Source organism: Paenibacillus sp. NMA1017 (assembly GCF_058895805.1).
Window position 1 is genome coordinate 1 of the sequence record NZ_JBZXYR010000011.1, and the last position, 57,671, is coordinate 57,671.

Annotated in this window: 53 protein-coding genes and 1 riboswitch (1 of these 54 running past the window's edge); of the genes, 40 read left to right on the forward strand and 13 right to left on the reverse strand. The window is 44.9% G+C overall.

Annotation, left to right across the window (positions count from 1 at the left end; translation table 11 throughout):
• Together AC5ELV_RS21285 and AC5ELV_RS21290 are read left to right on the forward strand one after the other, a co-directional pair.
• On the forward strand, positions 1 to 2,543 hold a 2,543-nt coding region (locus AC5ELV_RS21285; protein ID WP_493431763.1), incomplete at its 5' end, for an amino acid adenylation domain-containing protein.
• A gap of 31 nt (positions 2,544 to 2,574) precedes the next feature.
• Complete coding sequence (locus AC5ELV_RS21290; RefSeq protein WP_493431764.1) at positions 2,575 to 3,873, forward strand: hypothetical protein; 1,299 nt, start codon at positions 2,575 to 2,577, stop codon at positions 3,871 to 3,873.
• 181 nt (positions 3,874 to 4,054) lie between these two features.
• Here the strand turns inward: AC5ELV_RS21290 and AC5ELV_RS21295 are convergent, their stop codons facing one another.
• Together AC5ELV_RS21295 and AC5ELV_RS21300 are read right to left on the reverse strand one after the other, a co-directional pair.
• Positions 4,055 to 4,819, reverse strand: coding sequence for an HAD family hydrolase (locus AC5ELV_RS21295; protein ID WP_029517450.1), 765 nt, complete (start codon positions 4,817 to 4,819; stop codon positions 4,055 to 4,057).
• A gap of 66 nt (positions 4,820 to 4,885) precedes the next feature.
• Positions 4,886 to 5,803, reverse strand: a complete 918-nt coding sequence (locus tag AC5ELV_RS21300) for a hypothetical protein (protein ID WP_025722652.1) — start codon at positions 5,801 to 5,803, stop codon at positions 4,886 to 4,888.
• Positions 5,804 to 6,240: 437 nt separating this feature from the next.
• Here AC5ELV_RS21300 and AC5ELV_RS21305 point away from each other — a divergent pair, with 437 nt between their 5' ends.
• The 5 genes from AC5ELV_RS21305 to AC5ELV_RS21325 all read left to right on the forward strand — a co-directional run bounded on the left by AC5ELV_RS21305 (position 6,241) and on the right by AC5ELV_RS21325 (position 11,664).
• Complete coding sequence (locus tag AC5ELV_RS21305) at positions 6,241 to 7,398, forward strand: MFS transporter (protein WP_493431765.1); 1,158 nt, start codon at positions 6,241 to 6,243, stop codon at positions 7,396 to 7,398.
• Positions 7,399 to 7,480: 82 nt separating this feature from the next.
• Positions 7,481 to 8,206 (forward strand): phosphonate ABC transporter ATP-binding protein, encoded by a 726-nt coding sequence (locus tag AC5ELV_RS21310; protein WP_493431766.1) that lies wholly within the window; start codon positions 7,481 to 7,483, stop codon positions 8,204 to 8,206.
• Positions 8,203 to 9,537 (forward strand): hypothetical protein, encoded by a 1,335-nt coding sequence (locus AC5ELV_RS21315; RefSeq protein ID WP_493431767.1) that lies wholly within the window; start codon positions 8,203 to 8,205, stop codon positions 9,535 to 9,537. Before AC5ELV_RS21310 ends, AC5ELV_RS21315 begins: the two co-directional genes overlap by 4 nt.
• 1 nt (position 9,538) lies before the next feature.
• Positions 9,539 to 10,237: a response regulator transcription factor gene (locus AC5ELV_RS21320; RefSeq protein ID WP_007432526.1), complete on the forward strand. Its 699-nt coding sequence runs from the start codon at positions 9,539 to 9,541 to the stop codon at positions 10,235 to 10,237.
• Positions 10,234 to 11,664 (forward strand): sensor histidine kinase, encoded by a 1,431-nt coding sequence (locus AC5ELV_RS21325; RefSeq protein ID WP_493431876.1) that lies wholly within the window; start codon positions 10,234 to 10,236, stop codon positions 11,662 to 11,664. Before AC5ELV_RS21320 ends, AC5ELV_RS21325 begins: the two co-directional genes overlap by 4 nt.
• A gap of 87 nt (positions 11,665 to 11,751) precedes the next feature.
• On the opposite strand, the gene AC5ELV_RS21330 is transcribed toward AC5ELV_RS21325, so the two are convergent.
• Positions 11,752 to 12,978, reverse strand: coding sequence for a glucose-1-phosphate adenylyltransferase (locus AC5ELV_RS21330; protein ID WP_493431768.1), 1,227 nt, complete (start codon positions 12,976 to 12,978; stop codon positions 11,752 to 11,754).
• Between the two features lie 235 nt (positions 12,979 to 13,213).
• Here AC5ELV_RS21330 and glgB point away from each other — a divergent pair, with 235 nt between their 5' ends.
• Both glgB and glgA read left to right on the forward strand, forming a co-directional pair.
• Entirely contained in the window at positions 13,214 to 15,136 is a 1,923-nt protein-coding gene (gene glgB, locus AC5ELV_RS21335; protein ID WP_493431769.1) for a 1,4-alpha-glucan branching protein GlgB, read from the forward strand.
• Positions 15,137 to 15,157: 21 nt separating this feature from the next.
• Entirely contained in the window at positions 15,158 to 16,600 is a 1,443-nt protein-coding gene (gene glgA / locus AC5ELV_RS21340) for a glycogen synthase GlgA (RefSeq protein ID WP_493431770.1), read from the forward strand.
• Positions 16,601 to 16,688: 88 nt separating this feature from the next.
• On the opposite strand, the gene AC5ELV_RS21345 is transcribed toward glgA, so the two are convergent.
• Complete coding sequence (locus tag AC5ELV_RS21345) at positions 16,689 to 17,759, reverse strand: UCP032817 domain-containing protein (RefSeq protein WP_493431771.1); 1,071 nt, start codon at positions 17,757 to 17,759, stop codon at positions 16,689 to 16,691.
• A gap of 42 nt (positions 17,760 to 17,801) precedes the next feature.
• Complete coding sequence (locus tag AC5ELV_RS21350) at positions 17,802 to 18,980, reverse strand: M20 family metallopeptidase (protein ID WP_493431772.1); 1,179 nt, start codon at positions 18,978 to 18,980, stop codon at positions 17,802 to 17,804.
• A 149-nt stretch (positions 18,981 to 19,129) separates the two neighbouring features.
• On the opposite strand from AC5ELV_RS21350, the gene AC5ELV_RS21355 reads away from it, so the two are divergent.
• The 3 genes from AC5ELV_RS21355 (at position 19,130) to AC5ELV_RS21365 (ending at position 22,381) form a co-directional block, all read left to right on the forward strand.
• Complete coding sequence (locus AC5ELV_RS21355) at positions 19,130 to 20,593, forward strand: ABC transporter substrate-binding protein/permease (RefSeq protein ID WP_493431773.1); 1,464 nt, start codon at positions 19,130 to 19,132, stop codon at positions 20,591 to 20,593.
• Complete coding sequence (locus tag AC5ELV_RS21360; RefSeq protein WP_493431774.1) at positions 20,580 to 21,302, forward strand: amino acid ABC transporter ATP-binding protein; 723 nt, start codon at positions 20,580 to 20,582, stop codon at positions 21,300 to 21,302. The genes AC5ELV_RS21355 and AC5ELV_RS21360 overlap by 14 nt, the downstream gene beginning before the upstream one ends.
• 235 nt (positions 21,303 to 21,537) lie before the next feature.
• A riboswitch (cyclic di-AMP (ydaO/yuaA leader) is annotated at positions 21,538 to 21,706 on the forward strand.
• Between the two features lie 6 nt (positions 21,707 to 21,712).
• Entirely contained in the window at positions 21,713 to 22,381 is a 669-nt protein-coding gene (locus AC5ELV_RS21365; protein ID WP_493431775.1) for a 3D domain-containing protein, read from the forward strand.
• Positions 22,382 to 22,578: 197 nt separating this feature from the next.
• Here the strand turns inward: AC5ELV_RS21365 and AC5ELV_RS21370 are convergent, their stop codons facing one another.
• Positions 22,579 to 23,385, reverse strand: a complete 807-nt coding sequence (locus AC5ELV_RS21370; RefSeq protein ID WP_493431776.1) for a polysaccharide deacetylase family protein — start codon at positions 23,383 to 23,385, stop codon at positions 22,579 to 22,581.
• A gap of 305 nt (positions 23,386 to 23,690) precedes the next feature.
• Here AC5ELV_RS21370 and AC5ELV_RS21375 point away from each other — a divergent pair, with 305 nt between their 5' ends.
• From AC5ELV_RS21375 to mobB, 11 genes are all read left to right on the forward strand, one after another.
• Positions 23,691 to 24,713, forward strand: a complete 1,023-nt coding sequence (locus AC5ELV_RS21375) for an NADH:flavin oxidoreductase/NADH oxidase (RefSeq protein WP_493431777.1) — start codon at positions 23,691 to 23,693, stop codon at positions 24,711 to 24,713.
• Positions 24,714 to 24,800: 87 nt separating this feature from the next.
• Entirely contained in the window at positions 24,801 to 25,469 is a 669-nt protein-coding gene (locus AC5ELV_RS21380) for a PspA/IM30 family protein (RefSeq protein ID WP_493431778.1), read from the forward strand.
• A 131-nt stretch (positions 25,470 to 25,600) separates the two neighbouring features.
• On the forward strand, positions 25,601 to 26,008 hold the full coding sequence (locus AC5ELV_RS21385) for a DUF350 domain-containing protein (RefSeq protein ID WP_013310484.1): 408 nt from the start codon (positions 25,601 to 25,603) through the stop codon (positions 26,006 to 26,008).
• 25 nt (positions 26,009 to 26,033) lie between these two features.
• On the forward strand, positions 26,034 to 26,540 hold the full coding sequence (locus AC5ELV_RS21390; RefSeq protein WP_493431779.1) for a DUF4178 domain-containing protein: 507 nt from the start codon (positions 26,034 to 26,036) through the stop codon (positions 26,538 to 26,540).
• 13 nt (positions 26,541 to 26,553) lie between these two features.
• On the forward strand, positions 26,554 to 27,309 hold the full coding sequence (locus AC5ELV_RS21395; protein WP_029517466.1) for a DUF4247 domain-containing protein: 756 nt from the start codon (positions 26,554 to 26,556) through the stop codon (positions 27,307 to 27,309).
• A gap of 208 nt (positions 27,310 to 27,517) precedes the next feature.
• The gene (locus AC5ELV_RS21400; RefSeq protein ID WP_493431780.1) at positions 27,518 to 27,970 is read left to right on the forward strand and encodes an SRPBCC family protein; all 453 of its coding nucleotides are present in this window, start codon (positions 27,518 to 27,520) and stop codon (positions 27,968 to 27,970) included.
• A 191-nt stretch (positions 27,971 to 28,161) separates the two neighbouring features.
• Positions 28,162 to 28,875: a hypothetical protein gene (locus AC5ELV_RS21405; RefSeq protein WP_493431781.1), complete on the forward strand. Its 714-nt coding sequence runs from the start codon at positions 28,162 to 28,164 to the stop codon at positions 28,873 to 28,875.
• A complete protein-coding gene (locus tag AC5ELV_RS21410) occupies positions 28,826 to 29,374 on the forward strand; it encodes an accessory gene regulator ArgB-like protein (RefSeq protein ID WP_493431782.1) in 549 nt (182 codons plus the stop codon). The genes AC5ELV_RS21405 and AC5ELV_RS21410 overlap by 50 nt, the downstream gene beginning before the upstream one ends.
• The gene (locus tag AC5ELV_RS21415) at positions 29,347 to 29,478 is read left to right on the forward strand and encodes a hypothetical protein (RefSeq protein WP_493431783.1); all 132 of its coding nucleotides are present in this window, start codon (positions 29,347 to 29,349) and stop codon (positions 29,476 to 29,478) included. Before AC5ELV_RS21410 ends, AC5ELV_RS21415 begins: the two co-directional genes overlap by 28 nt.
• Positions 29,479 to 29,832: 354 nt before the next feature.
• Complete coding sequence (locus AC5ELV_RS21420; RefSeq protein ID WP_493431784.1) at positions 29,833 to 31,110, forward strand: molybdopterin molybdotransferase MoeA; 1,278 nt, start codon at positions 29,833 to 29,835, stop codon at positions 31,108 to 31,110.
• Positions 31,107 to 31,655, forward strand: a complete 549-nt coding sequence (mobB, locus tag AC5ELV_RS21425; RefSeq protein ID WP_493431785.1) for a molybdopterin-guanine dinucleotide biosynthesis protein B — start codon at positions 31,107 to 31,109, stop codon at positions 31,653 to 31,655. The genes AC5ELV_RS21420 and mobB overlap by 4 nt, the downstream gene beginning before the upstream one ends.
• A 4-nt stretch (positions 31,656 to 31,659) precedes the next feature.
• On the opposite strand, the gene xerS is transcribed toward mobB, so the two are convergent.
• Complete coding sequence (gene xerS / locus AC5ELV_RS21430; RefSeq protein WP_493431786.1) at positions 31,660 to 32,760, reverse strand: tyrosine recombinase XerS; 1,101 nt, start codon at positions 32,758 to 32,760, stop codon at positions 31,660 to 31,662.
• 116 nt (positions 32,761 to 32,876) lie between these two features.
• Between xerS and AC5ELV_RS21435 the strand changes: the two genes are divergently transcribed.
• From AC5ELV_RS21435 to AC5ELV_RS21445, 3 genes are all read left to right on the forward strand, one after another.
• On the forward strand, positions 32,877 to 33,386 hold the full coding sequence (locus AC5ELV_RS21435) for a GNAT family N-acetyltransferase (RefSeq protein ID WP_023988942.1): 510 nt from the start codon (positions 32,877 to 32,879) through the stop codon (positions 33,384 to 33,386).
• Positions 33,387 to 33,554: 168 nt separating this feature from the next.
• On the forward strand, positions 33,555 to 34,727 hold the full coding sequence (locus AC5ELV_RS21440; protein ID WP_493431787.1) for a M20 metallopeptidase family protein: 1,173 nt from the start codon (positions 33,555 to 33,557) through the stop codon (positions 34,725 to 34,727).
• A gap of 483 nt (positions 34,728 to 35,210) precedes the next feature.
• A complete protein-coding gene (locus AC5ELV_RS21445; RefSeq protein WP_493431788.1) occupies positions 35,211 to 38,282 on the forward strand; it encodes a cellulose binding domain-containing protein in 3,072 nt (1,023 codons plus the stop codon).
• A gap of 95 nt (positions 38,283 to 38,377) precedes the next feature.
• Here the strand turns inward: AC5ELV_RS21445 and AC5ELV_RS21450 are convergent, their stop codons facing one another.
• The 3 genes from AC5ELV_RS21450 to AC5ELV_RS21460 all read right to left on the reverse strand — a co-directional run bounded on the left by AC5ELV_RS21450 (position 38,378) and on the right by AC5ELV_RS21460 (position 40,737).
• Positions 38,378 to 39,127: a class I SAM-dependent DNA methyltransferase gene (locus tag AC5ELV_RS21450; RefSeq protein ID WP_493431789.1), complete on the reverse strand. Its 750-nt coding sequence runs from the start codon at positions 39,125 to 39,127 to the stop codon at positions 38,378 to 38,380.
• A 17-nt stretch (positions 39,128 to 39,144) separates the two neighbouring features.
• On the reverse strand, positions 39,145 to 39,516 hold the full coding sequence (locus AC5ELV_RS21455; RefSeq protein ID WP_493431790.1) for a transposase: 372 nt from the start codon (positions 39,514 to 39,516) through the stop codon (positions 39,145 to 39,147).
• Positions 39,517 to 39,819: 303 nt separating this feature from the next.
• On the reverse strand, positions 39,820 to 40,737 hold the full coding sequence (locus tag AC5ELV_RS21460) for an AEC family transporter (RefSeq protein WP_023988934.1): 918 nt from the start codon (positions 40,735 to 40,737) through the stop codon (positions 39,820 to 39,822).
• A 251-nt stretch (positions 40,738 to 40,988) separates the two neighbouring features.
• Here AC5ELV_RS21460 and AC5ELV_RS21465 point away from each other — a divergent pair, with 251 nt between their 5' ends.
• Complete coding sequence (locus AC5ELV_RS21465; RefSeq protein ID WP_493431791.1) at positions 40,989 to 41,993, forward strand: copper amine oxidase N-terminal domain-containing protein; 1,005 nt, start codon at positions 40,989 to 40,991, stop codon at positions 41,991 to 41,993.
• Positions 41,994 to 42,195: 202 nt separating this feature from the next.
• A complete protein-coding gene (locus tag AC5ELV_RS21470; RefSeq protein WP_493431792.1) occupies positions 42,196 to 42,984 on the forward strand; it encodes an SDR family oxidoreductase in 789 nt (262 codons plus the stop codon).
• A 94-nt stretch (positions 42,985 to 43,078) separates the two neighbouring features.
• Here AC5ELV_RS21470 and AC5ELV_RS21475 read toward each other — a convergent pair whose 3' ends face one another.
• The gene (locus AC5ELV_RS21475; RefSeq protein WP_493431793.1) at positions 43,079 to 43,807 is read right to left on the reverse strand and encodes a DsbA family oxidoreductase; all 729 of its coding nucleotides are present in this window, start codon (positions 43,805 to 43,807) and stop codon (positions 43,079 to 43,081) included.
• A 213-nt stretch (positions 43,808 to 44,020) separates the two neighbouring features.
• Between AC5ELV_RS21475 and AC5ELV_RS21480 the strand changes: the two genes are divergently transcribed.
• The 12 genes from AC5ELV_RS21480 (at position 44,021) to AC5ELV_RS21535 (ending at position 57,104) form a co-directional block, all read left to right on the forward strand.
• Positions 44,021 to 45,049 (forward strand): LacI family DNA-binding transcriptional regulator, encoded by a 1,029-nt coding sequence (locus AC5ELV_RS21480; protein ID WP_493431794.1) that lies wholly within the window; start codon positions 44,021 to 44,023, stop codon positions 45,047 to 45,049.
• Positions 45,042 to 45,920: a ribokinase gene (rbsK, locus tag AC5ELV_RS21485; RefSeq protein ID WP_493431795.1), complete on the forward strand. Its 879-nt coding sequence runs from the start codon at positions 45,042 to 45,044 to the stop codon at positions 45,918 to 45,920. The genes AC5ELV_RS21480 and rbsK overlap by 8 nt, the downstream gene beginning before the upstream one ends.
• Position 45,921: 1 nt before the next feature.
• On the forward strand, positions 45,922 to 46,356 hold the full coding sequence (gene rbsD, locus AC5ELV_RS21490) for a D-ribose pyranase (protein WP_493431796.1): 435 nt from the start codon (positions 45,922 to 45,924) through the stop codon (positions 46,354 to 46,356).
• Positions 46,357 to 46,386: 30 nt separating this feature from the next.
• The gene (locus AC5ELV_RS21495) at positions 46,387 to 47,868 is read left to right on the forward strand and encodes a sugar ABC transporter ATP-binding protein (RefSeq protein ID WP_493431797.1); all 1,482 of its coding nucleotides are present in this window, start codon (positions 46,387 to 46,389) and stop codon (positions 47,866 to 47,868) included.
• Between the two features lies 1 nt (position 47,869).
• On the forward strand, positions 47,870 to 48,838 hold the full coding sequence (locus tag AC5ELV_RS21500; RefSeq protein ID WP_013310465.1) for an ABC transporter permease subunit: 969 nt from the start codon (positions 47,870 to 47,872) through the stop codon (positions 48,836 to 48,838).
• Between the two features lie 34 nt (positions 48,839 to 48,872).
• On the forward strand, positions 48,873 to 49,793 hold the full coding sequence (gene rbsB / locus AC5ELV_RS21505) for a ribose ABC transporter substrate-binding protein RbsB (RefSeq protein ID WP_493431798.1): 921 nt from the start codon (positions 48,873 to 48,875) through the stop codon (positions 49,791 to 49,793).
• Positions 49,794 to 50,013: 220 nt separating this feature from the next.
• Entirely contained in the window at positions 50,014 to 51,021 is a 1,008-nt protein-coding gene (locus AC5ELV_RS21510) for an ABC transporter substrate-binding protein (protein ID WP_307345401.1), read from the forward strand.
• 37 nt (positions 51,022 to 51,058) lie between these two features.
• Complete coding sequence (locus AC5ELV_RS21515; RefSeq protein ID WP_493431799.1) at positions 51,059 to 52,774, forward strand: ABC transporter ATP-binding protein; 1,716 nt, start codon at positions 51,059 to 51,061, stop codon at positions 52,772 to 52,774.
• 71 nt (positions 52,775 to 52,845) lie between these two features.
• On the forward strand, positions 52,846 to 53,793 hold the full coding sequence (locus AC5ELV_RS21520; protein ID WP_493431877.1) for an ABC transporter substrate-binding protein: 948 nt from the start codon (positions 52,846 to 52,848) through the stop codon (positions 53,791 to 53,793).
• Between the two features lie 224 nt (positions 53,794 to 54,017).
• Entirely contained in the window at positions 54,018 to 55,082 is a 1,065-nt protein-coding gene (locus tag AC5ELV_RS21525) for a FecCD family ABC transporter permease (protein WP_307345391.1), read from the forward strand.
• A gap of 1 nt (position 55,083) precedes the next feature.
• The gene (locus tag AC5ELV_RS21530) at positions 55,084 to 56,130 is read left to right on the forward strand and encodes a FecCD family ABC transporter permease (RefSeq protein WP_190299421.1); all 1,047 of its coding nucleotides are present in this window, start codon (positions 55,084 to 55,086) and stop codon (positions 56,128 to 56,130) included.
• A gap of 653 nt (positions 56,131 to 56,783) precedes the next feature.
• Positions 56,784 to 57,104: a hypothetical protein gene (locus AC5ELV_RS21535; RefSeq protein ID WP_493431800.1), complete on the forward strand. Its 321-nt coding sequence runs from the start codon at positions 56,784 to 56,786 to the stop codon at positions 57,102 to 57,104.
• Positions 57,105 to 57,141: 37 nt separating this feature from the next.
• Here the strand turns inward: AC5ELV_RS21535 and AC5ELV_RS21540 are convergent, their stop codons facing one another.
• Together AC5ELV_RS21540 and aiiA are read right to left on the reverse strand one after the other, a co-directional pair.
• The gene (locus tag AC5ELV_RS21540; RefSeq protein WP_274481535.1) at positions 57,142 to 57,276 is read right to left on the reverse strand and encodes a hypothetical protein; all 135 of its coding nucleotides are present in this window, start codon (positions 57,274 to 57,276) and stop codon (positions 57,142 to 57,144) included.
• Positions 57,277 to 57,341: 65 nt separating this feature from the next.
• Positions 57,342 to 57,671: the 3' end of a quorum-quenching N-acyl homoserine lactonase AiiA gene (gene aiiA / locus AC5ELV_RS21545; protein WP_493431801.1), read on the reverse strand. The gene runs 426 nt beyond the window's last position; 330 of the gene's 756 nt are visible here — the last part of the coding sequence; its start codon lies off the right edge, out of view — the gene reads right to left on this strand; the stop codon is at positions 57,342 to 57,344.

Here is a 57,671-nt window from a genome sequence, read left to right on the forward strand (position 1 = left end):
ATACCTCAGGATCTACGGGGAAACCCAAAGGGGTGATGGTAGAACACCGGGGAGTGATCAACCTCCAGCATTTCTTCGAGGAAAAATGGGGAGTGGACGGAACGGATCGGATGCTGCAGTTTGCCAGCAGCTCGTTTGACGCCTCGGTCTGGGAAATGTTCACGATTTTGCTGGGAGGCGGAACGCTGTATCTGGTTTCGCGAGATATTATTAATAATCTAAATGAATTCGCACGTTTTATCAACGAAAACCAAATTACGATTGCGCTGCTGCCACCTACCTATTTGGCGGGAATTGAACCGGACAGGCTGCCGACGCTGAAAAAACTGGTGACAGGCGGATCCGCGATCACCAAAGAACTGGTCACACGGTGGAAGGACAGCGTGGAGTATATGAATGCATATGGTCCGAGCGAATCGAGCGTGATTGCAACGACGTGGACGTATCGGGAAGAGGAGATGGGATATGCCACGGTACCGATTGGCAAACCCATTTCCAATACGCGGATTTACATTTTGGACAGGAACCAAAAGCTGCTGCCGCTGGGAGCAGCCGGAGAAATGTGCGTTGCGGGAGATGGATTGGCCCGGGGGTATCTGCACCGACCGGAGCTGACGGCGGAGAAGTTTGTGGCGAATCCCTACGAAGCCGGCGAGAAGCTGTACCGCACGGGTGATCTGGTGCGCTGGCTGCCGGACGGGAATATTGAATTTATGGGAAGAATCGACGATCAGGTGAAAATTCGGGGCTTCCGCATTGAGCTGGGGGAAATCGAAGCGCAGCTAATGAAGCATCCGCTTGTCCGGGAGGTGGCGGTGATCGCCAGGGAAGACAAGCAAGGTGAGAAGTATCTGGCAGCGTATTTTATAGCAGAAGGCGAACCGGGAGTAGATGAGCTGCGGGAACAGCTGTTGCAGGAACTGCCTGATTACATGGTGCCGTCCAGCTTTATGCAGCTGGGTCACATGCCGATGACTCCAAGCGGAAAGATTGATCGTAAGGCATTGCCCGAACCTGAATGGCAGGGAAGCGACGACACAGTCAGCAGCCCAAGAAATGACGTTGATTTGAAAATTCAGAAGGTATGGCAGGAGATACTCGGCATGCAGTCGATCGGAATTGATGACCATTTCTTCAGGCTGGGCGGCAATTCGATCAAGGCAATTCAGGTGGTTTCAAGGCTGGCGCTGGACTTTGAAGTGGGAATTAACGACATTTTTCAATATCCGACGATTCGGACCTTGGCGGATAACATCAAATATTCCAAAGACAGATTAAAACAATTCGTATACGCCTTACGGGAAGCAGCAGCTGCCGGGGAAAGTGGCGTACCTGGTATTGTATGGAAAATACGTGAGAGTCTCAAAGAATACCGAAAGAAAAATCAGGCATATGAGAGCATCGATCTTTCTGAACGGGCTGATTACCGCAATGTTCTGCTGGTAGGAGGAACCGGATATCTGGGAATCCATATTTTGTTTCAACTGCTGCAAAATACTGAATATAAGGTTTATGTTCCTGTTCGGGGAACGAGTGACGAAGAGGCGCTAAGAAGATTGTGGGCGAAGATGAAGTTCCATTTTGGCCTCAAGCTTGACGGGCAGAACGCTTGGGAGGACAGAGTGTGTGTGTTCTGCGGAGATTTAACCCAGGACTGCTTTGGACTGAGCCGGGAGCGTTATGAGAGTTTGGCCGGAACCATTGATGTGATCATTAATTCGGCGGCAAACGTGAAGCATTTTGGACATTACTCGGAATTTCATGCGGTCAACGTGGAAGGCAACGAAAGACTGATCGAATTTTCCAGCACAGGGAAGAAAAAGACCTATAATTTCGTTTCCACCACCAGCGTAGGCAGCGGATGGATCGAAGACCAGAGCAGCATGATGTTCACTGAATATGATTGCAATGTCGGACAAAGCTCAGATAACTATTACGTGATGACGAAGCTCGAAGCCGAGAAAGAGATTGCAAGCGCAAGGGAAGAAGGGCTTGATTCCAATGTGTTCAGAGTCGGAAACCTTGTTTTTGATTCCAATTCGGGGGTTTTCCAGGAAAATATCTCGGATAATGCATTTTATTCATTGGTAAAGTCGATGATCAAACTTGGCCGGGTTCCCGCAATTCGGGATAAAACCATGAACTTCTCTTTCGTGGATGAGGTGGCCGAAGCTGTTGTACTGCTGTTCGACCGGAAAAATCTCAACAATGAAACCTATCATCTATTTAACAGCCATCAGGTGAGCATGATGTCTTTTGCCAAGTTTTTGAAGCAAGCGGATATACAGGTTCAGCCGATGCAGTTGGAGGATTTTACCGAGTATATGTTTGAAAAATACGATGAAGCACAGACGCAGCAGGAGGTTGCCCGGATTCTCGTCCATTCCAACGTCTTCTTCGAGGGAGCCAGCAAAACAGTGTTCATGACAATGAACCAGAAGACCGACGGTATTTTGCAGGCGTTAGGGTTTGAATGGTCCAGGTTGGATGGTCAAAAAGTGAAGCTGATGATGGATCATGTCAAAAAGGTAGGATTTATGTAAAAAAAAAAGTAGCAGCGAAGGAGAGAAAAGAATGGATGCCATTAAACTGGCAAGCACTTATTTTTTCGGGACCGAAGATTATTTATTATCCAATAGCATGATTGCAACGGTTACTTTTAAAAGAAGGATCGACGCTGAAAAATTGTTTTCCAGCTACTGCTTGCTCATCATGGACAATCCTTTGCTGCAAGCCAAAAGGGTGGAACAGTTTGAAAAGGACGCGTTTGTTTGGGGACGTTTTTCGCAGGAAGAGCTGGAGAATTTTCTGGAGGCTGAAAAGGCGCAACTTTCCAAATATTATACGGAGGAGGAGGTTCTGGCCCAGTACGCCCCAACCAATTCCAGACTTCCGTTTCGGATTTTCCCTATAGATGAATATACAATGATATTTGCGATGAACCATGCGGTAGCTAATGGGCGGAGCTTGGTTTTCTGGATCAAGAGATGGCTTGAATATTATACGGACGAACCTGAGGCAAAGCCGGAAAAAAAGGCAGCAAAGAGCGACGTCTCCAGAGACAGGCTGCTGCGTATGAAAAGAAGAGTTTACGCTTTTTTATGGATGCCGGTTTTTGTTATAGGTTTTATGTCCAGGATTATAGGGAAAGGGACAAAGGCTGGCGAAACCGTTGATTTGAGTTACGGCAGAAGGCCGGAGCAAGACGGCGGTTATGTCAAAAAATCGTACTGCTTCAGCAAAGAGGAAACTGATAATATTTTACGGCGATGTCGGAGCAAAAAAATGACATTGACCGAACATATCTGTGACCAAGTGACCCAGGGATTACTGCACCATGCTTCCGGAAAACAACGCGTGTTTGTCTCCATGCCTATGGATTTGCAGCAGCTGGTTAACTATTCGCCGGAAACTATGCATGGGAACTACGTCGCAAGCCTTCCAATGCAATTTTTTCGGAACGGGAATTTGGAAAAACAGGTGAAATCCGCGTTCAAATGGTTCAAAAGGGGGGTTCCCTATGCGCTGTCCATCTTTTTTGCTTCGTTTTCCAATTCATATCGGAAATATAAACAACAGTGCCTTGAACTGGTTATGAAAACGATGCCTGAAAGATTCCCCCTGTGGAATTTTTCCATCACCTTGTCCAATCTGGGAATTATATCGTACCCGATTATAGAGGAATGGGTGGATACCATCTATTTTTCCATCAAAAATCAGTCATTGCTGCTCACAACGGCTACGCTTTCGGGACGTTTAATGATGGAGGTCAGCGTATTGGAAAATATGTATGATTCAGAAGAAGTCTTTGGTCTTTTTGAGCGTATTTTATCCGTGGAACATTTGGTGAATGGTTATACCCCTGACAAGTAGACAAATGAAAAAGACTAAGTAGCCAACGCGTGTCGACACTCAATCGGCGCGCGTTGTTTACGTTTGGCCGAAATGGTTGGTCATTATAAAAAAATTTCCCCTCCAAATTCACTCTATCCGCATGATACCATCTGGACTTTTATGAGTGTCTGATAATTGAAGGAGATATTAGCAGTGCTCTTTAACCGAGGGTCCTTTTTTGTTGATGCAATTGTATGCTTTCGTGGATAACCCGTGGTACTTCCGTTAGCTTCTGTATCGTATACATCACGGAGTTCACGTTTTTTTGCAATTCAACCATATTGTAAATCCATTCCTTAGGCTGCTTGAGATATACAGCATGAATACCTGCGGCAAGGGCTGGAGATACATCAGTGCGCAGAGAATTCCCGATCATCCAGGTGATGCTTCGGTCCAAGCGATTCATCTGGATGATTTCTTCCAGTGCTTCGACATTTTTATGCTGGCGAATGTAGATGCGGTCATCAAAGTAGGTAGCCAGTTTCATTTGTTCAATCTTTCTTTCTTGAATGATCTGCTCACCGCCAGTATAAAGATGAAGGGAATGCCCTGCTTTTTGGAGGGAGTTCAACGTTTCGACCATGCCTGGATACGGTTCGATTTCCTGTTCGTACACACTTCGGCCAAGAGAGCGAAGCTCCTGCTCTTCCCGAGAATCGAGACGGCGTCCGAATTGTTCCGAGAAAAATTGGTACGTATCTATCAGAGATTGTGGAAAATGCTCGCTGGCAAAGCCCACTTGATGAACTCCGGCCACATCAATTTCGATTTGTTTTTCACGAATTGTATTTTTCGTTAGGTTATGAGTTGCAAACCATTCCTGAAGCAAATCGAAAAAGTGGTTGAGGATAAGGTCAAAATACTTGTTGCAGTGGACTAAGGTGTCATCAAGATCAAATAAAATGTGCTGCTTCGGATACGACATGATGCATACTCCTTCCAAGCCAAAGCTTAAACGCTGCTTTGGTTATAACTAAAAGTACAATTCAAATTACAATCCAATATAGGATTCCAAAAATACCTGTAAATCAGCCGCGCCATCGGGACGGATGCTGAATTTTTCCTTATGATAACGTCCGATGTGAATACGGAGCAGACCAGCCACTCGTAAAATCATCATATCAGACATGAGTGTATCTTCCAAACGGCTCAAATCGTGGCGCATATCTTCGAGAGACTTAGGGCCTTGAGCTACATAACGCAGAATTCTCAGTCGCTGCGGATCATTGACCGCACGAGTGAGCCGTAGCAGAAGCGTAGGCGGTTCTTCCTCGCTCTCCTCGGGGATATCTACCGGATACTGGATCAGCAGGGTGCGGGTATAAAAACAGTATGAATTAATTGGGCGATTATGGACGACCGGAAATAGGACTACTGTATCCAGGTCTTCCATGTGTGGTACGACTAGTCCAGCTGTTGCATATTCAACCAGTGCTTCCGGTTCCATTTTACTCAGCAGCATTCGCTTTTCCGCAGCATCTTCTTCTGCCAACACACGCAGTTCGCCTTCCAAGGCCCGAAAATAATCACGATCCCACAATCTGAGGAGTGGTGCGTATACCTTACGAATTCGTAAAGATTCTTCAAAGGTTAAAAAAGGGATATGCGGAACAAGCAGCTCAAACATATCTTTATCCGGACCGTGGTCCAAATAAGAGATATAATCAGATATTTCATCCGATTCCGGTCGAAGTAATGCCCAGGCATAGAGTGCGTCATAATCGCTAAAAGGGCAATCCTGAGCTGTAGCAAGCTCAGTACGAACTTCATGTTGTAGTCGTGCATCTACCTTGTCGATCCATTCATGGCCCAAGTCCATATCTTGGACCCACTTTTTAGTCACATAGGCCATGAAGCTGCCGAGCAATTCATAAATTGGAGAAGTGTCTATTTTAATTTGATAACTCATGGAACCCAATGCCTCCTATTCTGTCTTCTAGCCCAGAGCGGTGAACGTAATTAAGCCCGTCCATAAGCAAAACATGAGCATTTTAATAATTGCTCACTTATTTATTATGGCTTGTTCTGCCAGGGATTGTCCACTATAATATGAAATAGTGCGTTGTGACGTGAATGGGTTCGGATTGAACATACGAGGCTCCTTAACCGGAGGAGTCGGATACATACCAGACAAGCTCTTTCCGTAAAATCGTCATCTCAGATGACGATTTTTTTATTCTATTCTTTAATACACTAATTACTCCTGAATTTGTATGTAATTTGCCGGTTTTACAGGACGGCATGGAATACATAGTGATAAGAATTATTATTGATTATGGAATCAAATGCAAATCATTTCTTAACATTGATTTTAATTATTTTATTGTTCGATCAGGAGGAGCTAGGATGTCGTCGTCGTTACGGGTTCATTATTTTATTTTAATTGCTGTTATAATTGTTGCCGGATTATGCCAAGGTTTATTATTACCTATTCTGTCTATATCGTTGGAACAAATGGGAGTTTCGTCTTCACTTAATGGAATGAATGCGGCTGCTCTGTATATTGGTTCATTCGCAATGACGTTGGTGGCAGAACGGACATTGGGATGGTTAGGGTTCAAAAAGCTGATGGCCGGCGGACTTGTGCTAGTGCTCATTACGCTGCTGCTGTTTCCGCTAATCCCTGATATTCGGGTATGGTTCGTACTGCGTCTGCTAGTAGGTATTGGTGACAGTGCATTGCACTACTCTGCGCAGCTATGGATATTGCTGGTGACTCCAGCAGAGAAGCGAGGGCGAAACATTTCCTTTTATGGTATGTCTTACGGTCTGGGTTTTGCATTAGGACCATTGGGATTATGGCTACTCGATTATGGAATGCTGGTTCCATTTGCTGCGTTGGCCTTATTGTGCTTGCTTGTTTTGCTGTTGGTGTTAATTAAGCTGCCGGACTCCAGACCAGAGAAGCTGGAATCCGAGGCGCGTCCCACTCAAAGATTTCGTCGCAGCTACAGCTGGGCATGGTACGCTCTTTTGCCTGCATTTCTATACGGCTATATGGAAGCGAGCCTGAACAGTAACTTTCCAGTCTATGGTTTGCGTATTGGCTTTCATACCGATGAAATCGCCGCCTTGCTGCCGTTCGTCAGTTTGGGAGGGTTAGTGCTGCAGCTGCCGCTAGGGATATTGAGTGACCGTTGGGGACGTAAAAAGGTGCTAATGAGCGTAGGTATAGCAGGGGGGATGACCTTTATGTTGCTACCATGGAGCGGCAATCATTTTATGTTCACTTTGATATTGCTGACTCTAGCAGGTGGTTTAGTAGGCTCCTTTTTCTCCCTCGGTTTGGCCTATGCCGCTGACCTGCTGCCCAAATCATTTTTAGCAGCCGCGAATGTACTGGCATCCTTTCATTTTAATCTGGGAAGCGTGATCGGACCTAATATTAGCGGAGGGTTGCTGGACTTTGGAACTCAAGGCAGCATGTTCCTTGTTCTTGGAGGTAGTTACGTTGTTTTCGGATTATTAGGTCTGTTTTCCAGAAAAAGAGTACCGGCGGTTTAAAACTGCGGTTTGCATGGTATTTGTTTCACATTTACTATAAAATATAAACAGTATTGATGGCGCGCAAAGGGGAATCACTTAGATGATTAAAATTCGGAAGCTGACCAAGCAAGTGGGGCCTGAACGGACCCAGCTACTTCGAGGAATTGATGCTGAAATTCATCAGGGCGAATTCATTGCCATAGTGGGGCCAAGTGGAAGCGGCAAAACGACGCTGCTTCGCTGTCTTGCTTTACAAGAGTCATGGGATGAAGGCAGCTTAATTGTAGGTGGCAATGATGTGCTGAAATCCGGGTGGACGGACAAGATGAAAATAAAGCGGGAATGGGCATACTTGGAGCAAAACCCGCATCTAAATATGAACCGAACCGCTCTTAAAAATGTGCTCATTGGCAGATCCGGTCAAACTCCAATGTGGAGAATGGTGACCGGAATGGTGCGTTCTGACGATTATATGGGAGCAATGGATGTACTGGAGGAACTGGGTTTGCTGGATAAGGCGCATGATAAATGCGACAAGCTCAGCGGCGGCGAGCGGCAGCGGGTAGCGACTGCGCGTGCTCTCGTGCACGGAGCTAAAGTTATTTTAGCTGATGAGCCTGTAAATGGACTTGATCCAGCTTCGGCAGCGCATGTATTGGAGACTTTTCGCAAGCTGTGTTCTGACGAGCGGGTGACGATCATTACTGTACTGCCACTTGAAATGGCTGAACGCTTTGCTTCACGCATATGGGGATTAAATGATGGTGAATTGGTGTTTGATATTCAGGGAAGACGATTGACACAAGCAGAAAAGAACAAATTGTGAAGGGGACGGCAAGAGAAGTGAAAATAATGCTGTTGAGAATGGTGGCTGGCTGCTGCTCCTTGCTGCTCCTTGCTGGATTTTTAAGCGGCTGTAATGTAATTAGCGATCCCATTTCGCTGATGGAGACACCGACGATGTCTGACGAGAAACAGCAGTTAAATGGTGCAGTGAATACGCAACTAGGGGCGGTACAGCCTTTAAGGCCGAATGACCCAGATGACCCGACGCCAATTCGGACGGGTGATCTGAACAATGATGGCACAGACGAAGCAGTGCTCTTTTATGAAACGCCAGATGAGAGCGTGAAAATACATGGTGCCTTGTTTGAAGATCAGGGTGGAACGTGGGTAAAGAAGCTGACGTTTGATGGGGAAGGCACTGTGCTGGAGTCATTTAAGCTCGTGGATTTAACGAATGATGGAACACTCGATATTGTAGCGGGTTTTTCCAGCGGAGATAGTGGCGATGGCGGGGATCAGAAGGGACTCATCGTGTATTCCTATACCGGAGGAACTCTGGAGAAAATATATGCTACAGGTTATACGGACTTCGTCGTAGATGATTTTAACCATAACAAGATGGACTTGAACGGGGATAATTTGAATGATTTGACGATTATCACGCTGCGACGTAATGAATTCTTTACAGTTAAAACGTTTCAATTCAGTGGGGGAACCTTTAAGGAAATCGGATCGTTGGATTTGGACAGTCAGGTCTTAGATGTCTATAATGTCGTTGCTGGTAAGGTAGCCGAGGGTAGGCAGGGGATTATTATAGACACCAAAATTGCTCAGACCACTACTGTTTCCAATGTCATTGTGATGGATCACGGTAAGCTCAGGAAGCTTAATCTTATGGATGTCACCTTCAAGGATGCGACCATCGCCAGTGGTGATGTGGATGGGGACGGTATTCTGGAATTTGGTAATTTAGAGAAGCCTAAAGGTTGGAGTAATAAGCCACTGGATGAGGTTCCATATTTTGTATCGTTCTATCAATGGGACGGGGCGAAAGGGACGATTTTTAAGCAGCAACAATATCGTGATTCTAATGAACAGGTCTACTTCAGATTACCTAAAGAGCTGCATGGCAAGGTGACGATTGATCCGAAAGTTTCGAGGAAGGACAGCTATTTGCGCTTCATTTTGGATGATACAGACAAAACGATAGCGGAAATTAAATTTTTCTCGTTGTCACAATGGGAGCGAAACAACGAAGGGTATAGCCAACTGTGGCGAACGAATGCGCAGGTCATTGGTATTAAGCGATCCAGCGAGTTGGAGCCGCGTAAAACCATTAAAAACAAGATGGGGGAAAGGCAGGTAGAGTAGAGTGAGTAAAGTTTTAATCATGGAAGACGAGGAATCCATTCGCAGCTTTATCGTCATTAACTTGAAACGTAACGGTTTTGAGGTGCTGGAGGCGTCGGAAGGGCATGAGGCTCTGAATATTTTGAACACGGTGCGGGATATTGATATTGCACTGCTTGACGTAATGGTACCCGGTATGGATGGTTTTGAAGTCTGTCGGAGAATCCGGGAAACGAATGAGCGCATCGGCATTATTTTTCTCACAGCGAAGGTACAGGAGCAGGATAAGGTGTATGCCTTGTCTGTAGGGGCCGATGATCATGTGAGCAAACCTTTTAGCCCGACGGAGCTGATTGCACGTATTCAATCGTTATTACGTCGGGTGAATGTACATCGTGAAACAGCAGCCAAAGTGTCCTTCCAGTCTGGTCCATTCACGCTGGACTTGATTGCTAAGCAATTTAAGAAGAACGGACAGCTGATCGAGCTGACACCGACTGAATTTTCCCTGATTCAATTTTTCCTAGAAAAAGAAAACACGCCGCTCAGCCGAGATGTTTTACTTGATCACGTATGGGGCAAGGAATATATGGGCGATCCGAAAATTGTGGATGTGAATATCCGACGTCTTCGGCAGAAAATTGAAAACAATCCTTCCGAGCCAGCTTTTCTACAAACAGTGTGGGGACATGGATATAAATGGAAAGGTCAGTCTCAATGATCAAAAAGGGGATTCGCCGACAGATTGTGCTTCACTATTTTTTCGTAGTGTTCTTGGCGCTTCTGTTAGTAGAAGTCATTTTTATGTTTGCACTCCGGTCGTACTATTACGACTCCATTTACAAACATATCGAAAGCCGTATCGAATCGGTAAGTGAATTTGCACCCAAATTCAAAGAGCCGGAACAGTCTTTGCAATCGTATTTGTTAAATACATTTTCTCTGCCCTTCACTGAACTGCAATTGCTCGATGAACAGGGAAATGTAATTGATAACTCGACGAATTTTGCAGCAGATCTAAGTGTGCAAACAAGTGATGTGACACAAGCATTAGCTGGAGATACGGGCAAATGGATCGGTAAGCAACCGAGTACGGGGCAGCAGGTGATGGCGGTATCTCAAAAACTGGACAATATCGTCGGAGACCAGGTGTATGTTATTCGGTATACGACTTCGCTGGAATTGGTAAATGATAAGCTGTTTACGATTACGTTGTTTTCTCTCGGCATTATGGCAGCTGTACTGGTTATTGTATTTGTGGTCAGTACAGGGCTTGCGAATTCCATTGTTAGACCGATTAATAATATCCGCGATGTATCTGCTCAGATGGCTCAGGGGAGGTTTGATGCACGCATTGAAGGCGATTATCGCTATGAGTTGGGTGAACTGGCTTCGACGCTGAACTATATGGCACAAGAAATTGTTAGAACAAATCAAATCAAGGATGATTTTATTTCATCCATATCTCATGAATTGCGTACTCCGCTTACTTCCATAAAGGGTTGGAGTGAAACGTTAAATTCTGGCGGCTTTGACCCGGAAGAGACGAAAATCGGGATGAAGATTATTTCTAAAGAGACGGATCGGCTGATTGGTTTGGTGGAGGAGATCCTCGATTTTTCCAAGCTGGAGCAAAATGCCATGAAGCTTGTGATGGGAACGGTGGATCTACGGGAGCTTTTGCAGGAGATTATGCTGAACGTATGGGCCAAAGCAGAAATGAAGCAGATAAAACTTCAGCTGGATTCGGAGGAAACGGCATATCTCGTCCATGGAGACGGTAACCGTTTAAAACAGGTGTTTTTGAACATTGTGGATAATGCTATCAAGTTTTCGCATGAAAGTTCGATTATTTTTCTGTCCCTTCAGCGGATTGATGGGAATATCGAGATATCCGTACAAGATACAGGGATTGGAATTAGTGCTGAAAATCTTGCCAGAGTCAGAGACCGCTTTTTCCAGGTGGACCACCAAAACGGTGGTACTGGACTGGGATTGGCAATCTCGCAACAGTTTATCGAGCGCCATCATGGTCAGATGCTCATCAGAAGTGAACTGGGGGCTGGAACTACCATTACGGTTTCATTACCTGCTCTGCAAGCAGAGCAATCCGTGGAACCATCACAACTTACTGAAGGGCAGATTTAATTTAAAGTCCATTGTATAGATGTAACCAGAAAAACAGCCAGTCCTCTCAAATCGGGAGAGCTGGCTGTTTTTTAATTTGGGGTAACGTTATGAAGTAAAACCTTCGGCACGCAAGCGTGTATTGCGCTCGTAGGCTTCTTTCAGCATACGCGTAGTTTGCGGACGTACCGCCATTTTACCAAATACCACTTCATTGGGTCCGATGACCATAATTTCTCCCGGACTACCTTTAATGACAGCACCATCGCGAATTACAGCACCTTCACCGATAATTGCATGTTCAATATGGACGTTACGTCCAATGCGTGTATCAGGCATAACGATACTTTCTTTGATGGCTGATCCTTTACCTACCTCGACACCACTAAATACAACAGAGCGTTCTATTCGGCCCTCTACTTGGCAGGAATCATGCAACAGGCTGCCCAATGGCTGCGTTTGACGGTTAGGTACCTTTTGTGCGCTCAACCTTGTGCGGCGTTCACGTGTATACATCGGCCAGTCTTTGCGTTGAAGGTCGATCGCACAATCCTCGTGTAACAAATCCATGTGTGAATCCCATAGGCTTTTAACGGTACCTACGTCCTTCCAATAGCCCTGGAATTCATAAACGTACAAGGATTCTTGATCCGCTAACATTTTAGGTATGATATCTTTACCAAAATCATGACTGGATTGAGCATCCTGTGCGTCTTCTAATAGGTAATTTCTCAAGTAATCCCATTTGAAAAGATAAATCCCCATCGAGGCCAAATTACTTTCCGGTTTCTCAGGTTTCTCTGCAAATTCTGTGACACGCAGATCTTTATCCGCACTCATAACACCAAAACGGTGTGCTTCATCCCAAGGTACCTCCATGACAGAAATGGTAGCCGCAGCTCCTTTTTCCTTATGGTGGTTCAGCATTTCACGATAATTCATATAGTAAATATGATCACCGGATAAAATAAGCACATGCTCCGGATTTTGGCTGTCAATATATTCGATATTCTTATGAATAGCATCTGCCGTTCCTAAGTATTCAGCGTTACCTGTGTTATAGGATGGAAGCAGGGTAATTCCTTTGTCATCTGTTTTTGTAAGACCCCATGGTGTTCCATCCCCGATATGTTCGTGCAAGGATTCTGCCTCATATTGCGTCAGTACACCTACAGTATCAATGTCTGAATTTACGCAGTTACTGAGAGGAAAATCGATGATCCGGTAATGACCGCCAAAAGGTACGGCGGGTTTTGCAATCGTTGAAGTAAGGGGAGCAAGACGGCGTCCCTCTCCGCCTGCCAGCAGCATGGCAATGCATTCTTTATTAAACATTTCGTTTCCCTCCCGGTTTAGTTGTCAGTGTAGTACATACATAAACGGTATGGGGTACTCTTGAAACCATAAGGTATATAAGATTCCCCCAAAACTAAGGTTTATTTTTTTCCTAGTCATTTTTCTGTTCATTGTGGCTAGAATGGGGTAATAACTCAGGTCAGCTTTGACCCAAAAGCGAATGCATTACCGATTCATACATTTTTACTTACAAACATATAAGGGTGGTGACGTGATGACAGACCAAACTCTTCCGCAACAGGCTATTTCATCGGAAGATATTTATTTGTTTCATGAAGGAACGCTTTATCACAGCTACCGATCTTTGGGTTCCCACCTTACTGTGGAGAACGGAGAACAGGGCGTCCGCTTTACGGTCTGGGCTCCTCATGCTCTCCATGTCGGGCTTGCTACAGATCGCAACAACTGGAATGGGGAACACGATTCCTTATATAGGGTTCCCAAATCCGGTTTTTGGAGTCGTTTTTTTTCGGGGATATCCCAAGGAACTTTTTACAAATACGACATTACGGGTGCAAACGGTGAAAGATTTCTGAAAGCAGACCCTTACGCGGTACGCGCTGAAGTGAGACCGGCAACGGCTTCTGTAGTAGCTTCTATAGATGGTTATACTTGGAACGATGCGATTTGGCGCCGAAAACGTAGAGCACCGTATGGAAAGCCTCTGCACATATATGAGCTTCATCTGGGCACTTGGAAGCAAAAAGAAGATGGTACGTTTTATACATACAGGGAAATAGCTGAGCTTCTTGTGCCTTATGTGGCCGATATGGGGTATACACATATTGAGCTGATGCCGCTGAGTGAACATCCGTATGATCTTTCCTGGGGCTACCAGCTCACCGGATATTTTGCACTCACTAGCCGTTATGGAGAGCCGCATGACTTTATGTATTTGGTGGATCGTTGCCATCAGGCGGGAATTGGCGTGCTGATGGATTGGGTCCCAGCCCACTTTGCAAAAGATGCTCATGGATTAAGGCTGTTTGACGGATCGCCTCTGTTCGAATACGCGGATCCGCTGATTGCGGAAAAGCCCGGTTGGGGAACGCTGACATTTGATTACAGCAAACCAGAGGTTCGTTCTTTCCTAATCTCTAATGCGCTATTCTGGATGGATGTGTACCATATTGACGGCCTACGCGTAGATGCGGTGACGAGTATGCTACGGCTGGATTTTGAAAAGCAGGACGGTCAATATCGTTTTAACTCTAAGGGAGGTATTGAAAATGAAGAGGCTATTGCCTTCCTTCAACAACTGAATGAAACAGTATTCCGCTATTATCCGTATGCTCTGATGATGGCAGAGGAGTCTAGTGCCTGGCCGATGGTGACTTCCCCGGTAAGCGATGGAGGGCTCGGTTTTAATTACAAATGGAATATGGGCTGGATGAACGATACGCTTGATTATATCGAAACGGATTTCGATCAGAGGCCGGATCGCCATAATTTGCTGACATTCCCCATAGCTTATGCGTACAGCGAGAATTTTACACTGCCGTTGTCGCACGATGAGGTCGTTCATGGTAAAAAGTCGCTACTTGATAAAATGCCGGGTAGCTATGAGCAAAAATTTGCCGGGCTTCGAGCGCTTCTCGGTTACCAAATCACCTCACCGGGCAAAAAGCTCTTATTTATGGGAGGGGAATTTGGTCAATTCATCGAATGGAAGGATGAGGAGCAGCTTGACTGGTTCCTGCTGGATTATGACAGTCACCGTTCGCTGCACGCTTTTACGAAAGCGCTAAATCATTTGTATATTCAGGAAAAGGCATTATGGGAACTGGATCATTCGTGGGATGGATATCAGTGGATTGAGGCGGAGGACCGTGGACAGAGCGTAATTACGTATTTACGTAAAAGTAAAAAGCCGGGAGATACACTGGTCGTGCTTATTAACTTTCAGCCTGTGCCCAGAGAGAACTACCGCATTGGGCTGGAAAAGGCCGGAAGTTATATCGAACTGCTGAACAGTGATCATAAGGACTTTGGGGGAAGTGGCCAGTTAAATACCGGAGTGATACGGACCGCCCCTATTCCTTGCCACGGACAGCTTCACAGCTTGGAGGTGACCATACCACCCCTGAGCATCGTTATACTCAAGAAAGCGCCTCGGAGGCCCAAAAAAGCAGATTAAACACATAAGGAGGAAGCACATATGAACATTTTGTTTGCGGCAGCAGAAGCACATCCATTTATTAAAACAGGCGGGTTGGCTGATGTCATTGGCGCACTGCCGAAGGCACTTCGTCAGGCGGGTTGCGACGTCCGAATCATTTTACCTAAATATGCGGGGATTCCCGATACTTATAAAAAGTCTCTGCGTCCAGTAACGGTGAAGCAAGTAGCCGTAGGCTGGCGTAATCAATATTGTGGAATAGAGGAACTAACATTAGACGGAATCAAGGTTTATTTTATAGACAATGAGTATTACTTCGGTCGTGACGGTATTTACGGTTATATGGATGATGGCGAACGCTTTTCCTTTTTTAACCGGGCGATTTTAGAAGTGCTACCTGAACTGAACTTTCAGCCGAATATTTTGCATTGTCATGATTGGCATACGGCGATGGTTCCGCTACTTCTGAATGCCGATTATCGACATTTACCCTTCTACAGCGATATTCGCACGGTGTTTACGATACATAATCTGCTGTATCAGGGGGATTTTCCGTATGAGGTCTTAACCGAGTTGCTCAACCTGGATGGGAGCTATTTCACCCCCGAGGGTGTGGAGTATCATGGCAGACTGAATTTTATGAAAGGTGGGCTTACGTACTCGGATCATGTCACGACCGTGAGTCCAACCTATGCAGAGGAGATTCAAACGGAATTTTACGGATATGGGCTGGAGGGTCTGCTTCGTAAATTGGGAGATCAGGGTCGCTTAACGGGGATTGTGAACGGAATTGACACCAAAAGCTACAATCCTGCTACGGACAATCGTATTTATACGAAGTACCGCACGAGTCTGACAAAGAAAAAGGAAAACAAAATTGGCCTGCAAAAGGAGCTGGGTCTGCCGGTGCGGCCGGACGTACCTATGATTGCCATGGTAACCCGGCTTGTAGATATGAAGGGGCTAGACCTGGTAACGAGAGTGCTTGACGAAATCTTGTATTATGATGATATCCAGTTTGTCGTGCTGGGAACAGGAGATCCGGCTTTTGAACATTGGTTCCGTGAGGCAGCGGGACGTTATCCACTAAAAATGTCGGCGCAGCTCGCTTTTAGCGAACCTCTGTCACGAAAAATATATGCGGCAAGCGATATGTATCTTATGCCATCAAGGTTTGAGCCTTGCGGGATCAGCCAACTGCTGGCGCTTCGTTATGGAAGTATCCCTATTGTCCGAGAAACTGGGGGCCTTAACGATACTGTGCAAGCTTACAATGAGTCCACAGGAGAAGGAAACGGATTTAGTTTTACGAACTACAATGCACATGATATGCTGAACACCATTCGTCGTGCTGTTCATTTTTATCGCCAATCTGAGCATTGGTCGAAGCTTACACAGACGGCTTTTGCAGGAGAATATAGTTGGGATGTCTCAGCTGAAGCGTATATGGATATTTACCATTTGCTCACAAAGACGGACTGAACAGAGTGGGAACACCAAAGTCATATTAAATGAAAAAGGGAATCCCTTTAGCCAGTGTTTGGCTGAGGAATTCCCTTTTTTGCTATGATCAGTCGCCCCCGCCACCACAGCTGCTTCCACATGAAGAGCTGCTGCTACACGATGAATGGCTACCAGAATCGCCTGAATCATGGTGAGAAGAACCTCCATGATGAGAATTGTCATGGGAGGAATGATGGGGCGAGTGATGCGTATCCCAGTTCGAGCAGCCGCTTGCCGAGCTACAACCAGATGAGCTAGCTAACCCGGCATTGCCTGTAGCATCCGGGTGCAGGTGTATGGCAAATTGTTCAGGTTGATACCATGAATACCATACAACAGCTAATAACAGATAGTCGATCTGTAAATAGTTGACCTTAGGCAATTGCTTACCCTCAGGATCATCTACCGCTTTATTCACGCGCTCGCGCAGATGTTGTACAATCTGATGAACCGCTTGTTGGGCTTGCTGTGAAATGGCTATATTCTCCTGGGTATTCCAGCGGTTACCTGCTGGCTGCGCCGAAGTTGTGAGTTTGTAATAGCGCGAAAGCTCGTCGTTCGGTAATGGATGATTAAAAAAGGTTCCCCACAAACTGGCACTATAGCGGTTCCAGCCAAAGCATTCCACATACAACCAGTCAAACCACGCACGCTCCTCCGGGATCGGCTGAGAGCCGCCAGAATGGGGCGCATGGTGAAGCATACGACCAAAAAAAGCTTCCGAGAATTGCTGATATTCGCGGGTAAACATCAACATTTCGTGCCATAATTCATCCACATCACTACTGAACATAGGCACACGATTCATAATCGCGCATAGCATAAAATATCGTTTTAGCTCATGCCAGCGCCAATCATATTCTTGCTCCGTCAGCTCTGGGTGGGCTTCCATTACACGATTCCTTACGCTATGAGCATAGGAGACGGGAATGGATTTCTCCAGTAGCTGCATCAGCTCCGTAATCTCTGGATGACGCTCCTGCGTGAGGGAAGAAGGAGGAGGGGAGCTGAGGAAAAAAGCATTCCGGCGCCGTGTTTTTCTGTTTCCCCGATTCCTTCGTATTGCACGGAATATAAACCAAAAAATGATGAGGCCCACCACAATAAACAAGGTCCAAAAGTTACTCATACTATCCATGATGGCTGACTACTCCTTTCTGAAAGAACACGTAATTAAGATTTAGCGTTCGTTATTCAGCAGAGCGAATTCTTTTTTTATCTGGGCTAGCAGTTCAGGATTCGTGATTACATCGCAAGCAGTCCATGCCAAAGTTCTCGCAGCCAGCAGCATTCCTTCCATGGCCCGGTCCTGCATCGCCAAATCGCGGAATTCTGGTGTATGTAAGGCATGCTTCTCGTCAATAACTTGAATGTAAGGATGGATAGCAGGGCAATGAAGCGATACATTTCCGATATCCATGGAGCCGTGATCTTCGCCTTCCGTTATATCTTCTTGCGAAATGCCAGCCTGCACCAAATTTGCGGTAAACGCATCGGAAAGTACACGGTTTGTGACCATTTCATCATAAGAAGTCTCATAGTTGGAGGTCTCCAAACGACACCCGGCCTGTAAAGCAGCTCCTTCAGCAATTTGAATAACACGGCGAGTCAGCGAGTTCAGTTCTTGACGTGTAGCGGCCCTCACATAAAATTGGGAAGAGGCGTAGTCAGGAATAATATTGGCTGCTTGCCCACCCTGATTAATGATCCCATGGATACGCACTGTACTTTTCACTTGTTGACGGAACGCATTGATGCCATTGAACGTTTGAATCACAGCGTCCAGCGCGTTGATGCCTTCGTGCGGGCTGGCGGCCGCGTGGGCAGATTGACCAAAGAATTCGAATTGCACAGCATCAATCGCCAGCGATTTGCCTGATTTTTCGTAACGGTCATAAGGATGCGTCATAAGCGCTATGTCGCAATCATCAAACAACCCGGCAGCGGCCATCGGGACCTTTGCACCACGTGTTTCTTCGGCAGGTGTGCCATATACCCGCACTTCTCCACCAGTTTCGTCGATGATCGACTTGAGGCCGACGGCAGCTCCGGTACTCATCATACATATCAGATGGTGCCCACAGGCGTGTCCTAGACCTTTTAGAGCGTCATATTCTGCCAGAAAAGCGACAACCGGTCCAGGTTTTACAGCTTTGTAAGTTGCAATAAAGGCTGTTTCTATGCCTAATACGGGTGATTGGACCTCAAAACCGTGAAAAATCAGTTCTTCTTTTAAACGGGCAGCGGCCAGAAATTCCTCGTTTCCAAGTTCAGGATTTGCCCCAATATATAACGAAATGTCCTTAAACCGTGGGGCATGCTGCTCAATTGTCTTTTGAATGGTCTGTTTAAAATCCATGCTAAATAACTCCTTTATATGAGCTGTAATGTAGGTACTGCGTTAGGTATGCTGAAATTGTACTATAACATTCATTGCATAATCATGCATATTCATTTATAATGACACAATCTTATTTATTATAAAGAATTTAAGGAGAGAAAAAAAGATTGAAAAAGGCATATCGTTTTACCGCCCTGGTTTTGACGGCGGTTATCTTGCTGTTGACTGGTCTTCCCATGCTCAATGCATACGGAACGGAAGCAAAGCCACAGAAAAAACTTGTAGTGGGCATGAGTGCCGACTTTCCGCCGTATGAGTTTCATAAAGTCATTAACGGTAAGGATACTATTGTTGGATTCGATGTGGAAATCGCCAAGGAAATCGCCAAAGATTTGGGTGCGGAGATGGTTCCTGAGGACATGAGTTTTGACTCTTTGCTGCCTGCTCTGCAAAGTGGTCGCGTAGACCTGGTACTGTCCGGTATGACACCGACGGATGAGCGCAGAAAAAGCATTGATTTTTCAGATGTATATTATCGCTCCAAGCAAGTCATTATGGTACGTCCAGAGGATAAAGACAAATATCCTACGATGGCTGCTTTGAAAGGCGAGAAGATTGGCGCACAAAAAGGGAGTATTCAGGAAGAAATTGCTCAAAAAGTGCCCAACGCCTCTGTAACCTCACTGGACAAAATATCCGATCTGGTACTCCAGCTTCGGACCCAGCGTATCAACGCTGTTGTGATCGAAGATACGGTTGCTAAAGGTTACACGTTAGATGGTACCGTAACACTTGCCAAGGCGGTGCCTGAGGATGCCGGAGCAGAAACAGCTGTAGGTATACGCAAGGGGAACGCAGAATTGCTTGCCTCTGTAAATAAAACGTTGGCTCGCCTGAAAGCGGACGGGTCGATTGAGAAGTTTTCCACAGAAGCGAGCGCGCTCTCTGCAGATCGACAGGTTTCTTCTAATAACATCGTAGATATTTTTTGGAAATACCGCAGTTTTTACGCTACGGGTATCGGCTACACATTGTTGCTGTCTGCACTCGGAGTACTGTTTGGATTTATCATTGGTCTGATCGTATCCTTGCTGCGGATGAGTGGTATAAGTATCATTGAGTGGTTAGGTACCACTTATGTAGAGATCCTGCGTGGCACACCTATGCTGGTGCAGCTCATGATCATTCACTACGGGGTTGCTTTGACGTTGGGTGTCAATTTTACTCCACTCCAGTCTGGTATAATCACATTGTCTTTGAATAGCTCGGCATATCTGGCTGAAATTTTCCGTGCAGGTATCCAGGCAGTAGACCGTGGACAGATGGAAGCTGCCCGTTCGTTGGGTATGGGACGCGGCAAAGCTATGCGACATGTCATTTTGCCGCAAGCATTTAAATCTATTTTGCCTGCTATAGGTAATGAGTTTATTACGATCATTAAAGAATCATCCATTATTTCGACCATTGGGATGGTGGATATTATGTATCAAGCCCAGGTCATTAAGAACATTACCTACGAAGGATTAAGTCCGTTCGTAATCGCAGCCGCTATTTATTTTGTAATGACATTCAGCTTATCTAAGCTGCTGGGTTTATGGGAAAGGAAGTTGAGAGCCAGTGATCACCGTTAAACAACTGCGTAAATCGTTCGGCAAGAATGAGATTTTAAAAGGCATTGATATAGATATCGCCAAAGGAGAAGTTGTCGTTATCATCGGCCCCAGCGGTTCGGGGAAGAGTACGTTTTTACGTTGCATGAATCTGTTGGAACAGCCGACAGAAGGGGAGATTTTGTTTGAGGATGAGCCGATTACAGCTCGTGGTCACAATATTAATGTAACCCGGGAGAAGATGGGGATGGTGTTCCAGCATTTTAATCTGTTCCCACACAAAACAGTGTTGCAGAACCTGACGCTTGCACCGACGCAGGTTAGAAAACAGTCAGGGAAGGAAGCGGAAAAAATTGCATTAGAACTCTTGCGTACTGTGGGGCTCGAGGATAAGAAGAATACCTATCCGAACCAGTTATCTGGTGGTCAGAAGCAACGTATTGCGATTGCGCGTGCTTTGGCCATGCAGCCGCACGTAATGCTGTTCGATGAGCCCACTTCTGCATTGGACCCTGAAATGGTTGGAGAGGTTTTGGATGTAATGAAGAAGCTCGCCGAAGGCGGCATGACCATGGTAATCGTGACGCACGAAATGGGCTTTGCCCGCGAGGTAGGCGATCGAATCATCTTTATGGATAACGGTCAAATTGTAGAGCAAGGTACACCAGAGCAGGTATTTGGCACTCCAAGCCATGATCGGACCCGTGATTTTCTTGCCAAAGTGTTGTAAGAAAATGCTGATATGAGCTATAAAAAAAGCCCTCCGTTTGACGGAGAGCTTTTTTTCTTTTTGTCACCATTTCCCCATATTTTCGTAACAAATATCGATTTCTTGGTGACAAAATTGTAACGAGTATAGTATGATGTTCAAGGTTCCCAACATTTTCATGCGGATAAGGTTACAAAATTGTGATATTATGCAGTAAGCCAAAACTTACCGGGACAGCATGCGATTATGACACACGCTGAATGCTGGGCCCAAACTATGGGAAGTGCGGGGGACGTAACAACGGCAGTCATTCCGATACGTCATAAGACGATGTGGAATATGCCTAGGGGTGAATTGCATAAGCATAGGGCTTCTCCTGAGTCCGAATCCGACAGCTAACTCCGTAGGCATAACAGAGGAGGTACATATCTTTGAAACATCTAAAACATATTGGTAAAACGATGAAATTTGCGGTGCTTGCCGCAGCTATTGCAGGGCTGGCACAGACGGCAGGAATAGCGGATGCTGCTTCGCTTCACACTGCGAAAGAGGGCGATACCTTCTTTTTGCTTGCTCAACGTTATGGAGTATCGGTAGACGAGCTAACGAAGGCGAACCCAAACATTGCCTCCAACAATATATATGCAGGTCTGCAAATTAAGGTGCCTGGCGAAAAAAGTGTGAAGGCAGCTTCGGATTCGCAGCCGCAGCTTCTTACGGAGAAAGCACCAGCGAATGAGGGGCCAACGATTGAAGCGTGGGGCAAAACATTCAACTATAGCAAAATAGTTGACGTTAAGGCTTCAGCGTATTCTGCCGCAGCCGATGAGAATGGTAAATGGGGAGCAGTGGACTACTACGGTAATCCGCTTAAACTAGGTACAATTGCGGTGGACCCGAACGTCATTCCGATGGGCACGAAAGTGCTGGTTACGGGCTATTCTCACCCTGGTTTGCCGGATCATTCTTTTGTAGCTGTCGCTCGCGATCAGGGTAGCGCCATTACAGGAAAGCGGATTGATATCTTCATTCCTGGCAACAAATCATTTGTGAACGACTTTGGCTTTCAAAATGTGAAGCTGTACGTTATTGATAAATAGCATTGTAGTATATACGGTTTAATTAAACATAATATATATTATGTAAACTTAATACCTGTATCTTACAACATATAGCTAGATCGGACTCCTATCAGTCCTATCCGTAAAAAAAGGCTGTCTTGACGAGCAGAATACTTCTGCTGGTAAGACAGCCTTTTTACGTTGCTTTAGCTTGTAGCTGAATCATAAACATATAGTTATTTCCGTTCCGATGTGTGGAGTAGCAGGGGGACTGTCACAAATTTGTAGCCCTTAGCTTTTAGAGAGTGAATTAGACCCGGCAGAGCTTGCACAGTGCCTTGCAAGTTAGAACTTTGACCTCCACCTGCGTGCATTAAAATAATGGAGCCCGGCCCGGTAGCTGGAATCACATTGCGCTGAATTTGTGTTTTACTTAATCCCTTCCAATCGAGAGAGTCTACATTCCAATTGACAATCATGTAGCCATGACGACGTGCCCACTGGATTTGAGGCTCGGTGATTTCGCCGTAGGGTGGACGAATCAACTTGGGGCGAAAACCTGCGCTGGCTTGTAAAATACGTTCTGTTTTTGTAATCTGGTTGCGAAAGCGTTCTGGTGTGGCCTTCCTAAAATCTGGATGAGTATAGGAATGGTTTCCTATAGCATGACCTTCACGGATTATACGGCGTATGATCCTCGGATGCTTTTCCGCACGGTGACCGACGATGAAAAAGGTGGCTTTGATGCCGTTAGTGTGTAATACGTCCAAAACCTGCGGCGTATACCTAGAATCGGGCACATCATCAAAGGTTAGGGCAATTTGGCGGGTGTGTGGGCCGCACATTTTAAAAATGTCCGCATGTTTTTTTCGCAGCATTGCTAATGTAGGAGTTGCTCGATCTGTGCTCTGATGTACAGAAGAAGCAACAGCTGCTTCCTTGGGATGGGGCGTTCCGGTGTTGGGAGGCGCATCCGCGTGAACGGGTAAACTTGAAAATGCTAGTAACAGTGCCAAGCATGGCAACACTCCCCTGTACGGCATATGTATCCCCCCTTTCCGTGCAGTGGTACCTAGTGGTGCTCTCGACTATTATGCACTTGTCCTATTAAAAATATGCTGGTAACCAAGTTCGGCTCATAAACAACTGAAAAGAAACCCACGATGAAACGACTATCCATGAAGATGATGGAGTTAAACGTACATATTCTCTTAAACATGGCCGAAAACAGGAGCATTTTCCCAAGTTTTAGCCTTACAACGAATTCGGTATACCATGACAGCTGGTGTATAATGGGGATGCAATTCATAATTATACAGACATGGTATTGAAGGAAGGATGGATAAAAGTGACCGACTTGTTTACTCCTTATCAATTAAAGGGGCTTTCTTTAAAAAATCGGATTGTCATGCCCCCGATGTGCCAATACAGTGTGGAGGCCGAGGACGGAAATCCGACGGATTGGCATCATGTCCATTATGTGAGCCGAGCAGTAGGAGGTACTGGACTTATTATTGTGGAAATGACAGCGGTTCATCCTAATGGACGTATTACGGATCGTGATTTAGGTATTTGGAGTGACGAACATATTCCTGCATATCGTAAGATTGTAGAGGAAGTACACAAGTATGGTGCCAAAATTGGCATTCAACTAGGCCACGCTGGACGCAAGGCTGAAGATGCTGAACAACCTGTGGGTCCGTCCTCAATTCCTTTTAGTGAACGCTTTAAAAAGCCGCACGCCTTAAAGACAGCTGAAGTCAGGGAACTGGTTCAGGCATACAAAGAAGGTGCGCGCCGCGCGGTGGAAGCCGGTTTTGATACGGTTGAGATACATGGCGCTCACGGCTATCTGATCCATCAATTCCATTCGCCTTTAACAAATACCAGAGAAGATGAATATGGGCAGGATTTGTCACTGTTCGGTGTTGAAGTCATACATGCTGTTAAAGAGGTTCTTCCTGCTGATATGCCTGTGCTTATGCGGATATCTGCCAAAGAATACGTCGAGGATGGATATAATGTGGAATACATAACAGGCGTAGGGGAACGATATCGTGATGCGGGCGTGGACATTTTCCATATCTCTTCTGGTGGTGAGGGTCCGATTGGCTCTGGCGGAGGCCCGTCTGCGCGTGCCGGCTACCAGGTGGACTTGGCTCATACCATTCGTGAAAAGCTGAACGTACCTGTAATTGCTGTTGGCTTACTGGATGATTATGAGGACGCCCGTCGGGTTGTTCAGCAGAAAGAAGCTGATCTGGTAGCAATAGGCCGTGCCATGCTGCGTGATCCCTATTGGGCGTTGCACGCATCGCGGGAGCTAAAAGTACAGGCCGACATCCCAGAGCCTTACTTGCGCGGCTTTTAGATATTTTTGAAACCCTCTTTGCAAAGCTTGCGTAAACATGTGTACAGAGCTTAAAATTTAAGCATTCAACTCTAGGAGGAACTTCACATGTCTATTTTCAAACGATTAAGAGATCTTACAATGTCCAACATTAACGCCATTATCGACAAGGCAGAAGATCCAATTAAAATGACGGATCAATACATTCGTGATATGCAAGAGGACCTGGAAGATGCAGAGAAAGCGGTAGCCGCTCAAATTGCTATTGAAAAGAGGTTCAAACAGCAATACGAAGAACAGGCTGCTTTGGTAAAGAAACGCGAAGAACAGGCACATACCGCTGCAAAAGCACAAAATGTAGATCTGGCTCGTCGCGCGCTGGAAGAAAAGAAATCTGCTGAACAAAAAATGATCGAGTTCAAAGCTGGTTACGAACAGAACAAAGCTGCAGCCGATAACCTGCGTGGCAAGCTGGATGAAATGCGCAGACAGCTGACAGAAATGAAAAACAAGCGCGAGACACTGGTTGCCCGTTATAACGCAGCTAAAGCGCAAACTGAAATTAACAAAGCTATGAACGGTTTTAGCTCTGATACGGCAACTGCCGGATTGAAGCGTATGGAAGAAAAAATGCTGCAAGCAGAAGCACGTGCCGAAGCGAGCAACGAAATGTCATCTAAGGAAAAATCGTTGGATGAGGAGTTCAAAGAGCTGGATAAGAAAAGCGCCGTGGACGATGAGCTTGCCGCTTTGTTGAAGCAATACGAAAATAAATAAGAACATTTAAGCAGTGCCGCCAAGTGTGATTGCTCAGGAAGCGAAGGAGAAACGTTTTCTCCTTCGCTTTTCCCTGCCCGCAGGCGTCAAACATTATATGAAGGTCAAGAAGATGTGGAGGATGGTATGAAATGCATTTTTTAGAAACGATGAAAGCAATGCTTGTATGGACTGGTGCGGGAGCTATTTTGATCTTCGCATTAATGTATGTCGACTCTTTATTTACGAAGTATAAGGATTTTGCCGAAGTGAAAGCTGGAAATATGGCCGTAACGGTACGAATGATTATGAAGCTGGTTGCACAAGGCTATATTTTGTCAGGCTCTATCGCTACAGCTAATAATTTGCTCGAAGCGCTTGTGTATTCTGTGATCGCCTTTGTCATCCTGCTTGTTTTGGAAGTTATTGTACGTCTGCTGTTGCGGTACTGGGCCCAGTTTGATCTGGATAAAGGTACACAGGAAGGTAAAATTGGTTTCGGTCTGTTTTCAGGAGCGCTGCATCTGGTTGGCGCCTTGATCATTACAGCATGCTTCTAGGCTAAGGAAAGGCAGGAATATAACCATGGGTGTGTGGAAACGAATTTCAAATCTATTTGCTAAGCCGGAGCCGCCAAAAGCAGAGAAAAGCATGCTTCACTTAAATCCAGGTGATATCTGTGAAGTGTCGCTTGTCACCTATGAAGTGGTAGGTCGTGTACATAATCGTGCCCGGAATGCCGTTGTTTTGACGCTCCAGGATGGTAATCAAGTCAGTTATCTTCATATTGAGGAACGGGAAACACTGCAATTCGGACTATATCAAGCCATCGACGGCAGACTTGACAATCCCGAGGAAGTGCCGACTATTTTAGAGCTGGATGATACAACGTATCACTTGGAGGAGCAGTATTCTGGACATGTTACTGTCATGGGCCGTGCTCCTTTCCGACAGGGTGGAGAGCAGCATGTTTGGCAGTACCAGTCTGATAATTACCATCTGTTGCGGGTAGAGTGGCAGGACGGTCGCTTTATGCTTTATGAAGGAGAAGAAGTGATTACCGGAGACGTCAAGGTTATTCGGGCAAGCTAGGAGAGGGTTACACATGAGCAAACGCACCTGGCAGTATGCATTAAAGGTCTTTGTGGCGCTGAGCTTGTTCGTATCCGTGTTAAGCGGCTGCGGCGCGCCAAGTGTAAAGGATACGTATCCGCTGGAATCGGTTAGTGGCAGCGGAAATTCAACCTCGTATGTATACCGGGCAGCTGGCAAGACAGTCCCGGAAGTAGCGGAGGAATTGAAAGAACAGCGTACACCGGAACAAATGTCACCGCAGAGCAATGAGCGGATGTTTCTGGTATATAGCGATGAGTGGTACCATTTGCAGCAAGATCCAGCTAAGAAGGAAGATACACTCATTGAAATTGACAGTAAAAAGTATGTCGAACAAAATTACAGTTCAAGCTTTCTAAAAGGATATTTAACTGCAACTGTGCTGGATGCTCTGTTTGATTCGTTGCGTGGTTCAGGCTCCTATCGGGGCTACTCCAGCAGAGATGTATACCGACCTTCTCAGGGCCAATATCGTGCTCCTACAGTGCAGGAGAAAAAGGCGATTCCGCCGATTACGGTGGAGCGGAAAGGTTCGGTTACCCGTAGAGGAAAGAATTCGGATTCCAGCGTTGGATCAAGCGGAAGTTTGTTCGACAGAGGGTCCAGCAGTTCACCGAGCAGAGGCTCGATTTCACGTGACCGGAGCGACAGCGGCGGTTCCAGCATATTTGATTCGCCGCGTAAATCTTATAGTAAGCCCAAAACACGTAGCGGTTCAGGTAAAATCAGCCGACGAAGTCGACGATGATGGGTATCGTCAATTTATTTGAAAACAAAAGATTCGCGGAACTGTGGTACTGATGCACAGTTCCTTTTTTATTTATAGAGGTAATATGGTGATTATCGAGCGCTACCTTACCATAGACCAATTCATCATCACACTGAACTTACACTTTATGGATATAATAATGTAGAGATAATCAAAACTCTGTTTGATTGAAAGGATTGAAAATTAAATGGTACTATCTATTTCTTGGCCAGATCTTTCACAAAGACCATTTAATCTAGTGGTGGAACGGAAAATGGAGTGTTCTCCGAATGTTCTGTATCAGGCGTGGACGAAGCAGTTTGACAGTTGGTTTGCAGCCCCAGGATCAGTATTAATGGAGGCCGAAGTGAACACGACCTTCTTTTTCGAAACGCATTTTGAAGGGAAGCGTCATCCACATTACGGAAGATTTCTAAGACTTGAGCAAAACCGACTTATCGAGCTGACTTGGATTACTGGCGAAGGCGGCACCAAGGGAGCTGAAACAGTTCTCACTGTTGAGCTTAAACCTCGCGGTAATGGCACGCATCTTTACTTAACGCATGCAGGTTTTCCAGACGAGAATTCAAGAAACCAACATGAGCAGGCTTGGCCGCTTGTACTTGAACAGCTCGACAAAAGGATGCTGCCAGATAGATAATTCAGAAGGTTACAGACTAGAGGTGCAAAAGAGGACGATTTTAAAATCGTTCTTTTTATATTTTTTGATGACAAAAATAAATATTTACCTTACATAAAAACAAATATTACCAGTTTACTAGATTATTTCATTGCCACATCTATTAGTAAAATATACAATTACAACAGGCGAAATAAGAGGATGGTGTATCTGTGTTATCTGCTTTTTTATATATATTACTTGGTGTATTCGATGCTTTGGCCGCTGTTATGTTGGTCTTAAAGCTTTATATGCTTCCCGTGAGGGAATATCGCAGAAAAATTTTATTTTATGCAATTGGCATAGCTTTGTTTTCCTTCCTAATGAGGGAAGTTATAGGCTTGCCTAAATTAGATTTGCCGCTTCAGTATTTGTTAATGGTTATCTTTTTTAGATTCGGTTTAGGGATCAAAACCCATCTAGCAGCTTTTTCTGCTGGTTCTGGTCTAACGGCCTACATAAACCTACAACTTTTTGTATTTCTGTTTGCGAATTTTTTCGGAGTAGCAGAACCAGGTGCTATTAATGATACTTCTGGCTCTTCTATTTACGTTATTCAGTTATCATCTATTATTATTGCGTGCTTTATTTCTTATATAATGGGAAGATATAACTTTGGTTTTTCGTTTATAATTCAGCCTCCACATGATTTTTTAAGAGCTGAAAATTACTTATCATCCCTAAATAAAATGTTGATTCTAGGTGCTCTAATATCAGCTGTCACCATTTTTATTACTTTGTATATGCTCTATAGCTCAAATACCATAGGATTACTATCCATTTCATTGCTTACTTTCGGCTTGTCGTATTTCTTTTCAGAGAGAGGAGATTATGAGGATGCTAGAAGCGCTATCAAGGTACATCGCAACGGAAATAAAAAAAGCTGATCCTGAGGGTCCAACAAGTGTAGAAGTAATGGAGTATGCGCTTGGTATAAAAATTACCGAAGCATCGTCGATACTAATGGTTGCGGTTATCGCTTGGATGACCGGGCATTTTTTGGAGTCGTTATTGGTTCTTGTTACTATCATGTTTGTAAGAAGATTTTCAGGAGGAGCACACTTCAGTAATCTTACATTTTGTGTCTGTTTTACAACGGCAATATGTGTAACTATACCTCTCGTCTCTTTAAATTTATCAACGATTTTGATTATTAATGCTTGTTCAGTATTAGTGTTCTTAGTTTATGCACCCAATCATTTTATTTATATTCATAAGACCAATAACCACAAATATTATAAAACGGTATGTGTTTTGATTTGTGCGGTGAATTTTTTTGTACAATCCCACATTATATGCTTATCTTTAGCTATTCAAGCATTCAGTATTCTTCCTTTATGGAAAGGAGGTGAACGAAAATGGATAAGAAATTGGCGAGAGCTTTAAATTTAAGACTGGGAAAGTACGCTAACGAATCTACCAAAAGCGAAAAAACAGTATTTGGCGCTAAACCGATACCGGCAGAGCTCATGAAAAAAGAAAAGAACTGATTATGTACCGCGTTACTCTAGACATTGTTCTTATACGATCGGGCTAACCGCATAGGCTTGTAAGCTTTTCAGCTGTGAGATCGAGTCTAACGCATTTGAAGGCCTGGTACGATTCGAAGCTTCACTTGCTCTATTTCTCATAATAAGCTTGAAGCACTTAAAAAGTTATGGAAATGACCCGTGGAATTCACGGGTTATTTTTATTGCCAACATGCTTATATAGTAAGCCCAAAACATGCAGCAGCACGGGGAAAAACAGCCGAGTTTGACGTTCTAAATACCGCCCCGATTTGCCAGATAACGGTTTTAGCGTTATAACAGAAAGAGGGCATTTTAGAAGAACGGAGTGAGATTATGAATCATACATCATTAAATGCAGAAAAATTTCAGCGTAAAGCAGTTCAGGTGGAAGAGGCACAAAGCAGGATAGCTAGCCATGTTAAACAGGGTGAAAGGGAAGACGTAGAGTTGGAGCAGGCGCATGGACGTTATTTGGCAATGGATTTGACCGCACCACACCCGTATCCCCGTTTTCGTCGCTCAGGTATGGACGGTTATGCGATCCTTGGCTCGGACATCGAAATGTGCTCGTCCGGTCAGGAAATCTGGCTACATGTGATTGATGAAATTCCATGTGGCACCGTATCGGACAAGCAGGTGGAGTCTGGAATGGCTGCCCGCATCATGACAGGAGCACAATTACCTGAAGGGGCGGACACGGTTGTCATGCTGGAAGCGACACAGCTGCGTGAGGAAGATGGACAGACATATGTCGGCTTGAAGAAGCGTATAGAAGTTGGCAAAAATGTGACACAGATTGGTCATGAGATTCAGGAAGGTCAGCTTTTGCTTAGTAAGGGAACCTGCCTGGGAGCGGGGCACATCTCGGTTCTGGCTACTTTTGGAGTACATCGGGTACCTGTTTACAGGAAGCCAAGGGTGGCCGTTTTTTCTACAGGATCGGAATTACTTGCAGTGGATGAGCCGTTACAACCGGGGAAAATTCGAAATAGTAATACATATATGCTGGCTTCTCAAATTAGAGAGGCAGGAGGAGAGCCGTTCATTTTACAAGCCATTCATGATGATTTGAGCCTTGCCCGTACCTCTGTACGTGAAGCGATAGCTGCCTATGATATCGTGGTTACGAGTGGAGGAGTATCGGTGGGGGATTTTGATATTATGGGTGACCTGGTACGACAGGAAGAGGTGAATATGCTGTTCAACAAGGTTACGATGCGTCCAGGAAGTGTGACCACAGCCGCAGTGATTGACGGCAAGCTGTTATTTGCGCTTTCAGGCAACCCGGGTGCGTGCTTTGTAGGTTGTGAGCTGTTTGTACGGCCGACGATCCAAATGATGTTATCTTCGGCACATCCATATTTACAAACCTGGACGGCGAAGTTAGGCGCAGATTATACGAAGGTAAACAACTATACACGCTTTGTACGCAGCTCTTTGGAGGTACGTGGTGGGCACGTATACGCGATTCCTGCGCGAGCAGATGAATCCAGTGTCATGGTGACCATTAAGGACAGCGACTGTCTGATCGTGATTCCTCCCACAACAGAAGGATTACACGAAGGTGAAGAGGTGCGTGTACTGGTGTTACAAGGTGGACAGGTGACGTGAATACGAAACATCCATTTGTATGTCAAATCGTCGGATTCAAAAATACGGGAAAAACGACCTTTCTCGGAGGATTGATTCGTTATGTGAAGAAGTCAGGTCTACGCGTAGCGGTGATTAAGCATGATGGACATGAATTTGAAATGGATCATGAGGGTACAGATACGTACAAGCACCGACAGGCGGGTGCTGAAGGCGTAGCTATTGTTTCGGCTGGAAGAACAGCCATTTTAGAGGAGAATAGTCAGCCTGTCACCGGACTGATCCGGCATTTTCAGGCTTATGATTGTGTGTTGCTGGAAGGCTTCAAGCAGGAGGATTATCCGAAGCTGGTCATGGTGCGGGAACAATCGGATGCTCAGCTTACCGATAAGCTGACAAATGTACAGGGAATAGCGGTTTGGGAGCATCAAATGGATTGGGCTCAAAGTCACTACTCAGATGAAATGATACAGATATTTCCTGCCGAGGCCAACGGACCCGCAGGCCGCTGGCTATTCGAACAGATTCAAAAGCAGATAGAAGGAATGAGGAATGAGCAGGGGTGAGACATCAATCGGCTGAGTCGGTTAGAGTCTCTACCCGCCGTTCGATCGCCTGAGACATGGTTTTGTCAGTCAGGTGAGCATACACTTCTGTTGTTTCTGTCGAAGCGTGCCCCAGCTGTTCCTTTGTTTTGTAAATATCATTTTGTAAATAATAATCAGTAGCAAAGGAATGACGAAGCTTATGCACGGTAAGGTAAGGCTTGCCGAACCGTTTGGCGTACTTGATGATCATAGCCTGAATCGCTCTTTTGGTCATTCGTTTGCCTTCTTTACTGCCGTTAGGACGTGTGACAAAGAGAGCCTTTTCTTTTTTTGGAGCGCGGTAACGGGTATGCCTCAGGGACAAATAAAGTACGAGATCATCTTTGGATTGCTCGCGGAAATACACCGGCGTTTTAAAGGTTTCGTCGTTATTGCCTTTGCGGTACACATATAATAATTTATTGTTTATGTCTAAATCATCCAGATTCAGATTGACGATTTCAGATACGCGCAGGCCTGAGTTCAAAATGAGGCTGGCGATGCAAGCATCCCGTTCCTTATTTAGTTCATAGGAGTATAACGCCTGCTTGTTATCGGCCAAATCCTGGCCATAGCCTTCATAAATATAACCGATGAATTCAAGCAGTTCTTCCTCTTCCAGTATTTTACCTTTGAGCTTGGCCGCCGTATCCTTGGGTTTATGTATACGCTTGATTTCGACCTTGGCCATAATGTTGCGTTTGAGCAATGGATAAAAATTTTCATCCTCAGCGATCTGACTTAAATAATGAAAAAGCGAACGAAGAGACGATAGCTTACGTGAAATGGTTATACGGGAGTTAGAGCCTTCGCGCTTAGTAGACAGGAATAATCGAAAGCCTGTAATACTGTCCATATGAAGTGTCTCCAACTCTTCAAGTGTAACTTGGGCATTCGTTTCTCCGGTAGACAAGCCTTCCGAGCGAAGCCATGAAAAGAAAGCTTCATAATCCCGCACATATTCTAGTAGTGTGGAAGGGGACAGGTCGGGCAGCTTATAATCCATAAATTGCTGTACATACCATGGTAATCCCGGCATTTTTTCATCTAATTTGCGCCGGTCGATGATCTTTTGTATATTCATTGGGTTCCACCTCGTCCGGTCATAATATATATGTATTTTAGCATATTTTGAACAGCACTGGATGGGATGTAATTCGAAGTTAAAGAACAGATTGAACCGCCAAGAGAGGTGAAAGTATGGGGTATAATATCAAATCGGAACTGAAGCTGTCTATTAAGAGTGTACCGGAGTCGCAAAAGGACATTATTGTACAGCTCATGCAATTTTATTTATATGATTTTACAGCCTATCTTCGAATTGATGTCACTGAGAAGGGGACATTCCCGGCTTATCCAGACTTGTATCAATATTGGACGAGCGGTGAACAGAAGCTGCCTTTTCTGATTTGGAGACAGGATATTCCTGTGGGCTTTGCACTCGTTGACCGAATGTCCAGCAATCGAGAAGCTGACTACTACATGGCTGAGTTCTTTGTACTTCGTCCTTATCGGCATAATGGGGTTGGGACTTGGGCGGCTCATGAGCTATTTGGACGTTTTAACGGACGTTGGAAGGTGACCCAAATGAGCACAAATAGGCCGGCACAATCTTTTTGGCGTAAGGTGATTGGAAGCTATACGAAAGGTGAGTACAGGGAACAGACACATCCGGTAAGAGGGAATATAAGTCAGTTTTTCAATACCTGAAAAATTCGAAATAGAAAGTCAGTAATGAAAAAGAGTCGGGGAGAGTATCCTATCGGCTCTTTTTTGTTGTCAATTCAAGTCTTCTATGATAAGAGAGCTACGTTCTACAGGCCGTTCATGGTAAGATAAGGATAGAAATGTATAAATTCAATAGGAAAAGAGGGTATTATGCTAGAAAAATGGGTTCAGGAATTAAAAGATGGTGAACAAGAGCTGATTGCGTGGAGAAGACATCTACATCAGCATCCCGAGCTTTCTTTTGAAGAAACGAATACGTCTGCTTTTATCGCCGATCAATTGCGCTCTTTTGGCATTGAGGTAAGAACGAATGTGGGTGGAAACGGTGTGCTCGGGTTTTTAGAAGGCAGTCAGCCAGGTAGAACGATTGCGTTTCGTGCTGATTTTGATGCGCTTCCCATTCAGGATGAAAAAGATGTGCCTTATAAATCGACTGTTCCGGGTGTTATGCATGCCTGTGGACATGATGGTCACACGGCCGCTTTACTTGGAGTGGCACGCGTGTTGAGCCATAACCGTGAGGCGCTGAAGGGAAAGCTTGTGTTTATTTTTCAACATGCGGAAGAAAAACCGCCTGGCGGTGCCAAGTTTATGATTGAGGATGGCTGTCTGGATGGGGTGGAGGCGGTATATGGTATTCACCTTGCATCTGAAATTCCGCTTGGTAAAATTGGATTAAAGAGTGGGCCAGCCATGGCGGCTGTCGACGCGTTTACGATCCAGATCAACGGTAAAGGCGGGCATGGCGCACGACCGCATCAGACGGTGGACTCTATTGTTATCGGCAGTCAAATTGTGAACGGGTTGCAGCAGGTGGTTAGTCGCAGGGTGGACCCTATTGAATCAGCAGTGTTAACGATTGGGGTATTTCAAGCTGGAACTGCTTTTAATGTGATTGCGGATAAGGCCAAAATTGAAGGCACCGTACGTACGTTTAATAAGGAAGTGCGTAAGGAAGTCGAGAATGAAATTCGCAGTATTGTCAAGGGGTTGACTGAAGCTTATCATGCCGGATACGAAATTAACTATCTGAATGGCTATCCTTCTTTGGTGAATGCCGAAGCCGAAACGGAACGTGTACGCGAGCTCATCGGCAGACTATATGGAGCAGACGCTTTTTTGGATTTGAAGCCGGTCATGGGAGCAGAGGATTTTGCTTATTATTTGGAGCAACGACCGGGAGCCTTCATTCATGTGGGCGCACGCAATGAGGATGAACGAACGCATTTTGCTCATCACCATCCTCACTTTGATTTTGATGAGCGAGCATTGCTCGTCTCAGGACATATTTTTTTAGCTCTGGCGCTTGAATACTTGCAATAATATGCATATGTTTATGACTGACGACAGTATTAACGGAAGCAACTGAAGCTGGAACCGCGCTTAGCGCGGTTTTTTTGTTGTAAATCCAAGTATTTTGACACCCATAAAGAATGAAAACAAAGTAATTAATTCACTATATGAAAAATTCATAATAGTAATAAATAAAAGGTGTTAACTCTGAAGGAAGTCCAAACCTCATATTATAAGCTGCGGAGTAGAAGATTATATTGCATTATCTTGATTTTTCGCACAAGGAAATGAGAAAAAGATGACGAATCTATTGAGCAAGACATCAATGTAAGCGCTAACAAGACTAGTGCTGCACCGTATTTATTGATTGAATGGGGGTGAGCCTGAGAAAACATTTGTCAGATTTGTGAGAAGCAACGATAACGATAGGAACGAATTCAGAATCTGCTGATTACTTTTTATCTCAAAATGACTCGCATATTCAAATGATAATGAAGAAGGAGGTTGAATTCATTGACTAAGGCAAAAAACAGGTTGAGAATTGCTTGTTTGGCGCTTGTGGTAGCGGGTGCTTCCTGGACAGGAATGATAGCGCCGGCTCATGCTGCTACAAGTGACGATTACAGTTGGAAAAGTGTCGTTACGGGTGGAGGTGGTGGTTTTGTACCTGGCATTATTTTTAATGAAACGGAAAAAGACCTGATCTATGCCCGTACAGATATTGGAGGAGCTTACCGCTGGAATGCTGCCAATGAGAGTTGGATTCCGCTGACGGATTCTGTGGGCTGGGAGGATTGGAACAAAAATGGTGTCGATGCACTAGCGACTGATCCTATTGATCCGAATCGTGTATATATAGCTACAGGCACGTATACTAATTCATGGGATAAAGAAAACGGGCAGATTATGCGTTCCACCGACAGGGGTAATACGTGGCAGACAACCAAGCTTCCTTTTAAGGTGGGGGGCAATATGCCGGGGCGTTCAATGGGTGAACGTCTGACAATTGATCCAAATAAGAATAATATTTTGTTCTTTGGGGCTCGAAGTGGTAATGGACTATGGAAAAGCTCTGACTTCGGAGCAACTTGGAGCAAGGTGAGCAGTTTCCCGAATGCAGGGACGTATGTACAGGACCCTTCCAATGAATATACCAGCGACATTGTCGGTTTGGCCTGGATCACCTTTGACAAAAAAACAGGCTCTTCCAGTAAAGCAACGCAGACGATCTATGTAGGTGTTGCAGATAAAAAGCAAAGTGTCTATCGCAGTACAGATGGCGGAACAACCTGGTCTGCTATAGCGGGACAGCCTACGGGCTATTTGCCACATCACGGTGTGTTATCACCGGACGGCAACCTGTATATTTCTTATAGCGATGGAGCAGGTCCATATGATGGATCAAAGGGTGAACTGTGGAAATTGAATACAGCAAGTGGGCAGTGGACTAACATTAGCCCCATTGGTAGCAGCAGCGCGGACAATCATTTTGGATATGGTGGACTGACGGTGGATGTGCAGAAGCCAGGTACACTTATGGTTGCTACGTTGAATGCCTGGTGGCCGGATGAAACGATTTACCGCAGCACGGATAGTGGAGCAACTTGGAGTCCTATTTGGGAATTTAATGGTTATCCGAATCGCAAGCTGAGATATAATCTGGATATAAGCGGTGCGCCTTGGCTGACTTTCAATGCCAACCCTGCCCCACCAGAAGCATCGCCCAAGCTGGGCTGGATGATCGGAGATCTGGAGATAGATCCATTTAATTCAGACCATATGTTGTACGGCACCGGAGCTACGATTTATGGCTCTAAAAATCTGACCAATTGGGATAAAGGCGGAAAGCTGGATATTTCAGTAGCCGCTAAAGGGGTAGAAGAAACGGCGATTTTGGATCTGGTGAGCCCTCCAACTGGCGCGCCATTGGTGAGCGCAGTAGGTGATGTCTCTGGATTCAGACATGACGATTTATTCAAGGCTCCAGCTAAAATGCTGGATAATCCGACTTTTACAAGTAGTGAAAGCATTGATTATGCCGAGCTGAATCCTTCTTTTATGGCCCGGGTAGGTAAAGCGGATTACAAAAAAGATTCAAATGCTAAATCCATCGGTTTTTCCAATGATGGCGGAGCCAACTGGTATAAAGCAAATAGCGAGCCTTCCGGTACAGCAGGAGGGGGCAGCATCGCCGTAGCGGCAGATGGTAATGGCTTGCTGTGGAGTACATCAGACAAAGGTGTGTTCTACTCCAAAACTGGCGGCAACTCATGGACAGCAAGCACAGGGATTCCAGCGAATGCAAAGATCGTCTCTGACCGAGTAAACCCTAATAAATATTACGCATTTGCCTCCGGGAAAATATATGTGAGCACCAATGGAGGCGTATCCTTTACGCCATCAGCGGTAACTGGCTTACCGACAGCAGGCAATGCTGATATTGATGCTGTACGAGGAGCAGAAGGAGATGTATGGTTCGCCGGAGGCTCCGAGGATGGAGGGCCATATGGCTTATGGCATTCCAAGGATTCCGGCGCTACGTTCACCAAGCTCTCTAATGTGCAGGAAGCGGATTTTGTAGGCTTTGGTAAGGCAGCGCCGAACCGTACGAATGCAGCGGTATTTATCGTTGGTAAAATAGATGGTACACGTGGATTTTACCGTTCGGACGATGCTGGCGCAAACTGGGCGCGCATTAATGATGACAAGCATCAATATGCTCGAGTGACCAAAATTGTTGGGGACCCTCGGGTTTATGGACGTGCTTATCTGGGAACGAATGGCCGCGGCATTCTGGTGGCAGATCGTGTGGGTGGTGATCAGCCATCTACCGGGCAAGCAAGTATTACACCAACGACTGCAACCTATGGAGTAGATAATAGCAATACCGATATTACTGTGAAGCTTAGACTTAACGGTAATACGCTAGAAGCGATCAAGCAGGGGAGCGTGGTGCTGAACAAGGGTGAAGATTATACGGTTAGTGAAGAAACGGTCGTTCTTACTAACAAGTATTTATCGAAACTTCCTAAAGGAGAGACCACGCTCAACTTCCATTTTAGTACAGGCACTGATGCGTTGTTCACGATTACGGTGAAAGGGGATACGCCAAGTGAGCCGGGAACAGGCGAGGGCGTTCTGAAGGTGCAAGCCTTCAATGGGAATGTATCCGCCACAAGCAATACAATCAGTTCCAAATTTAAAATAACCAATACGGGAACCTCATCAATCCCCCTAGCAGATGTGACATTGCGTTATTATTACACCATTAACGGGGAGAAAGCACAAAATTTCTTCACGGATTGGTCGAGCGTCGGCACAGGGAATGTGATTGCTAGCTTCAAAACATTATCCAATGCGAAACCAGGGGCAGATTATTATGCTGAAATTGGGTTTAAATCGGCTGCGGGTTCTTTAGAGCCCGGTCAAAGTGTGGAGTTGCAAACCCGGATATCCAAAGAGGACTGGAGCAGTTACACACAAACCGATGATTATTCATTTAATCCCACAGCCAACAGTTTACAAGATTTTGCTAAAATAACCGCTTACCTGTCTGGAAGCAAGCAATGGGGAATTGAGCCCTAAATCTTAATAAGGATAATCCTAAGTCAGCCACTCTAATGAGTGAGCTGGCTTTATTATTGATGACTCGGCGATTTTTCTTTCCGGGATTATTCGTTTTAGGCTCCATGTTTTTTTCGACAAACACTAATGATGGATGGAGATAAAGGAGTGAACGGTGTTTTATCCCAGTTCGAATATTGATTTTCGATACAAAAGCCGTGGCTCGTTAATAAACGCTGAAGCGTGTCATTATCAGTAAAGCGACATGCAATTCGAGAAATTGTTTTCTCCGATCCCCAATCACGGAACGTGACCCAGTGCATGATCTGGTTACTTGAATCATACGACTGTGTCCCAGATACCTTGACTTTTATTCCATCCTTATCGATAAAATTTCCCCAGATGCTTTCCTCTTGGTTGGATAAATCGGTTCCCAAGGGGTTTCGTGTTTCAAAAACAAACATCCCATTTGGCTCTAGGTGCTTGTAGACGGTTTCGAGTAAGGCTCGTTGATCCTCATCACTCAAAAATGACTGGAATGCATTTCCTGTCAAATAAATCATGGAAAAACGCTTTTCGGAATCAAATGTACGAGCATCAGCTTCAATAAAATCCACAGGCAAACCTTGAGCTTTAACCCGAGCATATTCAAGCATCGATAAAGAAATATCAACACCTGTTATATGTATCCCTGATTTTGATAAATGAATGGTTGTCAATCCTGTACCACATGCAAGTTCCAAAACCTCGCCTGGGTTCAATCTAGCAATATCAAGATAGAAATTGTATTTATTAGTCTCGTCGCCAAATTCAAGATCATAATTAATCGGGTCTCGATACTCTTCAAGATTATCGTGATCTATCAATACGAATCATCCCTTCACTACAATACAGATTTCTTTAAATCAGTCTTCATTATACCATCCATGTCCCATTTCCGCTGTACTCGACGGTTTTTCTTGCTGGGAATCACTGGAGTTGCCTCTTGCTCTTCTAAGAGTTTGAGAATCCGATTCGTGTCATAAGCCCGGTCGGCCACGACTTGTTTTTGGGTTAAATTCACCGACTTCAGCATTTCATAGCCCATGACCGAATCGTGACGTTGTCCGGCTGTCAACTCTAGGCGCAACGGATTATCCACAACGGCGTGAATTTTAGTGGTCAGTCCGTCTCGGGATCTTCCTATGGCCTGAGAAAATACTGCCCCCTTTTGCCCCGGCTCCATGCTGATGGACACGAACAATGGTCTGATCATCTTGGATTCCGTATCGTCTCTTCATACTTCTTAATTTACACGGTTTAACTTTGTTTTATAGTTTGAATACACGCCCTAATAGAGATTCAACTTAAATTATATAATTATTTCACTATATGAAAAATTCATAATAGTGAAAAAAATCTTTCTTGCATACGATCTCCACAAAACAAACAAACCACCTCTTTAAGTAGAAAAAAGAAATACCATTGGGGAACATATGTTCCTTTATCTCGAAAAAGAAACGCTCCTGTCCTTAGACAAAAAGCGTCTATAATCCATTTTTTATATTTATCATACACCTCAAACAAGATGCCGGGATGCTGAAATTAACAGTGTCATCGTAATGACATTCACAATCGTAGAAAGTAATACTGTTTGTGCGGCAAAATCGGGTTCATTTTTATATTCTTCTGCCAAAATACTTGTATTAACGCCGGTAGGCATACCCGATGCAATGAGCAATGCTTGAGCGGGAATCCCCTTAAGACCCAGCAGCAAGACGAGCATAAAACCGACCATTGGACCAGCAATCAGGCGTAGTACCATACTGATGTACACGGCTGTCCGGCGCAAACGAAAGGGATACTGCACAATTTGTGCTCCCAAAGTAAGCAGAGCCACGGCAACCATCGACTGACTAATATAATTCAAAGGTTCAGCCAGTAAATTAGGCAACGGACTATGCAGTAGATTTAGGAGCAAACCTAGCGCAAGCGCATAAGGAACAGGCATTTTAAAAAAGTTAATTAATATTTTTCGAGTGTTGGCCTTGCCGTTTTGCACAACAAAAGTACCGTATGTAAATGTGACAAAGCTTTGAAAGGTCATAATCAGAGCTTGAACGGAAATGGCCAGCGGATCACCTTTGAAAACCAACTGATTGATTGGCAGACCATAATTTCCTGAATTATCTAGCATTACACTGTTTGTAAAAGCTCCACGCATTCCGGGGCTGTATTTCAGAGATCTGGCGACGGTAGTGCTGATTACGTACAGAATAGCTATGTACAAGGCATAAAAAAGTGAAACCTCACCCATGAGCATTAAAGAAATTTCCGAGTTATATAGACCCGTAAACACAACTGCGGGGGTGATATAGTAAAAATTGATTTTAGCTAAGGTATACAAATCCAGTCGAAAATAATATTGCATGATACAACCAAAACCGATAAGTACAAAAATAGGTAAAACAACGTCCAAAAGAATGGTGCCGAACATGTCTGTTTCATCTTCTTTCTATTATGCGAATGTAAAGGCTGATTCTTAAAAATGCATGTGTAATTCTCATTATACTGTGTAAATAGGTTAGGCGTATAATAAAATTTTATAGTGGTTTTGGCAATCTGGACTGCAGCTATAGCGGTGTCTCACACATTAGATAAGAAAAGATAAAAAATTAGCTTAGAGAAGCCGTTAATTACATTTAGGGACATTTGAGCCCGGTCTTTACTATAAGGAGGAATCGCATCATGAGAAACACTTGGACAGCTTTACTAGCGTGTATACTGGTCTTTGGATTGGCAGCGGGAACCGCTGAAGCCAAGCAGGGACGCGGAAATGTTCAGAAGAACAAACAGGAAGCAAAAACGTCTGTTAAAGACGGGAATGAAAAGAGCGGGGAAGAGCTAATCAATCCCCATGAATCAGACAATGATCAGTCCAAAAAACAAGAGGACAAAGCAACCGGGAAAAAGGATGAAAACAGTAAAAAAGACAAACACGCAGAAATCAGAAAAACCGAACCTGTTGCAGTAACGGATGATACATACGAGGAGTCCAAAGACCATAATGGTCACAAGGGACGCAACGGTTACAAGGGTCTGCTTCACGCGGTAGAAAATACAAAGGATAAGCCGGCAGGAGCGGTTATTGCAAATCTGCTGCTTACGAAATACCCGGACCGTTTGACTCCGGAGCAGGTTACTGAACTTGAATTGATCCGGAATTCTGGTAAAGCACTGACTGAGGCAGCTGAGTTACTGGCTGAAAACGGAAATGTGACAGATGCCGTTTACATGCAGGAGGAGGCAATACTGGCTAATGTGTCCAATTTGGACAGCTACAAAAAGTTGGGTGAATTCTCGAAGAAGGCCGGACGGCCGTCGGGTATGAAGCTGTTCGTGAATGGTGAAGAATTCAATGCCAAACCGATTAACCGCAATGGGACCACACTTGTTCCGTTTAGAATAGCTTCCGAAGCTTTGGATGCAAAGGTTTCCTGGGATCCGAAAGAAAAGGCTGTTACTGTCACCCGTAACGGCGTGTCCGTCAAATTATTTGTTAACAGTCCCAAAGCATATATTAACGGTCAGCCGTATTCTATCGAGCAGCCAGCATCCATAGTGGATGGGACGACAATGGTACCTGTAAGGGTAATCGGAGAGGCCTTGGGGACAAATGTTAAATGGGAGCCTGAGAGCCAGTCCGTTGTTGTATACGAGCAGTCAACAACAACACCTGCATCAACATTATAACGTGCTGTAAACTAAATTTTGTAAACAAAAGGGCCCCTGACTAATTGTCAGGCCTTTTTGTTTTATCTTGCAATGAATGATTTTGTATTCTTTTTAATGGTGAGTAGATAGATAGCCTTCATGATACTACCAGGCTATTCGCATTATGTGTTGGTCATGTGTACAATTAAATAGAGAATACTGAGAAAAGGGAGTGTCATAGATGGATTTAGGATTAACGGGAAAAACAGCTTTTGTTACAGGTTCCAGTAAAGGACTCGGCAAGGCAAGCGCACGGGAGCTGGCAAGGGAGGGTGCAAATGTCGTCATTTCAGGACGGAACGAAGCAGAGCTTCAGCGGACCCAGGCGGAATTACTGGAAACAGCGAGTGGCCGCGTTGAATATGTAGTTTGCGATGTAACAAAACCAGAACATATCTCCCAGGCCATCCGCCGGACAGCAGATTTGTTTGGCACCGTGGATATCTTGGTTAACAATGCGGGTGGGCCTCCTGCCGGTACCTTTGATGATTTTACAGATGAAGTGTGGATACAGGCCTTTGAACAAAATTTACTTAGTCATATCCGGTTGATCCGTGAGGTGTTACCATATATGAAAAAACAACAAAGCGGTAGGATTTTAAATATTGCTTCTTCTTCAGTTAAGCAACCAATTCCGGGGCTAATCATTTCAAATACGCTACGTACTGGAGTTGCTGGATTGGCAAAAACATTGTCTCTGGAATTAGCTCCTCATAATATTCTGGTACATACTGTAGCACCAGGGAGAATTGCAACTGATCGCGTGCGTAGCTTGGACGAGCATCGAGCTGAGAAAACTCAGCAAACGACGGATCAGATTCGCAAACAAGCAGAAGAGGGCATTCCATTGGGACGGTATGGAGAGCCTGAAGAGTTTGGTAAAGTTGTTGCTTTTCTGGCGTCTTCCGCTTCATCCTATTTGACAGGGAGCACCATCCTTGTGGATGGCGGAATGATTAAATCGTTATAAAATAAAGAAGCGTGCCAGCCTCAGGTTTAATGGGGTGCTAGCACGCTTTTGTAAAATTTATTTAGGGAGTTGGAAATGTTCATTCAAGGACTGTTCAGCTCTCGCGGCCTGGAAGCTCACAACCCTCATCGGTACATACACCACCTGCATCTTGTTTGGACGAGCTGCCGCTTATCATGGTGAAAGGTGAACGTTCATCCCATGCTTTTTGAAGCGCATCATGAAATACTTCCTCCGGCTGGGCACCAGAAACAGCAAATTTTCGATCAAATACAAAGAATGGCACACCCTGAACACCCAACTCAGCGCCTTCGGCTTCATCAGCTCTAACTTCGTTGGTAAAACGGTCACTGGCTAATATAGCGGCCGCTTCCTTTGGATCCAAACCAACTTCAGTAGCCAGCGCTACCAGCACTTCATGATCCCCTGTATGCTTGCCTTCGATGAAAACAGCCTGGAACAAACGCTCGCTCAGCTCCAGCATTTTGCCTTGTGTTTGAGCCCAAAGAGTTAAGCGGTGAGCATCAAGAGAGTTTGTTGGCACCATGCCATGAATATTATAATCAAGACCCGCAGACCGTGCGTTTTCGTTCATTCGATCATTCATAGCCTGAGCCTCTTGCAGACTGACCCCATATTTTGCTGATAGTTCTTCATTGATCGTTTTACCACTATCTCTCACAGCACTCGGGTTCAATTCGAAACTTTTAAATGTCAATCGCACCTCATCGCGATGTGAGAATTGCTGTAATACTTGCTCCAAACGGCGTTTGCCAATATAACAGAACGGACACATATAATCAGACCAAACTTCGATATTCATCAGGAAAAAGCCTCCATGTATACGTATTTTATTGAGTAACCGGGAGTAGTGCTCCCCCCTTTAGAATGTGTATAAAGGTGAAACTTCATTAGTTACAATAAGAATTATAAAGCTAAAACATTCAACGTGCAAATAATTAATGCTTGTCAAAAAATTAATGCTATGATATTTTATATGTGTAACCGGTTACACAATTGGAGTTGAACCTACACTATGACAACAATTAAAGAAGTCGCCACCTTTGCAGGGGTTTCCGTAGCGACCGTATCCAGAGTTATTAATGAGACTGGATATGTGCACGAGGATACACGGCGAAAGGTTGAGGCTGCTGTGAAGCAGTTAAATTACAAGCCCAATGAAGTTGCACGTTCTTTGTATAAAAAGAAATCCAGATTAATCGGCCTTCTGCTGCCGGATATTACGAACCCTTACTTTCCCTTGTTAGCTCGTGGGGTGGAGGATCGAATGCAGGAAAATGATTTTCGAATCATTTTCGGTAATAGTGATGAAGATCGCCAAAAAGAATTGGATTACATGGATACTTTTGTTCAAAATAATGTCGTTGGTGTTATTTCTTCTACCAATGATCCCGATGCCGATTGTTACGCCAAACTGAAGATCCCGGTCGTTTTTCTCGATCGAACTTCCAGTGACAGCCTCTCCGTATATGCGGATGGAGCCCATGGCGGTTGCTTGGCTGCTCAAGAAATGGTTGCCCGCGGCAGCAAACAAATTACAGTCATGCAGGGCCCTGCACATATTCGTCCTGCACAAGACCGTTTTCGCGGGGCGGTTGAAGAGCTTCAGCAATCTGGGATTACTTACCATGTGGTCGAGACAACGTCCTTTTCGTTCAAGGAGGCCGAGTCATGGGCCAAAGAGCTGTTTAGCAAGTATCCGGATACCGACGGAGTTATCGCAAGTAACGATATCGTGGCTACAGCGGTGATGCATGAGGCACATAGATTAGGAAAAAAAATCCCGAATGATGTTCAAATTATCGGGTTTGATGATATACCATTAAGCAGTTTGTTATTCCCGCCTTTGTCAACGATCCGACAACCTGCTTATGAAATGGGCTGGGAAGCAGCAGGACTACTCATTCAGTTGATTGAGCAGTCACAAGTAACGAAGTCAAGCGTACCTAATCTTCATTCGAAAGTACTTACCTATTCAAGCATACAATTGCCCGTCAAATTTATAGAACGGGAAACGACGAGAAAGGTGGATTATGATGGCTAAAATTTCGATTATCGGAAGCAGTTCTATGGATCTCGTAGTTACTTCGTCCAAACGTCCCGGTGCTGGTGAAACGGTATTGGGTGAAAGCTTTACAACCGTACCTGGAGGTAAAGGAGCCAATCAGGCAGTAGCCGCAGCACGACTCGGAGCGGACGTTACGATGGTTGGACGTGTAGGGGATGACCATTTTGGAGAACAGATTTTACGTAATTTTGAAGAAAATCATGTTCATACTGGCTATGTGAAACCGGTTACACATATGGAAAGTGGTACAGCGCATATTGTACTAGCTGAAGGTGATAACAGTATTGTCGTGGTAAAAGCAGCAAATAATGAAGTGACACCCGCCTATGTGGAAGAAGCACTTAACGTCATTCGAAGTTCGGATATTGTGTTAATTCAACAGGAAATACCATCGGAAACGGTTGTTTATGTAAGCGAAATTTGTGCGAAGTACCAGGTACCATTGTTGCTGAATCCAGCGCCGGCTCGTGAGGTGGAAGACAGCGTAATTGCGAATGCGACCTACATTACGCCTAATGAGCATGAAGCTGCCATTATGTTTAAGGATATGAGCCTTCAAGAAGCGTTGCGCAAATATCCCAACAAGCTGTTTGTGACTGAGGGCAGCAACGGTGTACGGTTCTTCGACGGAGAACAGGAAGTCGTGGTTCCTACTTATAAGGTAGAAGCGGTTGATACAACAGGTGCAGGAGATACGTTTAACGCTGCTTTTGCAGTGGCACTGGCTGAAGGAAAATCGCTGGCAGACAGTGTGAAATTTGCTAATCGTGCTGCGTCATTGTCCGTTACCAAATTTGGAGCCCAAGGTGGAATGCCAACCCGTCGTGAAGTGGAGGAGCAAATATAATATGAAGAAACTTGGAATCCTAAACAGTCATATATCCAAAATACTGTCAGATCTCGGCCACACAGACTATATTGTCGTGGCTGATGCCGGCTTACCTGTTCCTGAAGGCGTTACCAAAATTGATTTGGCCCTTAAACTGGGTGTTCCATCTTTTCAGGACGTCGTTGATGTCATTGCAGCAGATATGGTGATCGAAAAAGTAACGCTGGCCGAAGAAATCAAACAAGAAAATGAACAAGCATTGCAGTATATTATGCGCAACTTTGCAGGGGAGCAATTAGAACATCCACAGATTAATACGCAGGCTGCCGTCATTGAGTTTTGCTCTCATGAACAATTCAAGGAGCTGACCCGTTATGCGAAGGCGGTCATTCGTACAGGAGAGGCTAAGCCATTTGCCAATTGTATTTTGCAGGCAGGAGTTCATTTTGGATAAATCAATGTTGAATAAAAAGGAGGGTACAGCATGCAGATTCAAATGAAAGGAATTCACAAAGCCTTTGGAACCAATCAGGTACTGAGTGGTGTTGACTTTGATCTTCGTGAAGGAGAAGTACATGCCCTCATGGGTGAAAATGGTGCAGGAAAATCAACGCTGATGAATATTTTAATCGGACTGCATCGACGAGATGAGGGAACGATCATCATTGACGGCCAGGAAACCTATTTTGCTGACCCCAAAGAAGCGGAGCAAAAAGGAATTGCTTTTATTCACCAGGAACTGAATGTGTGGCCGGAGATGACCGTGCTGGAAAATCTGTTTATCGGCAAGGAGCTGACATCCAAGTGGGGCTTACTAGATAGCTCCAAAATGAAAGCGCTAGCAAACGAACAATTCAGCAAACTTTCGGTAAACCTTCCATTGAACGGTGAAGCAGGCGAGTGTTCAGTGGGCCAACAGCAGATGATTGAAATTGCCAAAGCACTCATGACTGATGCTAAAGTTATCGTGATGGATGAGCCGACAGCCGCCTTAACCGAACGGGAAATTCAGAAGCTGTTCGAGGTTATTACTTCCTTGAAAAAAGATGGTGTTTCGATTGTGTATATTTCACATCGGATGGAGGAGATATTCGCGATCTGTGATCGGATTACCATCATGCGTGACGGGAAAACGGTGGATACTCAGGCGATTCCCGATACGAATTTTGATGAAGTTGTACGGAAAATGGTGGGTAGAGAGCTGACTGAACGCTACCCGGTAAGAACGCCTGTTTTGGGAGAAGTGGTGCTGGAGGTCAAAAATGCTTCGCATAAAGGGTTATTTGAAAATGTGAATTTCACTGTACGATCTGGGGAAATTGTAGGTTTTTCAGGCTTGATGGGCTCGGGGCGGACTGAGATCATGCGGGCGTTATTTGGACTGGATGCTTTGGATCGTGGTGAGATTCATGTGCGTGGAAAAAAAGTGTCTATTCGCAAGCCGGATGACGCGGTGAAACTAGGGATTGGCTTCATTACAGAAGACCGAAAAGATGAGGGCTTGGTGCTGGATTTTTCCATCCGGGAAAATATGGTGCTGCCAAATCTCTTCAGCTTTACCTCAAAAGGATTTATATCAGGCAAAAAAGAATTGGATTTTGTCAACACTCTAATTAAGCGCTTACAAATTAAAACCCAATCGGGTGAGACAACGGTTCGCAGTTTGTCAGGTGGTAATCAGCAAAAGGTGGTTATTGCCAAATGGGTAGGTATTGGTCCGAATGTACTCATTCTTGACGAACCGACGAGAGGTGTGGATGTGGGAGCCAAGCGGGAAATCTACCAGTTAATGAACGAGCTGACCGAACGTGGAGTCGCGATTATCATGGTATCCTCGGAACTCCCTGAGGTACTCGGCATGAGCGATCGTATTGTCGTGGTGCACGAGGGAAAGATCAGCGGAGAGCTGAGCAGGGAAGAAGCCACACAAGAAAATATTATGACGCTAGCTACAGGAGGACAGTAATATGACAACTATGAATGAATCAAAAAGCAGCAAAGGCTTTCAAATGTCACAAATCACACAGAAGCTTGGCCCGTTGTTGGGACTCATTATTTTGGTGATCATCGTATCGGTCTTAAATCCCAGCTTTTTGGAACCGCTTAATATTTTGAACTTATTGCGCCAGGTATCTATTAATGCGTTGATTGCGTTCGGTATGACCTTCGTTATTCTCACAGGCGGAATTGATTTGTCAGTCGGCTCCATATTAGCACTATCCAGTGCGTTTGTCGCAAATATGATGCTGGCCGGGTTCGATCCTATTTTGGCGATTATCATCGGTTGTGCATTGGGCGGCGTGATGGGGATGGTCAACGGCTTGATGATTACGAAAGGTAAAATGGCTCCGTTTATCGCTACTCTAGCAACCATGACCATTTTCAGAGGATTAACACTCGTTTATACCAACGGTAACCCTATTACAGGACTCGGAGACAGTCTGGTATTTCAATTGTTCGGACGTGGCTATCAGTTCGGTATTCCGGTACCAGCGATTACGATGCTCATTACCTTTGCTGTCCTATGGATCATTTTGCATAAAACACCATTCGGACGTAAAACGTATGCCATTGGTGGTAACGAGAAGGCTTCGATTGTATCTGGTATTAAAGTACCACGTGTAAAAATTTGGATTTACTCTCTGGCTGGAATGCTTTCGGCATTGGCGGGAGCTATCTTGACTTCACGTTTGAACTCGGCGCAACCGACAGCGGGTACTTCTTATGAACTGGACGCCATTGCGGCTGTCGTATTAGGTGGAACAAGCCTCTCGGGAGGACGCGGACGAATCGTAGGTACATTAATTGGTGTGCTTATCATCGGTACGCTAAACAATGGCTTGAACTTGCTGGGGGTTAACTCTTTTTATCAAATGGTGGTAAAAGGGATCGTCATCGCTATTGCTGTATTGATTGACCGTAAAAAATCCGCATAATACACCTAATCTGCGTAGAAGGAGACACATAAATATGAAAAAGCTTACATTAATCATGACTGCCTTGCTGCTCCTGCTCATGACAGGGTGTTCCTTGGAACCGCCCGAGTGGGCGAAACCTAAAGCGGCCGCAAACCTGAAGGACATTAAAATCGGCTTGTCGATCTCAACGCTGAATAATCCATTCTTCGTCTCTCTCAAAGACGGAGTTGTGGCAGAGGCCAAAAAACAAGGAATGCAGGTTATTGTTGTGGATGCACAAAATGATTCGGCGAAACAAAGTAATGATGTGGATGATCTGATTCAACAGGGAGTAAACGCGTTACTTATAAATCCGACAGATTCGTCGGCCATCTCCACAGTGGTACAATCAGCGAATGCATTGAACATCCCGGTTATTACACTGGATCGTTCTGCTGACAAAGGAGACGTAAAAGCACTCGTCGCTTCAGACAACGTAGAGGGAGGACGAATGGCTGCCAGATATGTGATTGATCAAGTTGGAAAAGGTGCCAAAGTGATTGAGCTGGAAGGTGTTCCTGGAGCATCCGCTACCCGTGAACGTGGCAAAGGCTTCCATGAAGTAGCAGATAAGGATCTGAAAGTCATAGCCAAACAATCGGCAGATTTTGATCGGACTAAAGGTTTGAACGTGATGGAAAATCTGCTGCAAGGCAACCCGGACGTTCAGGCTGTATTTGCCCACAATGATGAAATGGCGTTGGGTGCTATCGAAGCAATCCAAAGCTCAGGTAAGAACATTCCAGTCATCGGTTTTGACGGTAACGAGGATGCGCTCAAATCAATTAAGGAAGGGAAACTGACAGCCACTGTAGCTCAGCAACCCGAGCTTATTGGACAATTGGCGGTGCAGGCAGCCAAGGATGTACTCCAAGGTAAAACCGTGAAAGCATCAATTCCTGCTAAGCTGGAGTTGGTGGACCAATCGAAATAAAATGGGTACTTGGCCCGACATATTAAGCTATTCGGACTGATGCTGTAATGCGCATCAGTTCTTTTTTTTGGCTATTCTACGATGACGATACATACACATAAATGGAAGTTTTTTATTTTTGTATTGTAAGAAGAGACGGTAAAAGATAGAATAACAATTATATGATAATGAGAATCACTATCATATTATGAATTGTATATATCTAAGGAGGACGTATATTGTGCAACAAAGGTACAGATTAAAATGGGAATCCACGCTTTGTCTTGTGGTTCTTTTGATGGTTGTATTGAGTGCATGTGGAAACGCAGCTAACAACAACCAGACAAACGACAAGATCAGCACTAATGATCCTTCCGGGCAATCCAAAACGGTTGTCATGCGCGAATATACTGATGCCACTGGCAATAAGATCAGTATCCCTGCAAATCCACAGCGAGTCGTCACGACACAATATTTGGATGCGATGCTGGCCTTGGGAGTTAAGCCTGCGGGTGCTGCTTCCCATTTGCTGGAAGGCAACTATTTAAAAGATAAGATTGACGGAGTTGCGGATATTGGGAACCCGACAAATGTAGAAAAGGTGCTGGAGTTACAACCGGACCTGATCATCACAACAGAATATACCACGCCAGAAGTGAAGGAGCAGCTGGAGAAAATTGCTCCAACCGTAGTCGTTTCGTTTGGGGAAGGCGATGTATTTGAGCAACTGCGGAATGTCGCAGCCGTGCTGGGTAAGGACAAGGAAGCCGAGCAGTGGATCGCTAGTTTCAACAAAAAGGCTGAAGAAGGTCGAAAGAAGCTGGCTGGAAAATTCAAAAAAGATGAAACGGTTACGATTTATATGGCCTACGATAAGAATGTGTTAAGGGTATACGGAGCGCGAAATGTAGGACATGTTATTTACCGTTCACTGGAATTGAATCCTCCTGAGTACATACGCCAAAAGCTGGCGAAGGACCCGAGATTTAATTATGTTTATGATGTTATTTCAATGGAAAAGCTGCCTGAACTGTCAGGAGACCGAATTATTATGCTGGTATATGATGAAGCAAGTAAGGACGGAATGCTTAAGCAAATTGAGCAAAGCGCATTGTGGAGAAATCTCCCGGCTGTCAAAAACCACAAAGTGTATTTCATCAAAGCCGATCCGTGGTTTACGTACTCACCGCTAGCCGTTGACCAATCACTCGATGAGGCCGTTAAAATGTTTTCCGTTGATCCGAAGTGATCAGTTCAATTGATATTAGAAAGGAGAAGTCATGACTATGCTTAGACGATTTTTTGAATACTACCGTCCTTACCGGACTTTATTCATCATTGATTTCTCTTGTGCCTTGCTGGCCGCACTACTGGAGTTGGCTTTTCCGCTTGCAGTCAACCGGGTGGTCGATGATTTGCTGCCCAGCGGAAACTGGAAATGGATTTTATATGCCTGCCTAGCTCTACTCGGTATTTATGTCATAAGTGCTGCCCTGAATTACGTGGTTACCTATTGGGGGCACAAGCTGGGCATTAATATCGAATCGGACATGCGTAAAAAGCTGTTTGATCGGGTGCAAAAGCAATCTTTCCGTTTTTTTGATAATAACAAAACAGGGCATCTCGTCTCTCGTATGACCAACGATCTGATGGATATCGGGGAAATTGCTCACCACGGGCCCGAAGATTTGTTCATCGCGTTGATGACGCTGGGCGGGGCGTTCGGTATTATGCTCAGCATTAATTGGAAGCTGGCTGTGCTGACATTTATTATTGTACCGCTGATGATTTACTTGTCCTTATATTTTAGTCGCAAAATGAATGCTGCTTTCCATCGTATGTTTTCTGATATTGCGGATTACAACGCCCGGATTGAAAACAACGTTAGCGGTATTCGCGTTGTTCAAGCTTTCTCCAACGAAGCACATGAAATGGAACGTTTTGCTGAAAATAACGGTCGGTTTCGTAAAACGAAGCTGATCGCTTACCGGATTATGGCCTGGAATTCCTCGATTAGTTTTATACTGATGAAGCTGGTTTCATTGTTTGTGCTTGTATGTGGAACATGGTTTGTTATTCAAGGGCAGATGACCTACGGGGAATTTATCGCATTTGTGATGCTGTCCAATGTATTTCTCGCACCAATCAAACAAATTAACTCCGTCATTGAAACATATCCCAAAGGGATTGCCGGCTTCCGACGTTACCTGGATTTGTTGGAAAGTGAATCGGATGTAGAAGATTTGCCAGGGGCCAAGACCGTTAGCCATCTTACCGGAGATATTCAATTTGAAGGTGTAACGTTTGGTTACGAGAACAAAGATAAGGTATTACGCAAAGTGGACCTATCTATCCATGCGGGTGAAACCGTAGCACTTGTGGGGCCTTCAGGAGCAGGTAAAACGACACTTTGCAGTTTGTTGCCTCGCTTCTATGATGTCGAGGAAGGTAACATTACTATTGATGGAATGGATATCCGTGAAATGAGGCTGGAATCGCTGCGATCCATGATTGGTATCGTACAGCAGGATGTTTTCCTCTTTGATGGAACGATTCGTGAAAATATTGCTTACGGTAAACTTGATGCTTCGGAAGAAGAAATCTGGGATGCTGCTCGTCGAGCTCAGATTGAAGACCTTGTTCGCTCATATCCGGATGGTCTGGATACAATGATCGGTGAGCGAGGTGTGAAGCTCTCCGGTGGTCAAAAGCAACGTTTGTCTATTGCACGGATGTTCCTTAAAAATCCACCAATTCTCATTTTAGATGAAGCGACATCAGCATTGGACACAGAGACAGAAGCTGCTATTCAGCAGGCGCTGACAGAGCTATCCCAAGGCCGTACGACACTCGTTATCGCGCATCGTCTGGCAACGATCAAAAATGCTGACCGTATTATTGTAGTTGCAGATCAAGGGATTGCCGAGCAAGGCAGACACGAAGAGTTATTAGCAGTAAAAGGGGCATATAGCCGCCTGCACCAAGCTCAATATGGAACGTAAATAGGTCGATATGACGCCGTAAATAGAGAGAGGAATGAACGAGTTTGACAAAGAAAATGTGGATTGTGATAATGCTTCTGTCTGTCATTTTAGTTCTTACCGCCTGTAGTGAAAATGTAAAGCAACCGGATGAAAAGCAGAATCAAACTTCTAGCGAACAAAAGTCAGAGGAAATGAAAACAGTCAAAACGATTCACGGAGATATTAAGATACCGGTTCACCCTCAGCGGATTGTAGTAGATATGTACCTGAATGATTTATTAGCACTAGGAATTAAACCTGTGGGAAGTGTTAAATATTATCTGGAAAATCCGTTTTCGAAGGATCTTGTACAAGGCATTGCAAGCATTGGAGACCGCGGTAGTGTATCCATTGAAAAAGTATTGGCTCTACAGCCGGATATGATTCTGATTGGTTCCAAAGATGCTTCTGAATATGAAAAATATAGTAAAATTGCTCCGACCATAGTCATTCCTTATGGAACGTATAAAAATGTGCATGAGGAACTGACAGCTTTTGGTGAGCTGCTTGGAAAAGAACAGGAAGCCAAAACATGGCTTGCCCAATACGATCAGCGGATGCAGGCCGCACGTGATAAGCTAAAGGGAATTATTCAGCCTGGGGATACGTTCACCGTAATGGAAGCTTCGGATAAAGAATACTATGTCTATGGTGATAATTTTGGCAGGGGAGGACAGGCCGTATACAGAGGACTCAATTTGACACCTCCGCAGCTTGTCCAAAAAGAATTATTAGGTGAGACTCAATGGAAATCGGTGTCAAAAGAAGTCATTAATCAATATGCAGGCTCTTATATCTTGCTGACGGTTAACAAGGATTTGAGAGGTTACGAAGGAGACAGCATATGGAAATCACTGAAAGCGGTCCGGCAAGGTAAGGTTTTTGAGCTCCAGGAGGATCGATATTGGTACTTCGACCCGATTGCCATTGTAGGACAAGCTGAGGAAATCGCAGATATGATCGTCCAGCGGAATAAAGAGAACGCCGCACAGAAGTAATCGCTTCGGTGTTGTTCGCAGCCCTTTGGTATTTATGCCGAAGGGCTTTATTTTTTCACAATAGGGTAGAGCATTAGGCATTCCTCGAAATTTGCTATTGAAGCTATTGCCACATTAATTTACAATAGTAAAGATTGCGTGATAATAATTCTCATTATCAACATCATCTTCAACACAGTTCGTGATAGCTACATACTATTCAACAGTAAGGGTGAACAATAGTTATGAAATTATCAGAATCATCAGATGGCCCCGCTCAAAGTAAACATAACCAGTCGCCGACTCAATTCCACTCGCGACCTTGGGCGGCTTCGCTTATCCTGACAGTTGGGCTTGGACTTTTAGCGTTCGGTATCGCGCTATCCCTATCTTTTGGAGCAGCCTCTATTAGGCTAGAAGAGGTGTGGAACGCTGTTTTTCACTTTAAACCCGAGTTACAAAACCATCAAATTATTTGGGAAATCCGTCTACCTCGAATTCTGGGTGGGGTTTTAATCGGAGTTTGTTTTGCCGTAGCAGGGGCAATTATGCAGGGAATGACTCGAAATCCCCTTGCTGACTCGGGCTTGCTTGGACTGAACTCGGGAGCCAGCTTGGCGATGGCGATTTGCTTTGCCCTTTTTCCCGGATCTTCCTTTTTACAATTGATGTTGTATTCCTTTGTTGGTGCAGCTCTGGCTGTTGTGATGGTATATGGTACAAGCTCCATATCTAAATCAGGGCTCACGCCAGTTCGTCTTGTATTGGCGGGCGCAGCTGTCACGGCATTGTTGTCTGCCTTAGGAGATGCAATCAGTTTGTACTTTAATGTTGGACAGGATTTGGCCTTTTGGTATGCCGGAGGGCTTAGTGGAACCAAGTGGGTTCAGCTCGGTATAGTTTTGCCTTGGGTTGTGGCAGCTTTTATCGGCGCTCTCATGTTGTCGCGCTCTATTACGCTGCTTAGTCTGGGAGACGAAATTGCGTTGAGTCTTGGTCAGCGAACCGGGGTGGTAAAGGTAGTCGGAATGATTCTTGTTCTGATTCTGGCGGGTGCAGCGGTGTCGTTGGTTGGTTCTATAGGTTTCGTAGGATTGATTATTCCCCACATAACCCGCAAGCTGGTTGGCGTCGATTATCGCTGGATTATTCCATGCTCGGCCATTATGGGAGCTTTACTCATTGTGTTTGCCGATCTGGCAGCCCGTATGATTAACGCACCTGAGGAAACACCGGTGGGCGTACTTATTGCCTTAATTGGGGTTCCATTCTTCCTTTATCTGGCACGTAAAGAAAGGAGGGCACTGTAAGATGAATAACGTTACGAATGGGGCTATTGCCAAAGCTAGTCATCGTAAAAAAATCCATGATTGGATGGTTGTTGTCATTCTACTCGTATTGCTCATTGCTGCGTTCACCATAAGTGCGAATACGGGAACCATCCGGCTTTCGCCAATGGAGCTGTTTAGAACCTTGTTTGGACAAGGGACTCCACAGCAGGAATTAATCCTATTTGAATTCCGATTGCCACGAATGGTTATTTCCCTTCTAATCGGTGCAGGTCTCGCTGTTTCTGGCTGCATCATGCAGGGGGTTTCGCGTAACGGTCTAGCGGACCCTGGTATTCTGGGGATTAATGCGGGCGCCGGGTTGATGGTCATGCTGTTTGTATTGCTTTTTCCATCTATGCAAACTACGAATTCATTGTTTTTACTTCCTGCTCTTGCGCTGATTGGATCAGGAGCAGCTGCTATTCTGATCTACGCACTTTCTTACAAGAAAGGCGAAGGAATTTCCCCAACAAGGCTACTGCTAAGCGGGATTGGCGTAGCGGCGGGTATCAGTGCTGCGATGATCATTATGACTCTTAAGCTGACACCTGAAAGTTACACGTTTGTAGCTAATTGGTTAGCAGGAAGCATCTGGGGCTCAAACTGGAAATTCGTAATGGCTCTATTGCCTTGGCTGATTGTATTGCTTCCTTTCGCATACTACAAAGCAAATGTGATGAATGTGCTTAATCTGGGGGATCAGACGGCATCGGGGTTGGGTACACCTATCGAGAAGGAACGTATTCTCCTTCTGGCTGCTGCGGTAGGACTGGCCAGTTCTAGTGTTTCGGTTAGTGGCGGTATCGGCTTTGTCGGTTTGGTGGCTCCGCATTTGGCGAGAAAGCTGGTGGGTCCGAAGCATAAAATGCTGCTGGTAACCTGTGCTTTAGTCGGAGCACTCCTGGTACTTGTAGCGGATACGATCACACGATCCTTACCTTTACAGAAAGAAATTCCGACAGGTTTGATTGTAGCCATCCTTGGTGCGCCATATTTCTTATATCTGCTGAGTCGCTCCAAAGGGTAACATCACGAAAGAATACCACCTGTCAATTAAAGGCTACACACAACAAATAACCTTCAACACCACTAAGGAGAAGTGGGGCTGAAGGTTATTTGTTCATTTGATTTAGCTGCCTTTCATCTCAACGGGAAGTATTCAAGGCATGAGAGGTTTGATACAGCTCTCTGATCATTTTATGCAACGTGTAATTTTCCTGACGTGTCACGCCGTGTTGATTTTCCTGAACCAGCAACTGATGGATGTTTCGTTTTAGAATTTCACTTCGACGTTCCAGCATTTCGGTACTAATAAATAAATGAACACTCCCTTTGTCATGAATAAACCTACATTTTTGAAATGAGCATTGGCCGAATATAAGGTTGCCTTTCGACTTCTTTAAGTATATCGTGCTGGATGATCAAGGGAAAACGGAGCGAGACTGCAAATTACTTTTTCTCATCATCCATGCCGTGTCGACAGCGACTCACCCCATGAGTTCTTAGATATACTTCTTTATGCTGGAGATAACAGGGGTTTAGGGACAAATAGCTTGATGTAAAATTTAACTGAAGGCTGCTTTTTTGATATACACGGATTAATCGCATCCATGCGTTTAAAATATTTGTCCGCAAGGAGCGTCTAAAACGAGTCCCTTATTGTCCCGGGAGAAATATTTCTTGAGTGTGATTAACCAGTTAGAACAACATCAAGTTAAGAGAGGAAGTGTGGAGCAGCGACTGCAAGAGCTTATATTGGGTATTGCTCATTCCGTTGAGAACAAGCAAGGGCTAACCAGCGAGTTAATACAAAGGATCAATCGTGTATTCGAAGAAAATCAATCTGTGCGCCTAAAAGTAGCTTTGTTTCAGAAGATCAGCACATTCTGTAGTTCTAAATGTCGAAGTCGTTACAACTACCTAATGAAAGAAAAGAATAAGAGAGGCTATAACATTATGGAAGTGAGGAGACACAATAATGATTATTTTAAAATCGGATGAAGAAATTGAGATCATGAGGGAAGCTGGCCGAATACGACTATTCTACCAGTCCGTACCGCTTGCCTTTGGCTCCGAATTTTTCAAACCGTGCGTTGTTCGCCACATACGTATACCGGAAGCCATGAGCTGAACGAAGCACGGCTCCGGATACGTCTATTTTGTGTGCATTCATAATACCCGTTTCTCCATACCTGGAAAAAGATACAGAATGGTGGATGAACAGCTGCTTTATCATCATTATTTGTATTGTGGATATATCGGCTGAACAGCTACTTGCTCAGGATCATGACCGAAGAACAACAGATTCGGCTTGATCTCCTGCACAATCTGCTGAATGCGGGCGATTGACTGGCGTGTCTGTTCACGGTCAAAGCCGTCAAACGGCACGTCGTTTGCGTAATTCTCCTGCGTGTAGGCAACATCAATCGTCAGCATGACCGGACCCGACTCCTTTGTTGTGACCAGCGCGGACTGATGACCCGGCGAATGACCCGGAGTATAGAGCAGTTGCAAGCCCGGAACCAGCTCATGATCCCCTTGGAGCAGTCGGTAATTCAAGTCCACCTG

Coding starts and splice junctions, on each gene's coding strand:
- AC5ELV_RS21290 (WP_493431764.1), top strand. CDS start 2,575: ATGGATGCCATTAAACTGGCAAGCACTTATTTTTTCGGGACCGAAGAT.
- AC5ELV_RS21295 (WP_029517450.1), bottom strand. CDS start 4,819: ATGTCGTATCCGAAGCAGCACATTTTATTTGATCTTGATGACACCTTA.
- AC5ELV_RS21300 (WP_025722652.1), bottom strand. CDS start 5,803: ATGAGTTATCAAATTAAAATAGACACTTCTCCAATTTATGAATTGCTC.
- AC5ELV_RS21305 (WP_493431765.1), top strand. CDS start 6,241: ATGTCGTCGTCGTTACGGGTTCATTATTTTATTTTAATTGCTGTTATA.
- AC5ELV_RS21310 (WP_493431766.1), top strand. CDS start 7,481: ATGATTAAAATTCGGAAGCTGACCAAGCAAGTGGGGCCTGAACGGACC.
- AC5ELV_RS21325 (WP_493431876.1), top strand. CDS start 10,234: ATGATCAAAAAGGGGATTCGCCGACAGATTGTGCTTCACTATTTTTTC.
- AC5ELV_RS21330 (WP_493431768.1), bottom strand. CDS start 12,978: ATGTTTAATAAAGAATGCATTGCCATGCTGCTGGCAGGCGGAGAGGGA.
- glgB (WP_493431769.1), top strand. CDS start 13,214: ATGACAGACCAAACTCTTCCGCAACAGGCTATTTCATCGGAAGATATT.
- glgA (WP_493431770.1), top strand. CDS start 15,158: ATGAACATTTTGTTTGCGGCAGCAGAAGCACATCCATTTATTAAAACA.
- AC5ELV_RS21345 (WP_493431771.1), bottom strand. CDS start 17,759: ATGGATAGTATGAGTAACTTTTGGACCTTGTTTATTGTGGTGGGCCTC.
- AC5ELV_RS21350 (WP_493431772.1), bottom strand. CDS start 18,980: ATGGATTTTAAACAGACCATTCAAAAGACAATTGAGCAGCATGCCCCA.
- AC5ELV_RS21370 (WP_493431776.1), bottom strand. CDS start 23,385: ATGCCGTACAGGGGAGTGTTGCCATGCTTGGCACTGTTACTAGCATTT.
- AC5ELV_RS21380 (WP_493431778.1), top strand. CDS start 24,801: ATGTCTATTTTCAAACGATTAAGAGATCTTACAATGTCCAACATTAAC.
- AC5ELV_RS21385 (WP_013310484.1), top strand. CDS start 25,601: ATGCATTTTTTAGAAACGATGAAAGCAATGCTTGTATGGACTGGTGCG.
- AC5ELV_RS21390 (WP_493431779.1), top strand. CDS start 26,034: ATGGGTGTGTGGAAACGAATTTCAAATCTATTTGCTAAGCCGGAGCCG.
- AC5ELV_RS21395 (WP_029517466.1), top strand. CDS start 26,554: ATGAGCAAACGCACCTGGCAGTATGCATTAAAGGTCTTTGTGGCGCTG.
- AC5ELV_RS21400 (WP_493431780.1), top strand. CDS start 27,518: ATGGTACTATCTATTTCTTGGCCAGATCTTTCACAAAGACCATTTAAT.
- AC5ELV_RS21410 (WP_493431782.1), top strand. CDS start 28,826: ATGCTAGAAGCGCTATCAAGGTACATCGCAACGGAAATAAAAAAAGCT.
- AC5ELV_RS21415 (WP_493431783.1), top strand. CDS start 29,347: ATGGATAAGAAATTGGCGAGAGCTTTAAATTTAAGACTGGGAAAGTAC.
- AC5ELV_RS21420 (WP_493431784.1), top strand. CDS start 29,833: ATGAATCATACATCATTAAATGCAGAAAAATTTCAGCGTAAAGCAGTT.
- xerS (WP_493431786.1), bottom strand. CDS start 32,760: ATGAATATACAAAAGATCATCGACCGGCGCAAATTAGATGAAAAAATG.
- AC5ELV_RS21435 (WP_023988942.1), top strand. CDS start 32,877: ATGGGGTATAATATCAAATCGGAACTGAAGCTGTCTATTAAGAGTGTA.
- AC5ELV_RS21440 (WP_493431787.1), top strand. CDS start 33,555: ATGCTAGAAAAATGGGTTCAGGAATTAAAAGATGGTGAACAAGAGCTG.
- AC5ELV_RS21455 (WP_493431790.1), bottom strand. CDS start 39,516: ATGATCAGACCATTGTTCGTGTCCATCAGCATGGAGCCGGGGCAAAAG.
- AC5ELV_RS21460 (WP_023988934.1), bottom strand. CDS start 40,737: ATGTTCGGCACCATTCTTTTGGACGTTGTTTTACCTATTTTTGTACTT.
- AC5ELV_RS21465 (WP_493431791.1), top strand. CDS start 40,989: ATGAGAAACACTTGGACAGCTTTACTAGCGTGTATACTGGTCTTTGGA.
- AC5ELV_RS21470 (WP_493431792.1), top strand. CDS start 42,196: ATGGATTTAGGATTAACGGGAAAAACAGCTTTTGTTACAGGTTCCAGT.
- AC5ELV_RS21475 (WP_493431793.1), bottom strand. CDS start 43,807: ATGAATATCGAAGTTTGGTCTGATTATATGTGTCCGTTCTGTTATATT.
- AC5ELV_RS21480 (WP_493431794.1), top strand. CDS start 44,021: ATGACAACAATTAAAGAAGTCGCCACCTTTGCAGGGGTTTCCGTAGCG.
- rbsK (WP_493431795.1), top strand. CDS start 45,042: ATGGCTAAAATTTCGATTATCGGAAGCAGTTCTATGGATCTCGTAGTT.
- rbsD (WP_493431796.1), top strand. CDS start 45,922: ATGAAGAAACTTGGAATCCTAAACAGTCATATATCCAAAATACTGTCA.
- AC5ELV_RS21495 (WP_493431797.1), top strand. CDS start 46,387: ATGCAGATTCAAATGAAAGGAATTCACAAAGCCTTTGGAACCAATCAG.
- AC5ELV_RS21500 (WP_013310465.1), top strand. CDS start 47,870: ATGACAACTATGAATGAATCAAAAAGCAGCAAAGGCTTTCAAATGTCA.
- rbsB (WP_493431798.1), top strand. CDS start 48,873: ATGAAAAAGCTTACATTAATCATGACTGCCTTGCTGCTCCTGCTCATG.
- AC5ELV_RS21515 (WP_493431799.1), top strand. CDS start 51,059: ATGCTTAGACGATTTTTTGAATACTACCGTCCTTACCGGACTTTATTC.
- AC5ELV_RS21520 (WP_493431877.1), top strand. CDS start 52,846: ATGCTTCTGTCTGTCATTTTAGTTCTTACCGCCTGTAGTGAAAATGTA.
- AC5ELV_RS21525 (WP_307345391.1), top strand. CDS start 54,018: ATGAAATTATCAGAATCATCAGATGGCCCCGCTCAAAGTAAACATAAC.
- AC5ELV_RS21530 (WP_190299421.1), top strand. CDS start 55,084: ATGAATAACGTTACGAATGGGGCTATTGCCAAAGCTAGTCATCGTAAA.
- AC5ELV_RS21540 (WP_274481535.1), bottom strand. CDS start 57,276: ATGAATGCACACAAAATAGACGTATCCGGAGCCGTGCTTCGTTCAGCT.